Consider the following 57671-nt stretch of genomic DNA (forward strand, 5'->3'; position numbering starts at 1 on the left):
TGCCCAGTTCTTCTATCCCGATGCTTACTTACGTGCGATGGTATATTGGGTTGTTCTGCCAACAATGTTTGGAGCAACTTTACAAGGTGTTGGAATGGCTTACTTCCAAGTAACAGAACGCATGCAATTTACAGCTATTATTTCTGTACTACAAGGTGTAACAGCTGCTGCTGCCCTATTACTAGGGATGTCTTTCCAATGGTCACTTATGATGGTTGCTGCCATGTATGGGGTATCTAGTCTTGTAACAGGTGTTATCGCCTTTATAATGACAATACGTTACACGAAAGTCCATAAGGGTTGGGATAAAGGCATTTTAGATCAACTACTTATTTTCACAATCAATGGAATCATCATTATGCTCTTACCACAATTGGGCCCTATTATATTAGAAAAGGTTTCAACGTATAATCAAGTTGGATTCTTTGGTGCTGCATCTAAAATACCTGCTGTACTATATCAAATACCTGGGGTAATTGCAGCTGCCTTTTATCCAAGGCTGTTTGCTTTTGGTAATGAGAAAAATATTGAAGAACATAGAAAATTATCAAGTTTTGAATTAAAACTTATGTCTTTTTTAGGAATGGGAATTTCTATCCCCTTTATTGCTGATCCAAGTTTCTGGATTGTTAGTTTATTAGGAGAAGAATACGCTCCCGCCGGTGACGCTCTTGCTATTCTAGCGTTTATGGTTATTTTACAATCAATTAACTATCCACTAGCCGATAATTTAACAACGATTGGCCAGCAATGGAAACGTGCAACAACAATGACTATTGGATTAGTTGTTGCCATCATAGGTTATATTGTATTAGGTAGTAAATATGGAATGATGGGGGCAGCTGTCGCAGCTATCCTTACCGAAATTACACTATTAATCGGATTTACCCTCTTTATTCGTAAAGGCATGCAATTATTAGTTAAAGGAATTATATTTAATTCCTTGGCCTTTATTATTAGTTACGGTATATACCGAATTGCATTAATCAACTTACCGCCACTAATTGCTTTAACTCTTACTGGTATACTATACGGTATGATTGGAATTGTAATTGATCCTCAAATACGTGGATTCGTTTTAGGGTTTATAAAACAAAAATTAGGTAAAAAGGTAGTATAAAGTTAAGTTCCTTTTCAAAATCATGAAAAGGAACTTAACTTCTTTATTTACATCTGTTTTTCATATACATAATTATTTCTTTTAACCCATCATAATAAGAAGTTTTGGTAACTCTCCAATACATTTCTCGTATTTCTCTCCACTTAATACAACTGGTTTTTCCGTCAAATATAGCATTTCCACAAATTCTTTCATCTGCTTATCAAACAGACCAATGAACTGGATCATTCCTCTTTTTACAGTTATTATTCATTTGGTATATCCCGTTAATTCCCGTATGTGTTGAATCATTTCCTCACCTGTAATGACACCATAACCTCGTATGTTCCAATTTTGTCCATAGGCCTCATCATGTGAAGCTAATTCAACCATTGCTTTTGCACCATCTGGTGTGAAAATATATTCACGGGCAATCTTTTTATCTCCAACAAAGCTAGATATTTTATTTGCAAGTATTGCCTTTAATGTATGATGGACAAGTGTGCTTTCTGCATTTGGACCATAAAGGTCTGGGAAATAAGCAATAAACATTTGTACATTAGCTTGTTTTGAAAATATATACATTTTGAAATGATAGCATTATATGAAAGAATTTAGTATCATGATTCAAGGTACTATTTCAAGTTGGACGGAGGATACTATGAGCTTATTAACAGTTGAAAAATTAGGACATACATTTGGTGATCGTACATTATTTAAAGATGTATCTATGCGATTATTAGCAGGTGAGCACGTTGGATTAGTTGGTGCAAACGGTGTTGGTAAATCAACATTCATGAATATCATTACTGGTCAGCTTATTCATGACCAAGGTCGTGTAGAATGGACACCGGGCACACATTACGGCTACTTAGATCAGCATACTGTTTTAACGCCTGGACGTACAATCCGTGACGTACTAGCGGATGCATTTTTACCGTTATTCGAAAAGGAAAAAGCTTTAAATGAAGTTACAGAAAAAATGGGAACTGCTACACCAGAAGAACTAGAAGAACTTCTTGAACAAATGGCAGAAATACAAGATGCACTTGAAGCAGGTGGTTTCTATTTACTAGATATGAAAATTGAAGAGGCTGCACGTGGTCTTGGAATTGATGCAATTGGTTTAGATCGTGATGTTTCAGCACTAAGTGGTGGACAACGTACAAAGGTATTGCTTGCAAAGCTATTACTTGAACAGCCAGAAGTGTTATTGCTTGATGAACCTACTAACTATTTAGACGTTGAACATATTCATTGGTTAACAAATTATTTAAAAGAATACCCACATGCATTCTTATTAATTTCTCATGATACGGAATTTATGAACAAATGTGTTGATGTTATTTTCCATCTAGAATTCACAAAAATGACACGCTATACAGCGACATATGAAAAATTCCTAGAACTAGCAGAAATCAATAAAAATCAACATATAAACGCTTATGAAAAGCAGCGCGAGTTTATCAAAAAGCAAGAAGACTTCATTGCAAAAAACAAGGCTCGTTATTCAACGACAGGTCGTGCAAAGAGTCGTCAAAAGCAACTTGATCGCATGGAACTTATTGATCGCCCAGAAACAGCAATTAAACCTGAATTCTCATTTAAAGAAAGTCGCGCAAGTAGTCGCTTCGTCTTTGAAGGTGAAAATGTAGAAATCGGATATACACATCCGCTACTACCAAAGCTATCAATGACGATCGAACGTGGTGAAAAAATTGCTATTGTTGGATGTAACGGTGTTGGTAAATCAACGTTACTAAAAACAATCTTAGGTAAAATTAAGCCTTTAAGCGGTAAAACAAGCCTTGGTGACTTCTTAGAGCCTGCATACTTTGAGCAAGAAGTTAAAGCTGACAATATAACACCAATTGATGATGTATGGAATACATTCCCTGGTTTAGACCAGCATCAAATTCGTGCGATGTTAGCAAAATGCGGATTAAAAAATGAACATATTTCTCGCCCATTAAGTCAATTAAGTGGTGGAGAACAAGCAAAAGTTCGTTTATGTAAGCTAATGGGTGAGGAAAGTAACTGGCTACTATTTGATGAGCCGACAAACCATCTTGATGTTACAGCAAAAGCGGAACTTAAGAAGGCTATGAAAGCATATAAAGGAACAATCCTCCTTGTATGTCACGAACCGGACTTCTATGAAGATTGGATTACAAAAGTTTGGGATGTTGAAGAATGGTCTCAAAATAGTAAATAGTCTTTAAGAAAAAACTCCTTGTGTAGACAAGGAGTTTTTTACTTATTTTTATTAAGAATTTTTTATATTGTAGTATCCTATAAGTCGTAATCGAAATTCTTTTAATTCCGGATACGCCTCTAAATTTGCTAACATACCTCTAATTACTGGAATTCTTGGATTAAGCAATCGTATTTCCGCCTCTAAAACATCTAACGTTACTAACAACTCATCATCCTCTAATTGATCAGCTAAACTACGCTTAAATACAATAATTTCTTTTAAAAAATGCTCTTTAACTTGTTCCTTAATAAGCTCTGATTTACAAAGGAATTCTCCAAGCTTTTCTTCATGTAAAATAGGTTCTTCCGAAGATTCTACCAAACCATCTACTAAATGATCTACTCTTTTTAAAATAAAAGCAGCGACATACGATAAATCAATTTCTGGTGCTTGTAAAATAATTAATTCTAAATAACCACGGCATATGCCTTCTACTATAATTACTAAATCCAATAAATATGGCATAACCTTTTCACCATAAATGGACAATAAACTATTCCGATAAAATGCATGAGACTCTAACTTCATCCGCATCATAAATTCTTCTACTTCTTTATTAAACGGAATTGCATTTTCTCTCGCATGCATAATAATAAATTCTTTATGCTTTTGTATATCATTAAACTGACAATGTAATTGTTTTGCAAATTTTTCACGTGGTAATAAAGACTCTTGTTCAATATCCAGCATTTTCTTTTGGATTTTGTCATAATAATATCGAAGTGTCGCTAATAAAAGCTCATCTTTCGATTTAAAATATAAGTAAAAAGCTCCCTTAGATATACCACTAGCTGTCACAATTTCCTGCACTGATGTCGCATTTACACCCTTAGTAGCAAATAACTTCATAGCCGATTCTATAATTAAACGCTCTTTTTCTTTCATATCTTCTCTCCTAAATTTAATCTCGCATCTTATTATAAATGTATTATACCATCCCTTTTTATTGACGATTGACCGAACGGTCAGTTATATTATGTATTAGACTGACCAGTTGGTCAATATAATACAAAGGGAGCGCAAACATGAACAAAATCATCAATTTCTCGTTAAAAAATAAGTTCGCAGTTTGGCTACTAACCATTATTGTTACTATTGCGGGGATCTACTCTGGACTCAATATGAAGCTGGAAACAATTCCTGATATTACAACACCGATTGTGACAGTAACTACGGTCTATCCTGGTGCTACACCAGAAGAAGTAGCTGATAAAGTTTCAAAGCCGATGGAAGAACAACTACAAAATTTAAGCAGTGTTAACGTTGTGAGTTCATCATCTTTTCAAAACGCATCTTCTATTCAAGTAGAATACGATTTTGACAAAAATATGGAAAAAGCAGAAACAGAAATTAAAGAAGCTCTCACAAATGTAAAACTCCCAGAAGGTGTTAAAGATCCTAAAGTTTCACGAGTAAACTTCAATGCTTTTCCCGTTATTTCGTTAAGCGTAGCAAGCAAGAATGAATCTTTAGCTACTTTAACTGAAAATGTAGAAAAAAATGTTGTACCGGGATTAAAAGGACTTGATGGTGTTGCATCTGTTCAAATTGCTGGTCAACAAGTAGATGAAGTACAGCTCATCTTTAAGAAAGATAAAATGAAAGAACTAGGACTAAGTGAAGATACTGTAAAAAATGTGATTAAAGGATCGGATGTATCTTTACCACTTGGCTTATACACATTTAAAGACACGGAAAAATCAGTTGTTGTAGATGGCAATATTACAACGATTAAAGCATTAAAAGAACTTAAAATCCCAGCTATACCTTCCTCACCTAACGGTCAAGGTAGTCAAAATGCTGGCGCTGGTGCGCAAACGCCACAAATGAATCCAGCCGCTATGAACGGGATTCCAACAGTTACATTAGATGAAATTGCTGACATTAAAGAAGTTGGGAAAGCAGAATCCATTTCTCGAACAAATGGAAAAGAAGCAATTGGAATTCAAATTGTGAAGGCCTCTGATGCAAATACAGTTGATGTTGTAAATGCAGTAAAAGATAAAGTAAAAGAACTTGAGAAAAAGTATAAAGACTTAGAGATTATTTCAACATTCGATCAAGGTGCACCTATTGAAAAATCAGTAGAAACAATGCTGAGCAAAGCAATTTTCGGTGCTATCTTTGCGATCGTTATTATTATGCTGTTCCTACGAAATATTCGAACAACGTTAATCTCTGTCGTTTCAATACCACTTTCTTTATTAATTGCTGTTTTAGTCATAAAGCAAATGGATATTACGCTTAACATTATGACACTTGGAGCAATGACCGTTGCTATAGGCCGCGTTGTCGATGACTCAATTGTTGTTATTGAAAATATTTACCGCCGTATGTCGTTATCAGAAGAGAAATTGCGCGGAAAAGATTTAATTCGTGAAGCTACGAAAGAAATGTTTATCCCAATTATGTCTTCTACCATCGTAACAATTGCTGTATTTTTACCACTTGGACTAGTAAAAGGTATGATTGGTGAAATGTTCTTACCATTCGCCTTAACTATCGTCTTCGCTTTATTAGCATCATTACTAGTAGCAGTTACAATCGTACCGATGCTAGCTCATTCCTTATTTAAGAAAGAGAGCATGAGGGAAAAAGAAGTACATCATGAAGAAAAACCAAGTAAATTAGCAAATGGGTATAAACGCATACTTGCATGGGCTTTAAATCACAAAATTATTACATCAAGTATCGCTGTTCTTCTATTAGTTGGTAGTCTTGCACTTGTACCAGTTATCGGTGTAAGTTTCTTACCTTCTGAAGAAGAAAAAATGATTATCGCAACATACAATCCTGAACCAGGTCAAACGTTAGAAGACGTTGAAAAAATTGCAACAAAAGCTGAGAAGCACTTCCAAAATAATAAAGACGTCAAAACAATTCAGTTCTCATTAGGTGGAGAGAATCCAATGAGTCCTGGTCAATCAAACCAAGCAATGTTCTTCGTGCAATATGATAACGACACGAAAAACTTTGAAAAGGAGAAAGAACAAGTCGTTAAAGATTTACAGAAGATGTCTGGCAAAGGCGAATGGAAAAACCAAGACTTCGGAGCAAGTGGCGGTAGTAACGAAATTAAACTATACGTTTACGGAGATAGCTCAGAAGACATTAAGCCTGTCGTAAAAGATATTCAAAATATCATGAAGAAAAATAAAGACTTAAAGGATATTGACTCTAGTATTGCAAAAACATATGCAGAGTACACTTTAGTCGCAGATCAAGAAAAGCTGAGTAAAATGGGCTTAACGGCTGCACAAATCGGAATGGGACTTTCTAATCAACATGATCGACCTGTTCTGACAACAATTAAAAAAGACGGTAAAGATATCAATGTATATGTAGAAGCTGAAAAACAAAATTATGAAACAATCGATGACTTAACAAATCGTAAAATTACAACACCACTTGGTAATGAAGTGGCTGTGAAAGATGTTATGACTGTAAAAGAAGGTGAAACTTCGAATACAGTGAAACACCGCGATGGTCGTGTTTATGCAGAAGTAAGTGCAAAACTAACATCTGATGACGTTTCAAAAGCATCTGCCGCTGTTCAAAAAGAAGTAGATAAAATGGATCTTCCTTCTGGCGTAGATGTTTCTATGGGCGGCGTTACAAAAGATATTGAAGAATCATTTAAGCAACTTGGCTTAGCGATGTTAGCTGCGATTGCCATTGTATACTTCGTTCTTGTCGTTACATTTGGCGGTGCCCTTGCACCATTCGCAATTTTATTCTCGCTACCATTTACAATTATCGGAGCTCTTGTTGCCTTATTAATCTCCGGTGAAACATTAAGTGTGTCTGCAATGATTGGGGCGCTTATGTTAATCGGTATCGTTGTAACAAACGCAATCGTGCTTATCGACCGCGTTATTCATAAAGAAAATGAAGGACTATCAACACGTGAAGCTTTATTAGAAGCTGGTGCAACACGCCTTCGCCCGATTTTAATGACTGCAATTGCAACAATCGGGGCTCTTATCCCGCTTGCATTAGGATTTGAAGGTAGCGGCTTAATTTCTAAAGGACTTGGTGTAACAGTAATTGGTGGATTAACAAGTTCAACGTTATTAACACTTCTTATTGTTCCAATCGTTTATGAAGTATTAAGCAAATTTAAAAAGAAAAAAACAAAATAACAAAAAATAACCTCGCTAACTGCGAGGTTATTTTTTATTTCCAAACAAGACTAGAAAATCACCATAGCCTTCTTTCTCTAATTCCTCTTTTGGAATAAATCGAAGGGCTGCAGAATTAATGCAGTAACGAAGTCCATTTGGTCCTGGACCGTCTGGAAATACATGCCCAAGATGTGAATCTCCTTCCTTACTTCTCACTTCTGTACGCGTCATATTATGACTCACATCCATCTTTTCTTTCACACTTGCTGACATAACTGGTTTTGTAAAACTAGGCCATCCACATCCACTATCAAATTTGTCTAGAGAAGTAAATAGCGGCTCACCTGAAACGATGTCTACATAAAGACCTTCCTCTTTATGGTTCCAATACTCATTTCGAAATGGTGGTTCTGTACCATTTTCCTGCGTTACATAAAACTGCATCTCATTGAGTTTTTCTTTTAAATGAGCATTATCCTTTGGCCAATGTTGCTTAATAAAAGCATCTCGTCCTGAGCCTTTACGATATAACTCATAGCGGAATGTGTTTTTCTTATGATATCCTTGGTGATATTCTTCAGCTGGATAAAATGTAGCTGCTGGTAGTATTTTTGTAGCAATTGGTTTTGAAAAGCGCCCACTCTGCTCAAGTTCTTCTTTTGAGGCTTCTGCTTTTTTATGTTGTTCTTCATTATGATAAAAAATCACTGTTTCATAAGACTGTCCGCGGTCGTGGAATTGTCCTCCAATATCGGTCGGATCAATTTGTCTCCAATATATATTTAACAATTCCTCATACGACATTTTATTTGCATCAAATGTAATTTGTACCGCTTCATAATGTCCTGTTGTTTCTGAGCACACTTCTTTATACGTTGGGTCCTCTTTATGACCGCCTGTATAACCTGAAATAACCTGTATAATGCCCTCCATCTCTTCAAATGGAGAAACCATACACCAGAAACACCCTCCAGCAAATGTAGCTAACTCTACCTTTTCATTTACAGCCATTCTTTCACCCCTATTCTATGTTCTTCTTACAGTATGGCATAAGGAACATCATGTTATAAAAGAAAAAGCATCGAACATCGATGCTTTTTCTTACTTCACTTTATTTTTCCCAACATCCTTCTCCATTTCATCACTTGTCACATCTAAAACATCTAGTAAGAAAATGAAGATTGGAATACCGATAATCAGTCCCCATACACCTAAGAAGTGCTCTGAGAAAATTAATACCATAAAAGTATAGAAAATCGGTAAATTTGTTTTTTGCGACATAAACTTCGGATTTAATACGTAACTTTCAAGCGCATGAATCACTGTTACGATAACTAAAATATAAACAACGTACATAATACCGCCAATATTGTAAGCAATCATACAAAGTGGGAATAACGAAATGATAACCCCCGCTACTGGAATTAATCCAAGCAAGAAAATCATTAATGCTAAACCTAATAATTGCGGGAATCCTAATATCCATAATGCGATAACTGAAAGAACACAGTTAACAACAGCAATTAAAAATTGTGCTTCGATTACCTTTCCAAATGAACGTGCAAATTTCTTTCCGAAGTACTCAATTTCAGTATAGAAAATTGCAAGCCTGCTTTCTTTAAACTTTGCAGTAAAACCAACAATACGAGATTTTTCTAATAAGAAAAACAAACTCAAAATTAAAGAAAGTAAAACCTGAAGGCCAAATTTACCAACATTCGTAATCGATTTATACAAAATGTCTACGCCTTGTCCTACATATTTAGAAAGCTCCATATGATTGACAGCATTAACTGCATACTTAATTAGTTCACTATCTGGTGGGTTTCTTAAAAATACATTGAATTGGTAAATCAGTTGTGAAATTTGTATCGTCAATACTGGTAAATATTTAAATAGCGTAATAGCAATTCCACCAATTAACATTACATATAGAAATGCTATAATAATTTTTCGATTAATAGGCATGAAATGATCTAATTTGCGGGAAATAAACTTTTGGAATCGATCCATTAAATACGTGAGAATAAACGTAATTAATATTAAATTCAACATACTTTGCAGCCCGTATAACACGAGAGCAAGTATTACTAATACGAGTAACCTCTGAAATCCTTTACTTTGAAACAGGTTTTTTATTTGCATAATCGACGAATACTCTCTCCTGTCCTATAAACTAAAACGTTACTAAGTAGATTTCTCTCTCTTTTCTACTTTTAATTATTCATTCATATTAAGATTTTTATAAACTCATTATATGCCTACCTTAACAGGTATACAGTAGCTTACTTCTTATTTTACAATACAATGACCTAATTCAAAACGTATTCTACATAGTATTAATGAAGATTTAAGGAAACTTACATTTTTTTAAATAGGTCTTACCACTACTGTAACATAAAAAGCAAGCTATCAGTAGAAATCTGTCCTACAAATAGCTTGCTTTTCTTGTTTTTTAAGTAAGTTTTACTATCCAATGAATGGTATGAACATTGGGATGACAACTACTGTTACAACCCCAACTACCGTTACAGCAATACTTGCCATTGCTGCCTCTACCTCACCCATTTCAATTCCTACCGCAACTCCTAATGCATGACCCGCTGTTCCAAGCGCTAAACCTTTTGCAATCGGATGTTTCACTCTAAATGTTTTTAAGAATAATGCTCCTAATGCGTATACGATAACTGCGTTGAAAATAACTGCAAACGATGTAATTGCTGGAATACCACCAATACTTTCTGAAATTGGTAACGCAATTGCTGTTGTTGCTGCTTGTGGTAGCATTGAATTCATTACTGCTGTATCTAAACCGATTGCTTTTGCAACAATGAACACGACAATTACTGAGCAAATAGATCCAACCACGATAGCTGATAAAATTTGCCACCAATATTTTTTCAACTTATCAACTTGTTTATAGAGTGGGATAGCAAATGCAATGGTTGCTGGCTCTAAGAAGAAACTAATCATTTTTCCGCCAGTATTATATTCTTCAAAAGTAAAGTTACCTACCTTTAGAAAGACAATCCCTAATACCATCGCTACGAATAATGGCGTAAATAGGAAGAACCCTTTTGAATGCTTGAATAATAATGTTCCGATTCCGTATGCGATTAATGAAACGACGATTCCGAAATATGGAGTCATTGTGCTTGCCATGTTCATTACCTCCTAACAATATATAAATGCAATGGTTACGCAACCTTTCCGTGCTTGCGTCCTTTATTTACTACTTTCAATTCTTTTGTATCTTCTGTTTCTTTTTCATCTTTTCCTAAAATAAATTGTGCAAATAACCCTGTTACAGCGAGTAAAATAACTGTTGCTACAACAATTACAGTTAAAATTTGTACAAAGTATTGCCCCATTACACCAAGAGAATTAATAACTGAAATACCTGATGGGACGAATAAGAATCCAATAATACCTGTTAAAGCTGTTCCGAGTGATTCAACTTGCTCCAATTTAATAACTTTTAAACATAATAGACTAAATAAAATAACTAACCCGATTACCGATGAAGGCATTGGAATTGGTAAATGTGTTGCAATAATATTAGAAATTAACATAATAGCTGAGAATATGAATGCTTGTGATAAGAAACTATATACTTTTTTCGTACTCATTTTGGCCACCTCTTTCGATTTGGTACCTTTATTGTATAGGATACAAACGTATAAGTAAGCGTTTACATAACAGAACGTCAAATATACAGAATCAGTTACAAATATAAAAGGATGAAATACAAAAGCTGCTTCTTAAATACGAAGCAGCTTCTTGAGTTCTTTTGCATATGTACGGCTAACAGGTACTTTCGATCCTTCTTTCATGATTAAATTATAAGTAGAATTAAACCATGGCTGAATTTCAGTAATATGATTAATATTCGCAATAAAGCTACGGTGTACGCGCATGAAGCTTGCTTGTGGTAACTTCTTCTCTAAAATTACAAGTGTATCATGTGTTACATACGTTTCCCTCATTGTTTTTACTGCGACTTTCCCATCTACAAGCCCTACATATATAATATCTTCAATATTCACAAGTACGATTGATTCTTCAATTGGTAATGCTAATTTATGCATCTCTGCTGTTACATCTGTCCCCTTTATTTCGTGCTTCGTTTCTATTTGCGCTTGTTTTTGTTTTTTATACTTCTTTAATGTCTGCACAATACGCTCTTCATCAAATGGTTTTAAAATGTAGTCTAACGCATCTACTTCAAATGCTTGCAGCGCATATTGATCATAGGCAGTAGCAAATACAATTGCAGGTGGATTTTTCATCTTCTTTAAGATATTCGCGATTTCAAATCCGTTATCATCGGATAATTGAATATCTAAAAACACAATATCTGGTCTACTTTGCATTAGTTCTTCTAATGCGTCTTCCACACAATCAGCCTCACCAATTATCTCAACTTCTTTCGTTCTCTCTAATAAATACTTTAGTTCATCACGTGCTAACATTTCATCGTCAACTACTAGTACTTTTAACAATCTGCTCTTCCTCCCCTACTTTTTTTGGAATAACAAAAGTAATCTCTGTCCCCTCATTTAATTCACTTTCGATATGAAGCATCGTTTCTTTTCCAAATAATCCAATAAGACGTTCATTAATATTATATAAAGCTGTTCCAGTCCCTTTCTTTGACGAAACTACCATCTTTCCTAATTGTTCTAAACGTTCTTCCTCAATTCCCTGTCCATTATCTTTTACTTCAAAGTGAACCATACCCTCTTTTTCAAAAACATGCACTTCCACTTCGCATACTGGTTGCTTCTTCGGAAAAGCATGTCGCAATGCATTTTCAACCAATAGTTGAAGAACAAATGGTGGTACTAAAGTTGTCTTTAGCTCATCCTGAATATACATCTTTACCTCATACTTATTTGGGAACCTTGCTTGTTCTAGGGATAAGTATGCCTGTACATGGTTTAATTCTTGTTCTAGTGGAATCAATAACTGACGTGCCCCTTGCAAATTACAACGGAAATATACGCTAAGCTGTAATAATAACTTCCTTGCTTTTTCTACATCTGTTCGGCATAAAGCTGATACTGTATTAATCGCATTAAATAAAAAGTGCGGGTTAATTTGCGCTTGTAATGCTTTTATCTCCGCATCTTGAAGTAATTTACTTTGCAACTCAGCTTCTCCTAACTCTAACTGCGTGGAGAATATTTTTGCTAACCCTTCTGCTAATTCCTCTTCCACACGACTTAACTGGTTAGGATTTTTGAAATAGAGTTTTAATGTCCCTATCGTATTTCCATGCGAAGTTAGTGGAATTACAATCGCCGCTTGCAAAGGGCAGCCTTCATGTTGACAATTAATAACCTCACGTGATTTCGCTTTCATTATTTTCCCTGTGTTTAACACTTCTTTCGACAAACCGGTTATTAAACTATGTGAAGGAATATGGTGATCTGATGCTAATCCAACATGAGCTAATATTTTCTCTGTATCTGTTAAGGATACCGCATCTGTTCCTGTAAAACGGTGAATAATTTGTGCCACATGCTTACATGATTCTTCTGTTAAGCCTTGGCGGAAATACGGTAACGTTTTATCTGCAATACGTAATACTTTATGAGTCTGAAGTGCCTTTGCATTCTCCTCCTGACGCAAAATAGCTTGTATCATAGAAAGTAAAATAAAACTTCCAAAACTATTTACAAGAATCATTGGTATCGCTATTGTTTTCACAACGCTAATTCCATCCTCTATAATTAATAAAATCATAAGCATTTCTAAAGATACGATAAAAACACTTAAAACTGCTGAAAATTTAGGAGTAATTGTACGATTATATTTTTTGAAAATATATCCGATATAACCAGTTATAATCCCAGCTAAAATAGAAGAGATTGCGCAGCTTAGCGCTGTCGTACCACCAAGCATATAACGATGAATACCAGCAATAAATCCTACTCCAACCCCTACGATAGGGCCACCAAGTAAGCCGCTAATACCGACACCCATAATACGCGTATTCGCAATTGTACTTGACGAAGAAACACCTTGTAACCAGTTTTCATTCATAATCGTATTTCCTGCTATTTCAATCCCAGTGTAATTGCTTACAATTGTAAATACCGAAAAAATACAAATAAGCTTCAGCTTATCTACATAGCCATCCTGTTTATGAAGGAGGCGTCTGAAAGTTTTAATATGAGAGAGTAAAAATCCTAAAATAACTATAAGTCCGACTCGTTCAATCATCATGAGTACTAAATTTAGCATCTTTGATTCATTCCTTTTTATTTAGTAGTTTTATTATGGGAAAATAATGAAGTCGGCGTCAAGAAGAACGAAATATTTTTTGAAATATTTTACACATAATAACTTCCTCTTTATTTGACAATACAATAGAAGAGTGCTAAAAATAAAGTAATATAATACAGTCCTTTAACCCAACCCCGTGAGGTTGAGAAGGAAGTCGGAATATAATATACGTATGTTCTTTTTGGGGGATACGTATGCTTTTTTGGCCTTCTCATCATATCAGGTGAGAAGGCCTTTTGTTATTCTTCCATAGCGACTGTAGAAAATAAGGAGGAGTAATAATGAACGTCACTACTGATGTACAACAAATAACAGAGGAGACGAAAGCGAAAAGATATAAAACATTATTTGGTTCTGCGCTAGGATATGCAGCAGAAGGTTTAGATATGTTGCTATTATCTTTCGTACTTGTCTATATTTTAAAAGAGTTTCACTTAAGTCCTGTTGAAGGTGGAAACTTAACATTAGCTACCACAATAGGGATGTTAATTGGTTCTTATTTATTTGGATTTATTGCTGATTTATTTGGCCGTATTCGTACAATGGCCTTCACAATCTTACTGTTTTCACTAGCAACCGCACTCATTTATTTCGCAACAGACTACTGGCAATTATTAATTCTGCGCTTTTTAGTTGGAATGGGGGTTGGTGGTGAATTCGGAATCGGAATGGCCATTGTAACAGAAACATGGTCTAAAGAAATGCGCGCTAAAGCGACATCTGTTGTTGCACTTGGATGGCAATTTGGTGTACTGGTTGCTTCACTCCTTCCGGCATTTATTGTCCCGCACTTTGGATGGAGAGCCGTTTTCTTATTTGGATTAATTCCAGCTTTACTAGCTGTCTATGTCCGTAAAAGTTTAAGTGAACCGAAAATATGGGAGCAAAAACAACGCTACAAAAAGGAACTGTTGCAAAAAGAAGCTACAGGTAAATTAACAACTACTGAAGCAGAACAACTAAAACATATAAAAAAATTCCCACTTCGAAAGTTATTTGCCAATAAAAAAGTAACAATTACAACAATCGGTCTCATTATTATGTCGTTTATCCAAAATTTCGGATATTACGGAATCTTCACATGGATGCCCGCTATTTTAGCAAATAAATATAACTATACATTAGCAAAAGCAAGTGGCTGGATGTTCATTTCTACCATCGGTATGCTAATTGGAATTGCAATCTTTGGTATTCTAGCTGATAAAATTGGTCGCCGTAAAACTTTTGCAATCTATTATATTGGCGGTACAGTATACTGTCTCATTTACTTCTTCTTATTCACAGATTCAACATTATTATTATGGGGAAGTGCATTGCTTGGATTTTTTGCAAATGGAATGCTGGGAGGATTTGGGGCAATTTTAGCTGAAAACTATCCTGCTGAAGCTCGCTCTACCGCTGAAAACTTTATTTTCGGTACAGGACGTGGGTTAGCTGGATTTGGGCCTGTTATTATTGGCTTACTCGCTACAGGTGGCAACCTACTTGGAGCATTGTCCTTGATTTTTATCATCTACCCAATCGGGTTAATTACAATGCTACTATGTGTACCAGAAACAAAGGGAAAAGTATTAGATTAAACGTAAAAGAGGAAGCATCTCATTTAAGATGCTTCCTCTTTTACGTTTTTATTTATTTTGATTTACTAGCCTTCTGAAATAAGAATGCAGTTTTATCTTCTTCTTTTACAATACCTTGTTTTAATGCTAATTCTCCCGCAACTTTAGGTGCTAACCATAGCATTGGGAATAACAAAATTGATACCGGAACTGCCGTCACCACGATAAACGATTGTAGCGCATTAATACTTCCTTCACCCATATATAAAAGAATTGCTGCAACTGCGCCCATAATAAGCGACCAAAAAATTCGCAAACTAATTCTAGGATCTCCGTCTCCAGTCACTGCCATTGAAATGGAATACGCCATTGAATCTCCTGTTGTCACTACAAATAAAATTGTTAATAAAAGAAATGCTGGTCCAATAATATTAGAAAGTGGCAATTGTCCTGTAATTGCAATCATAGCTGCCGGCATACCAGATTCACTTAATGCGTCCGAGATAGACCCAGGATTCATCAACTCATAAAACACGCCTGATCCACCTAATATAGTAAACCAAAACGTTGTAATAATAGGTGCGATAATTCCAATTGCAACGATGATTTCTCGAATCGTTCTCCCTCTTGAAATTCGACTCACTAAAATTGCCATCATTGGTCCGTATCCAATAAACCATCCCCAGAAAAAGATTGTCCAAGATCCTAACCAACTTGTATCACCACGGTATGTGCTCATCGGTATAAACTCATTTACATAAAATCCAAACGAAGAAACAAACGAATCAATAATAAATCCACCTGGCCCAAATAGTAATATGAATGCCATTAATACAATTGCTAATCTAACATTTAAATTACTTATAATTTGAATCCCTTTATCAATACCTGTTACTGCCGATATGGTAGACACGGCCACCACACAAACAATAATTGCTAATTGAGTAGTAAACACATCAGAAATTCCAAATAATTCTTGTAATCCATAACTTGCTTGTAAACCTAAAAATCCAATTGGGCCAATTGTACCTGCAGCTACTGCAATAATTGCAGCTGCATCAATTATCGTTCCAAGCAGGCTCTTTCTTAATTTTTCCCCAAAAATAGGATATAAAAGCGTTCGAGGTTTTAGCGGCATATCTTTATGATAATGTCCATACATCATAACTACCGCACTAATTGTACCTAAAATCGTCCATGCTAAAAATCCCCAATGCATATAACTTTGTGCTAAAGCAGGCATGACTGCTTCTTTCGTTCCAGCAGATATACCATCATGTATTGGTGGCACCGTCATCAAATGATACATTGGCTCTGCTGCTGCCCAAAAAACGCCACCTCCGGCAAGTAATGTAGACATAATAATAGCAAGCCATTTTGCCGTACTAATCTCAGGTTTTTCTAATCCTCCAAGCTTAACTCTCCCATATTTGGAGAACGCCATACACATCGCAACAATAAATGTACCTAATAATAAAACTTGCCAGAAGGCACCGAAATATTTAATTGAAAAAGCGAAACTTTTATTAATCGCACTCTCTACATAATCCTTGTTCAAAAAAACTGCAATTACAAATAATAAAAGTGAACCACCACTAATAATAAATACAGGCCAATCAGTTTTTCGACTCTTCATCCTCATTTACACTTCCTCCTTCCTCAGCAATCTAAAAAAACAACTTTATTATGTTTTATTGTTTAAAACCAAAACACAATAATTATATATGCATAACATTTTATTGACTTCCCACATACTTATGTTGTCCCTAAAAATATGCCAAATCCCTTATTAAAAAGAAAGAATCTCTTCCTCTTACATAAAAAAGCAAAACAAAAGACCTTATATTTCTATAAGGTCTTCGAAACAGAAATTTGATTATAACATAAGGAACTCCTTGGTTCAAAAAGCCTCTTCCAAAAATAACCGAGAGTAAAGGCTTCCATTTGCTACATAACAGTAATTTAAAAAAATTATATTTCACAGAAAAAACCTACACTAAATATCATTTATGAAAGAAATTTGGCTTCAAAATTTCATTCGGATACGGTTTATGATAAATGTGGGTGGTAGCTGGAGATAATGGTGGAATAAGCCATACCCAATTACCTGTTACAACACGACCACAAGCAGCTTCTTGCTTCTCAAATTGCTGAAATTGTTGTGCAGCAGTATGGTGATCAACAATACTAACTCCTTGTTTTTTGAAGGAGTGTAGTACGGCAATATTCAACTCAATTAGCGCCTTATCTTTCCATAAGGTACCGTTTCTGGATGTATCTAAATCCATCATCTCCGCAACAGCCGGAAGTAAATTATAACGATCATGATCTGCTAAGTTGCGCGCCCCAATTTCTGTTCCCATATACCATCCATTGAACGGAGCGGCTGTATAAGAAATACCGCCAATTTCTAAACGCATATCTGAAATCATTGGAACACCATACCATTTTACTCCAAGTGATGAAATAGGGTATTCTGGGTGTTCAATTGGCACTTCTTTTACTTCTTCTCTCGGAATTTCTTTATATATAGGCGCTTTTCCATCTATAGAAAACACAAGTGGCAATACATCGTAATTCGTACCTTCTCCTTGCCAACCAAGCTCCTGACAAAAGTCCGTAAATGTAGCGGAATGAGCATCACCAATCACTCCCGTTTCTGTTTTATATCCTGCATATCGAATCAATTGGTGATTATAAATTCTTATATTATTTTCCTCACCTTGATATTGCTTAAAAATCGTAATGGTTGGTTTAACTTTCCCGTCGTTCGTTGCATATTTAATATGATGAATTAATGCATTATATACACCCTCTTCATCATTTACTTCGCGCGCATCTAATATGTGCATCTTACTCCAAAATAGTCTCCCAATACATCTATTACTGTTACGCCATGCCATTCGTGAACCATGAACAAGTTCTTCAAATGTATGCTCATATGTCCCTGTCTTCTCTATCTCAATTTGAATTTCTTTTATACGTTCTTCTATCAATTGTTCTTTATAAAGCTCCTTATAACAAATCGTAATAAAATTACTTGCTTCCTCTATTAATTGTTTCGTTTTACTCATAAACAATCTCCTTCTATTTCAACAAAACCCTGCTACTTTACAGTATAAGCAAAAAGGATAGGAGTCACAAATGAAAGTGAGAGTGTTACTTTTATTGTAATATTTTTCAGAAAATTAATGGAATTACTATTGACTTATATGGAAAATGGGTGTATTTTTGACTCAGGTAAAGTATTTTTACCTAGACCAACTTTTTAAGTCGAAAGGAGGGAATGTTATGTCTTCATTTCAATTGCCAAAGCTTTCATATGACTATGATGAACTAGAGCCACATATTGATAGCAATACACTTGCCATTCATCATGGAAAGCACCATGCGACATACGTAAACAATTTAAATGCTACTTTAGAAAATTATACTGAATTACATAATAAATCTTTAGAAGAATTGCTATGTAATTTAGATGCTTTACCGAAGGAAATTGTTACAGCTGTACGAAATAACGGTGGTGGTCACTATTGTCATAGTCTTTTTTGGGAAGTGATGAGCCCACGAGGTGGCGGTGAGCCTAATGGAGACGTTGCAAAAGTAATTGATTATTATTTCAATACCTTTGACAACTTAAAAGATCAACTTTCCAAAGCAGCTATTAGTCGTTTTGGAAGCGGCTATGGATGGCTTGTTCTTGACGGTGAGGAACTCTCTGTTATGAGTACACCAAATCAAGATACGCCTTTGCAAGAAGGGAAAATCCCCTTACTCGTAATTGATGTATGGGAACATGCTTATTATTTAAAGTATCAAAATAGGCGCCCAGAGTTTGTTACCAACTGGTGGCATACAGTAAAATGGGACCAAGTAAACGAGAAGTATTTACAAGCAATTCAATCACAAAAACATTAGTCGTACGTATAAGGTAAATTTGGTAATGTAAAATCAGTATTGTCGAAATCCTCCAGAATCCCCCGGATTGCCACCGGGGGATTTATGATTACTTCATTGTATTTATATAATGTTTTAAAATATTTTTTATTTCTAGTTTCAGCTCTCGGAACAAAAATCCGAATTCACGAGCCTTTCCATTATGTAACGTACAGTTAGTTACCTCATTATAAGGAGCTATATTTCCCCCAGCTTTCTGAATGAATGCTTTTATTCCTGTCTTCTCTTCTATGAAATGAATAATTTCTTCCATAGAAACTACTCCGTTACTACAGGCGTTAATTGGTCCTCTCACATTTGCCATTCCGCACCAAGCTAGAAACTCTCCTGCCTCTTTTTCATGTATAAATGACAAAGTTCCATCTACATGATCCACAACGATAGGTTTTTGGTTCACAATACATTCAACGTAAAATTGTAACCTTTTCGTATAATCATTTTCTCCAATAACAACTGGAAAACGCACTGCAACGACTGGGAATGTTGCATGTTGAAATACAACGGCTTCAGCTAATCTCTTTCCTTCACCATAATTGAAGTCATTCCTATCTCCATACGCGATTGCATACTCGTACGGATTAAAGTCTTCTTCTGATAAGCTTAGGGCAGGTTCATAGACGGCCATTGAAGATGTCATAACATATTTCTTCGTTTTCCCTCGTAACACTTCACATATTACCTTCGCTGCATTCGAGCTATAGCATAAATTATCGTATACAATATCATAACTTTTATCTTCTAGACGCTCTGCTAGTTGTTTTTCATCTTCCCTATCTACAATAAGTCTTTTTACTCTACTGCCAAAAGAATCTTCCGTAATTCCTCTCGTCGCAATCGTTACATCGTGCCCCTCTTGCAAAAGTGCTTCTACTAAATGTTTACCAAAAAATCTTGTTCCCCCTAGCACCAATACTTTTTTCAACTTCATCATCCCCACTTTAGCAAATTGTAAAATACTACCTCTCTATTATAAGTGCTAACATATAAAAAGCATGGAATTCGTTTAACGATTCCATGCCTTTATACAGATAATATATTAACGTACTCGATATTTATAAATACAATAACAGAAGTATAAAATAGAAATTACAGATACATAAACCCATAATTCATATACGAATCCCTCTCCCCACACTCCCATAAAATAAAAGAGTGAAGGTAAAGTCAATGTTACCCATGATTGTACGAAGGCAATCCTTCCAAGATATTGATTAATGTTCTTCTTTTGTGTATTTAATACAAAGAATAAATACCAAAGTAATGCCCACATAAACCACGTTAACGCATTAACAACATCATGGAATTGAACAAATGAAACAACCATATAGAATAAGGCAATAATTGCTACCCAAATACAAAACCATCCTAGGCCACTACTATCCATTCCTTTTATAAAAGTAACACCTACATATAAATAAGTTAATCCAAATAAGAAAGTAGCCGCATATGAATACACTGTCCAATTGCTTTGGTCAGAAATCATAATCAAATAAAACGGAATAATAATTTGTAGTGCACCCACAAATAAATTAAAAACACCCGCACTTTTCATCTCTGCTTTCCCTAATATAACAAGACTATTTAAAAATAAAGCTGCCCCTGAAAGTAATAATCCTACATAACCCATATATATTCGTGTGAAAATCTTTACCTTTCACACTTTTAACCTCCCCACACTATAAAATGATACTTATATTATTTTTCTTCCCATTTAAAACTACATACATAATTTTTTATCTAAATAAGTCAGACCTCCTACCTCAAAAAAGGAGTGAACTTAAAACGCTTTCAATAATAAATAATCCTATCAAAACATGAACTAGGATTCCTTGATTATAAACGGACTCTAGCAATGATACAAGTGTTGGAATACATTTCAATAATACGCTTTCAATTCCCATAAAAAATTAATAAAATAATACATTACTCTATCTCATTCTACTACCTTCTAGCATAAGATATTGTAAAATCATATCATTTAAAACAGCGAACGTTCTTTTCTAGGTTCGCTAATAAACTTAGTAGAAAATGAATATAAAAAATGACCTCTTGCTTTTATGCAAAGGTCATTTTTTATATTCATCATTAAACTTCTAAATAGCCATTTTTATTATTTGATTGCCATTTCCAAGAGTCAGCACACATTTCTTCTAATCCGCGTGTTGCCTCCCAGCCTAATTCACGCTTTGCTTTCGATGCATCAGCAAAACATACTGCCACATCACCTGGGCGACGCTCTGTAATTTTATAAGGAACTTTCTTGCCCGAAACTTTTTCAAACGCTTCAACCATCTCTAGTACACTATAGCCCATGCCTGTGCCCAGGTTATAAGCATCTACTCCTGTTGTACTCAGTACTTTCTCAAGCGCCTTTACGTGACCATTTGCTAAGTCCACAACATGGATGTAATCACGGACTCCTGTTCCATCTTTCGTTGGATAGTCATTTCCGAATACGCTTAATTCTTTTAACTTACCTACCGCTACTTGCGTTACATATGGCATTAAGTTATTTGGGATTCCATTTGGATCTTCTCCGATACGCCCACTTTCGTGTGCACCAAATGGATTGAAATAGCGAAGTAATGCGATACTCCATTCTGCATCTGCAAATGCTACATCACGCATAATTTGCTCAATCATTAATTTCGTTTGACCATATGGATTTGTTGCACTTAATGAAAACTCCTCGGTAATCGGTGACGTTTCCGGGATACCATATACAGTTGCAGATGAACTAAAGATTATCTTCTTTACATTATGTTTCTGCATTACTTCACATAGCACTAACGTGCTTGTAATGTTGTTATGATAATATGTTAATGGAATCGCTACTGACTCCCCTACAGCTTTAAATCCTGCAAAGTGAATAACTGCTTCAATTGAATTTTCTTCAAAAATTGCGTCAAGCGCTTCGCGATTTAAAACATCTTCTTTATAAAACTTAAATTGTTTTCCTGTTATTTCTTTTACTCGATTTATAGATTCTACCGAGCTATTCGAAAGATTATCCACTACTATAACTTCGTAACCGCTATTTAGTAATTCTACACATGTATGACTACCAATATATCCTGCTCCACCTGTTACAAGTATTGCCATAATTATAGTCCTCCATATTTCATTCATTATAAACTTCTCAAAGTATATCACATATTTCTTATCCTATGTTTAACATGCGAACACAGAAACTTACATTTTATCCCATAATAATTTTATAACATATACGATTCTAATCAGGTAATAAAAAAATGCCACATAATTTTTATTATGTGGCGTTTTTTTATTAAATTACGTAACAATATACACTTAGAAAATGCGCAAGACTACCTAATAATACAAAAACATGAAAAATTTCATGATGCCCCATATATTTAAACTCTAACCATTTTGGCTTTGTTCCATAAATAAATCCACCAATTGTATAAAAAATGCCACCAAGTACTAAGAAAATAATGCCTCCTGTACTTAAATTCTCAGCTAACGGTGCAAAGAATAAAACAATTAACCAACCCATCGTAATATAAATTGCTGTCGATAACCACCTTGGACAATTAAACCAAAACATTTTAAATACAATGCCACAAATCGCAGTTGCATAGACTAAACAAAATAATAGCAAACCACTTGCTGAATTTAATGTAATTAAGCAAAAGGGTGCATATGTACCTGCAATTAATATAAAAATCATAGAATGATCTAGCTTCCTAAAGAAGTATATAACACGTTCATTGGCCACAACACTATGATATACAGCTGACGCCGTATAAAGGACCATCATTCCAATACCAAACAAAATAACAGCTGTAATTGCAGCAAATGATGGCATCTTGATAGAAACTTTCACAAGCATAGCTAATAACGCAATAAATGATAATATCGCTCCACCTAAGTGAGTAAATGCATTAACTGGTTCCCTTACATAAGTATTCATAATAACACCCCTCATATAATTACATGTAGTTTTGATAACTACATGTAATTATATACACATTTCTTTTTAAGGTCAACATTTACAATTCATTTGTTTCGTAATACCATATTTAAAGATATATTAAACATTAAGTTCCACTAAGTTATAAAAGTGAGGGATTCTACGTGGAAAATATAAATGAATTACTTAAGACATTACATTTAGAAAAAAACATTAAACTTGAGGATATTCCAAATGTTGACTTATATGTAGACCAAGTTGTCCAACTATTTGAGAATACTTATGCAGATACAACGAGAACTGATGATGAAAAAGTATTAACAAAAACGATGATTAATAATTACGCAAAAGGGAAACTATTCATCCCTATCAAAAATAAAAAGTATTCAAAAGAGCATATGATTTTAATTAGCCTAATTTATCAATTAAAGGGAGCTCTCTCCATTAACGACATAAAAAGTTCATTAGAAACTATAAATGACTCCTTATTAAATGATGATTCATTCGAATTAAATACGTTATACAAAAATTATCTTGCTCTTACTGAAAGCAATGTCGAAAGCTTTAAACAAGACGTAAATAACCGTGTTACAGAAGTAAATGAGATTTCTTCCTTAGAAGATACAAAGCTAGAAAAATTTCTACTACTAACATCCTTCGTGACTATGAGTAATATGTATAGACGTTTAGCGGAGCAACTAGTGGATGATTTAAAAGAATCATAAATAAAAAACTATCCACCTATTAAAGTGGATAGTTTTTTATTTACTTAATTGCTTCATGAACTTTTAGTTGTTTCCCTTTAATCGTTGTAGTCTTCATGACTTTCAAGACAAGTGGTCCTTTTCCATTTAATATTTCAACGTAAGAAACATTATCTTGTATCGTAATAATACCTATATCTTCTGCTGTAACACCTTTAATTTTAGCAATTGTACCGACGAAATCTACCGCCCTAATTTTCTTTTTCTTCCCGCCATTAAAGTACAGCTTCATAATGCCTTTGTTGATATCTGCATTTTTATCTTTCTTTATAATTGGTTTAGCATGTATCTTTTCTTCAAATGCAGCTTTCTCTTTCATAACTTCTTCTTTTGAAGGTCCAATTGCCTTTGGAATTTCAAATCCAATATACTCCTCAATCTCTTCTAAAAATCTATTTTCATATGGCGTTATAAATGTAATAGCTTTTCCACTATTTCCAGCTCGTCCCGTTCTTCCAGTACGATGTACGTAGCTTTCTTTTTCAAGTGGAATATCATAATTAATAACATGTGTAATATTATCAATATCAATTCCTCTCGCAGCTACATCTGTTGCTACTAAATAACGGAATTTTCCTTTTCTAAAATCATCCATGACTTCAAAACGATCTTCTTGTACCATACCACCATGTATTTTGTCACAAGGATAGTTAGCTCTTTTTAATTGTCTATATACATGATCTACATTTTCTTGTGTACGACAGAAAATAATACAGCTATCAGGATTCTCAATCGTTGTTACATCTTTAAGTAGTGAAAGCTTCTCGTCTTCTATCACCTCAAAAAGAGTATGTTCAATTTTATCCGTCGTAATCCCAGCTGCTTTAATTTCAATATGAATTGGTGAATTCATATATGTACGAGACAATTTCTCAACATCTTCTGGAAGTGTTGCTGAAAATAACATCGTCATTCTTTTTGTAGGTAATTCATCAATAATTGCCTCTACTTGATCGATAAAGCCCATATTTAGCATCTCATCTGCTTCATCAATAACTAAATACTTCAAACACTCTAAAGAAAGGGTACCCTTCTCAATATGATCCAACACACGACCAGGAGTACCAACTACAATATGTGTCTTTTGCTTTAATTCTAATTTTTGACGTGCAAATGGAGATTTCCCATAAACTGCCGCAGCCTTAATCCTTTTGAATCGACCTATATTTGTAATATCTTCTTTTACCTGTACCGCAAGCTCTCTCGTTGGTGTTAAAACTAATGCTTGTGGTTTATTCTCTTCCCACTCCACCATTTCACAAAGTGGAATACCAAATGAAGCTGTTTTTCCACTTCCAGTCTGGGACTTCACAACAAGATCCTTCTTTTCTAATGCAACTGGAATAACCTCACCTTGTACTTCTGTTGGATGATTATATCCTAACCCAGTAAGTGCCCTTACGATTTCCGTACTTAGTTTATAATCAGAAAAACTTTTTTTACTCATATATTAACCTCATTTTATTTTGTATTATTTTCTTTTTTATCTTTTGTATACATTACTATCACCCTACTTATTATACTTGAAACCTCACATAAAAAGGTGGATCATGCCAGATTCATCTTTTTATATAGAAATAAACCTTATCATTTCATATAATGTTCAACTACTTGATAACATCTTTTGCTCGTATTGTTAGCATTAACCTTTTCATAGTATCCTACATCCACTCCAAAAAAATAAAAAGAATACATACAACCTTGTATAATTATCTTAATTTTTCAACCTTTTTTTCATAAACGAACAATAAAAATGAAAAAACGTTTTAAATTCGTTTTTAACGTTGTTTTTTAGATATAAAATCTACTTTTTTAAAAAATGTTAAGAAATCCTTTGACTTCTTAATAAAAATAATGTAAATTATCCTATGGACGAACATTTTTGATTAATAAAAATAAAATATTCGTATTTTAGGGGTGTAAATGATGGAAAACGTATTCGACTATGAAGATATTCAATTAATTCCTGCAAAATGTATTGTAAATAGCCGCTCTGAATGTGATACAACTGTCACTTTAGGAAAACATAAATTTAAATTACCTGTCGTACCTGCAAATATGCAAACGATTATTGATGAAAGAATTGCAACTTATTTAGCTGAGAACAACTACTTTTATATCATGCATCGTTTCCAACCAGAGAAACGAATCTCATTCATTAGAGATATGCAATCACGTGGATTAATCGCTTCTATCAGCGTTGGTGTAAAAGAGGACGAATATGAATTCGTACAACAATTAGCTGCTGAGCAACTGACACCTGAATATATCACGATTGATATCGCACACGGTCATTCTAATGCTGTGATCAACATGATTCAACATATTAAAAAACATTTACCAGAGAGCTTCGTTATCGCTGGAAACGTTGGAACTCCAGAAGCGGTAAGAGAATTAGAAAATGCTGGTGCCGATGCAACAAAAGTTGGTATTGGACCTGGTAAAGTTTGTATTACTAAAATTAAAACAGGCTTCGGAACTGGTGGTTGGCAGCTAGCTGCACTTCGCTGGTGTGCAAAAGCTGCAAGTAAGCCAATTATCGCTGATGGTGGTATTCGTACACACGGCGACGTAGCTAAATCTATACGATTTGGGGCAACTATGGTCATGATCGGTTCTCTATTCGCTGGTCACGAAGAGTCTCCAGGGGAAACAATTGAAAGAGATGGCAAACTTTATAAAGAATACTTCGGTTCTGCTTCTGAATTCCAAAAGGGTGAGAAGAAAAACGTTGAAGGTAAGAAAATGTTCGTTGAGCATAAAGGTTCTTTAGAAGATACGTTAATCGAAATGGAACAAGATCTTCAATCTTCTATCTCTTACGCTGGTGGAACAAAATTAGATGCTATTCGTACTGTAGATTATGTTGTCGTGAAAAACTCGATTTTCAATGGTGACAAAGTATATTAATTCTTAAATTAACTTGAACCTTTCCGTAAATCGTTACTAGAAATACTACAAAAAAGGCAGCACACACTGCATCCACTGCAGTAGCTCAAATGATTAAAGAGGAAGTACCACCTGCTATTGATCGCTGGTGGTACAATGAAACATGCCGGAGTAGATATGTCAAAACCAGATGCAATCCGTAAAGCTGTTTCTTACGTTGGTTCATTAATTGATAAATTAGAGCATTCTTATCAAGTATAAAAAATAAGCCCTCGCTTTATGAGGGCTTATTTCATATTTACTTCCCAAACCGTTTGCGATATCCACATTTCCTGCAAAGTTCTTCAACCGCAACTCTTTTCGAAAATCCATCGACAATGTTTGTTGCTCTTTCACCTTCGATAATGTTAGAAAATGAATCATTATTAATATTCCCAAGGTTAATAATCCCTTCACCATCTAAACAACAAGGAATAACTGTTCCATTCGCTAAAATACCCGCTTGATTACGAAGTCCATGACAGAATCCTTTCCCATCATCCTCTTCTTCATGTAATGCTGGCCACTGGAATTCATAGTCTTGATTAATAAAGACACGTTCTGCAATTTTTATACCTTTTCCTGGTGTAAGCTTCTCTTCAATTTGATAAGATAGATCAAATTCATTTTCAATTATAGATAATAACTCTCTATTTTTCTGGATTTCAGCATTCGTTTTATTATCCTGAGTTAAATTCCATAACCTTAACGATACAATTAAATCTGATTGACTTGTCGCTTCCCTAATGAAGGAAAGTATACTCCTTACATAGCCCTCTTTATCTTGCGAACCTGGATGTCCATCAAAACTATGCAGTGAAAAATTCATTTGTCTTAACGCAGGCTTATTTAACAGCCTATGTCTTCTCTTATTAATTAACGTTCCGTTCGTTGTAATATTAACTTTAAACCCTTTTTCATGACTTAAGTCTAATAGTTGATCTATTTTCGGGTGGAGCAACGGCTCACCCTTCACGTGCAAATAAATGTAGTCTGTGTGAGGTTTAATTTGGTCTAATCTTTTAGCAAAATCCTCCACAGAAATGAATTGCTTCTGCCTTTCCGTCGGCGGACAAAAGCTACACGCAAGATTACATACACTCGTAATCTCCAAGTAAAACTTCTTAAACTTCTTCACCTTTAATTCCTCACTTCTCTAACTACTTATACTTTTTCCTCTTCATATTACAGCATATTTTTATGGAAATAGAAACATACTTATTTTAGGAAATCTACATACCATCTAATAATATTTAAAAGACCATCGGTAATTTTTGTCCAATGGTCTTTTTATCCTTTTATATGCAAAGAATAAATTTATTTATGATACGGTTCACCGTAACTATTCTAAATAAGGTTATTTTTTATTATTTTCATAATTAAATTTAACAAAAAAGGTAGTGCCTTCCGATCCTGTTTGAATTTCTATTTTTGCATTATGGCGGGCAGCAATGGCATAACATACACCTAGCCCCAATCCAGTTCCATTATCTTTGGTCGTGTAAAACGGCGTACCCAGTTTCTCTAATACTTCAGGCCTGATACCTTTTCCTTGATCCCGCACTGCAAGCACCACACAATTTTGACCTTCCTTGTAAGTGCTAATGGTTAGAACTTTCCCTGTATTCATCGCTTCTAAGCCATTACGATATAGATTCATTAATAATTGCCGTATTTCATTACGATTTAAAAGTAATTCTGGAATGTCATTTGTATCGACTTGAATATATTTATTTTGATTGTACGTATCAATCTTTATTAAAGGAATAATATCGTGGATAATTGAATTTAAATCTAACATCTGCAAATCCGATTTCCTTGTATTACCCATTGAGAGAAATTCAGTAATAATAGAATTGGCACGGTTAAGTTCTTCAATCATTAAATGAAAGTACTTATTATGTTTCTCATAGGTATTCTCTTCTTTTAATAACTGTAAAAATCCTAGTACTGTTGTCATTGGATTTCTAATTTCATGGCTGATACCTGCTGCCATTTGCCCTATTAAATCTATGTTGGATAATCTTTTCAATTCCTGTTCATATTTCTTTTTTTCCGTTATGTTTTTAAAAATACAACAAATACCATCATCATACGGGTATGCAATAACTTCGTGCCAATATTCATCTGCAGTAGAAAGAAATTCGAAATGAACTGTAGTTCGCTCTGACATCGCACGATGAAATTCCTTATACATAACTGTGTCGATTTCACTCGGGAAAACATCCCATATATTCTTTCCTAATACATCTTTTGCTGTTTTTCTTTTCGGAAAATATTGGTGCTTATTTACGTACGTAAATTCCCATTTATTATTTAAAATAAAAAATCCATCCGTAATACATTCAATCACACTTGTAACTTTTTCATTAGCAGCAGCTAGCTCTCTCGTTCGCTCTTCCACTATGCTTTCTAGTTGATCCATATATGACAAATTCGAAAACGTAGGGGCTGTGGCATCAACGATAGATTTTGCTAGTTGAAGTTGAGAATGATCATAATTGTGAGCTTTTTCTTCTTTGCCAACGACGATTACCCCTAATACTTCTCCAATTGAAACCAATGGAATCATCAATAGACCCTTATTATCTATATTTTTTGTTTGAATAACTTCTTGAATCTTGGCTTCATAGCTTTTCTCTGTCCAATCCGCTTCTGTCCAATGACAGCCCTTACTTAATTTCGTTGTTTTAATTGTTGTTTTATCTAGCGGATCTAGAAGATGGGCAGTCATATTTTTACTCTCTAAAATCTGTTCTAGGTAAAAAAAGCATTTATCAAAACTCTCCTGTATCGAGGAACACATTGATAAATCACGTGTAACATTTAGTAACAGCTGCTTCTCAGCAATAAGGTTTTCCTTTTGTTTTAAATTATTTGTGTTTTGAATTGCAACCGCAGCCATATTTACATAAGCTTCAACACTTTGAATTTCTGAATCTGTTAAGTTCATCGGAATTCCATAATCAAATAAAAAAACTAGACCAAATAACTCTTGCCCAAATGAGATAGGCAGAGCTAATAAGGACTTAATTTTGAATGCATTAACCGGTCTCGGATCTGGTCGATGATCCTTTGAGGTATCAGGAATATAGATGGTTTTTTTCGTTTCAATAACCTCTTTTGCCAGTAAGTCTATTTCAGGATCAATTACTTGAGTATCGAGCGTTACGCCATTTATAGTCTCTGGTTTTCCTGCAAACCCTCTAAATGTTCCATCTTCCTGGGGTAAATAAATTCCAACAGCATCGCACCTAACAATTTCCTCTGATATCGCCATTGTCACACGCTGCAATACGTCACGTAGTTCTAATTTCGTATTTATTATTTTTGTTATATTTGCGAGTCTAGAATATCTCGTCTGATCACTTACCATTCACATAGCCTCCAATTATAGGCATAATAAAATAAATATGATAATATCAGTGTTTTACATAGAATACATTACTTATGATACGGTTCTCCACGATTAATCCGAAACGCTCTATACACTTGCTCAAGCAACACTAATCGCATTAATTGGTGTGGCAATGTCATCTTTGAAAAAGAAAGTGATTCATTTGAACGCTTCATCACTTCTGAGCTTAGTCCAAGTGATCCACCAATTACAAATGCGACTTTACTCTTTCCGTATGTAGCAAGGCGATCTAGACTTACCGCAAATTCTTCTGATGACTTTTGCTTTCCTTCTATAGCTAATGCAATCACATGCGTGTCATCAGAAATTTTATCGAGTATACGTATACCTTCTTTTTCCTTTACAATTAACATTTCTGCTTCACTTAAATTTTCTGGCGCCTTTTCATCAGGTAATTCAATTACTTCTACTTTTGCGTATGCAGATAATCGTTTTAAGTATTCTGCTATACCTTGTTTCAAATATTTTTCTTTTAATTTCCCAATTGAAATAATCGAGATATTCACACGTATCCTCCACCTTACAAACATGTTATCCACAAAACTTATCCACATATCCACAAATACTACCCACATATTGTGTGAGAATCTGTGTTCGATACAACATATGTCGCCTCATTTTGACAAAATTCACATGTTTTTTTCTCTTTTCCTGAGTTATCCACATTGTTGATAACTGGTGCAACTTCACACTCATCCACAATAATATCTAACGCTAATTCAACATGTTCTAAACAACAAGGTAAATTCATTTTCTACACCTCACTTTTCTACAATAGAAAACAGGAGGTAGGCCCTCCTGTTTTTAATACTTTTGAATGCCTAATTTCACTGTTGTTGTTACTCTTTTTGTACCACGATAAAACGTAAGAGTCATTTTATCATTAATTTCCTTATCATATAAGGCCGTACGGAATCCAATAATATCGCGAATCGGTTTTCCATCTACTGCCACAATAACATCATGTTCTCTTAAACCAGCATCCGCACCTGGCGAAGGACTTTTCACATCCAAAATACAAACGCCCTCTGTTACAGTACCTGGTAAATGTAATGTTTTTGACCAATAATAGTTTGGGATTTCATTTAATGACCTAAGTTCAATCCCAACATACGGTCTTCTTACTTTTCCATACTTCTCAAGTTCATTCATAATCGGAACAGCTCTAGTCACCGGAATAGCAAGGCCGATTCCTTCTACTTCTTTTGCAGCAATTTTCATTGAATTAATACCAATTAATTGTCCTGCTGCATTTACAAGCGCACCACCACTATTCCCCGGATTAATCGCTGCATCTGTTTGTAACACTTCTACTTGCCAATCATAATGTCCATCTTGATCTAAATCTACAGGGACAATACGTTCATTAGCTGAAATAATACCTTGTGTAACTGTTCCAGAAAATTGCAGTCCAAGTGGGTTTCCAATCGCAATAACTGGTTCTCCTCTGCGAACAGTATTAGAATCGCCAATTTCAATTATTTTTTTCACATGCTTTGCATCTATTTCTAATACAGCTAAATCTGTGACTACATCGGTTCCTAATACTTTTCCAGGAACCTTCTTACCATCACTTAGACTTACTTCAATACGATTCGCTCCAGCTACAACATGATTATTCGTTACAATATAAGCTTGACCATCTGTCTTTTTATAAATTACTCCTGATCCTGTACCGGCCTCTGAATCTGCCTCTGAAAAATTATCTCGTTGAATGTTAATAACACCCACAACAGCTTCAGATGCACGATCAACAGCATCTACAAAGCTAATCTGTTTAATCCCTTGAGCTTCAGCCATATTACTTCCGCTTGCTTCAGCTTGCGGAAGCGTATCAGCAGAATTCGAAAATAAAGGCGCTCCAAACGCAAATAAAGAAGCTCCTACAATTGTTCCCGCTATACTCGAAAGAACTATACCTTTGTGCTTCTTTTTTCCTGCACGTTTCATACGATAACTTTCTTCATCAATAAAGGACATATTTGTTCACCTATCTTCCTGAAAACAACTATATTCACCTTTATTGTTTACTAAAATGAAGAATTATACGTATTGAATTTTTGTAGGCATTTTTGGATCTGTATCGTGAATTTTAAATGATTCACCCACTCCAAATCCTTTTTCCTCTAGTACTTGTGATACTGACATACGCGCTAGTTCTTTCATGTTATTATCTAAGCTTAAATGGGCTAAATAAATATGCTTTGTCTCATCTGTAATTACATCTGCCATCGCTAATGCAGCATCCTCATTACAAACATGCCCAACGTCACTTAAAATACGTCGTTTAATGCTCCATGGATAACGTCCCATACGAAGCATTTCTACATCATGATTACTTTCAAATACGAAAGCATTAGCTCCCTTAATAACGCCCTTCATACGGTCACTTACGTATCCCGTATCTGTAATAAGCGCTAATTTCCTATTATTGTTATGGAAAGCATAAAACATCGGTTCTGCCGCATCATGAGAAACTCCAAATGACTCGACTTCAATATCACCAAATGTTTTCACATCACCAACTGAGAAAATAAACTTTTGTTCAGTTGGGATATTTCCTATTAAATGTTCCATTGCATTCCATGTTTTCTCATTCGCATAAACAGGTAAATCATATTTACGTGCCAATACACCTAATCCTTTAATATGATCACTATGCTCATGCGTTACAAGAATACCTGATACATCATTTATATTTAGTTCTGCTTGTTTAAATAAAGCCTCTGTTGCTTTACCACTTAAACCTGCGTCGACTAGTAATTTTTTTTCATCGGTTCCTACGTATAGCATATTTCCTGTACTTCCACTTGCAAGTACGCTAAAATGCAACCCCATTCTTTCTCACTCCAGTATGTTCATCAACCACTTGATTTTCCTTTTCTCCTAATTCCATAACTTGTCCTTCAATTGCATTCACAAAGAAGTCCTGCTTCTGCTCCGTTTTTAAATTCCACGTTGGAGCAAGTACTTGGTTATTAGAAGTAGATGCGGTAAGAGTGGCATAACCAATTTGCGCTTCTTTAACATGCGTATTTCCATGAATTTTATTTTTTAAATACAAATTTTCTAAAGCTGTTTGAGCCGTAATAATTTCTTGCTCTTTCGTTTTTTCACCTTCGCCCATTTCTTTTAAATCAGTTAGCATTGTCTGCGTATATGAAACAAGTTCATTTTTTTCATTTAATTCCACAACAATCATCGCCTGATTATTATAGAAAATAGGCTTATCTTTATATTTTTGGAAGAAATAAATTTTAGAGTCTTTCACCGCTCCAAATTCATATTTTTGTCCATCCAATACATAGTTCTTCAAAAATTCATTATACTTATCTTTTGATAATGATTTCGTATTTAAAAAAGGCTCTTTTAGCTTACTTTCTATCTTGTACATATTTTGTATATGCACCGTTTGATTTTTCAAAGACTGTATATCTTCTTCTTTAAAGGCTTTATTTTCCGCTCTAATAAATGACTCTTTTTTCGGTTCTTTAGGGATATTTCCCATCGTAATTTTATTTGCTTTTAATTCTTGATCTATCTTTGTTTCTGCAATAAGCTCCAATTGATTACTATCTTGCTTTTGAATGAATTGGAAAATGAGAAAGAGGTCCAAAACAAAAAAGGTCACAATAAATATGGTTTTAATCCGATCCCAATCCATTTAGTCCTCCCTCACTCCACTCATAGATTTTCTGTTTACCTGTTTCATCTTCAACAAGCTTTACATACCAAATTGGTTGTAGTCGAACCACTTGCCCATCTAGTGATAACTTGTATCCAATGCCAATATCCTTAATTACTTGTTTCTTTATCTCTGGATTATTTTCTAGGGATGCTATTACAACATGCCCTGACGGAAGAGTAACCTTCTGTTCTATACCTTTAGTATTTAAAGACAGCAACGGTCTTTCATATTCCATTACTTCTTCTGATCCCCATACTTGTCTTAATTCCGCTAATCCATCTGCATTGAATACTGGATATCCATCTTCATTTAAGCGAAATACTGTCTCTCCTTTATTCATATAGTCCAAACGATATGAATCCAAACTCCCACTGTGACCACTTACAAATTCAAAGCTTTTTTGTAAAAGCATTAAATTATCTATCGTTTTCTCAGTTAAGACAGAAGAGTTTTTATACTTTAGCATGTGACGATCGTTTTCAATTTCCATGGATCTAATACCATCTGTAAATGTTTCTTTCGACATCTCGGTAATCGGACTTAAATAACGAGGATCACTAAACAGAGCATTCTTAAACGTATCAACTGCTAAATTAGATGAAATATATGTTATATTGCTTAACTCTGTCGTTCCATCTGGTAAAAATAATTTTTTCATATCATTGAGTTGATAATCAAAATAAGGTTTTGCTGATACTATAAATTGATTTTGGGCATTTACAATATCTTTTAAATACAAGCCACTTAATTTTGCCTCGTATATTTTAAAGTTATCACCATCAGAAACAAAGTTAATTTTAATTTCTTGATCCTTACTTCTAGAAGGATCAAGGAGAATACGATTAAAGTGTTTAGGCTTATCTGTACTTTTCTCTTTCATGTTAAACATGGATTTAACTGCATCAAATGGGATATCGGTAGGGAAAACAAGTTCAACTTTCCCTTCACCATGCACATATGAAAGGAAATCACCCTTAGTGATTGATATCTCTCTAAAATCATGTAGTTCCCCTACTTCCAGGGGCTTATAGATTGATTCTATATCTGCCTCTCTTCTGCTCCCATAATGATTTTTATCTTTATGCACGATGATAGAAGTAGGACGGACAACATCGGAAATTTTAGTTTGGTTCATTCCTTCATTCCCCTGTACAAATTTCGCGTTTTGCATGGATGTAGAATCTGGCACATACGTCCATAGATTAAAAGTAAGAAATAGGCTAATTACAACTAGGTTAATTAAAACTATTGTTTTAAAGTTTTCCATACTCATTCCCAATCGTCCTCTTCATCTGCTGCCATTGGTAACGTGAAATAAATAGTTGTCCCTTTTCCTTCTTCACTCTTCGCCCAAATAGAGCCACCATGTGCCTCAATCATTTCTTTTGCAATTGCTAATCCAAGTCCCGTACCACCCATTTGTCTTGAACGAGCTTTATCTACGCGATAAAAACGTTCAAAGATTTTATCAACGTTTTCTTTTGGAATACCCATTCCTTGGTCACTTACACTAATTTCTAATAAATCACCGCGATCACGTAAACGATATGTTACTGTTCCACCTTCTGGTGAATACTTTAATGCGTTAGAAATAATGTTATACAGCACTTGAGTAATTTTGTCAGTATCCATATCAATAAATCTAGATTTCTTAGAGAAAGATCGTTTGAAACTTACATTTTGCTCTTTAGACATTTCAAAGCGATCAATAATATTATTAAAGAAATCAGTAAAGTCGACCCATTCTTTCATTAAACGATGCTCTGTACTATCCAATTTAGATAGCTGTAACAACGCATTTACAAGTCTAATCATTCTTTCTGTTTCTTCTTGTGTAACCGTTAAAAATTGTGGTGCAATATTTGGATCCTGCCATGCTCCATCTGTAAGTGCCTCTAAATAACTGCGCATCGTCGTTAATGGCGTCCTTAATTCATGAGAGACATTTGCCACAAACTCACGGCGTTCCCGTTCTATACGTTCCTGCTCTGTTACATCATATAGTACAGCAATTAAGCCGTTTGCCTTCCCTGTTTCTTTTTGAATAACAGAGAAACTAGCACGTAAAATATATGGTTCATTTCTCGTACTAAAATCTAATAAAACAGAATCTGGCTCTTCATATAAATGATCGAGCGTAAATTCTTCCTGTATCCCTAATACCTCTAAAACAGATTGATCGAGCGCTGTTTCACGAGAAACATTTAACATCTTTTCCGCAGGGTCATTTAGTAAAATAATATCCCCTTTTCGATCAGTGGCAATTACTCCATCTGTCATATGTGATAAAACAGATGATAATTTACGCCTTTCACTTTCTGTAGAAGAACGAGCTTGTTGTAATTTTTTCGATAAATTATTGAAGGATAATGCCAGTTGTCCAATTTCATCATGGCTATGCACTTTTACTTTTCTGGAATAATTTCCTTTTGCCATTTCGATTGCTTGTCTCCGCATATCTGAAATTGGTCTTGTAATTGTTTGAGCCAACAAAATCCCAAGTACGGCCGTTACTAATAAAGCAATTACTGTTCCCGTAGCAAAAATTTGATTTATATCCTTCATTTGTTTATATACATCTTCCATAGATGCCACAATGTAAATAACACCAAGCGCATCCTTACCGTTATCATCTAGAATCGGAGTAAGCATAACTTGAACACGATGACCTGTACTACCATCCTTCTCAATTTTCACTTCTGGCTTTTTTTGTACTAACACTCGCTGAACAGCTATATCAGTTGATGTTCGATTCACCTTATTCTGCTTTGATTCATCTGAAATAGCCAGTAACTTTCTGTGCGAATCAAATACACTTACCTCTTGTATAACTTTCTTCTGATCAGAGGCAAATTTTCGAATTGACGTTTTAATCGTTTCATCTGTTGACTCTGTTTCTGCTTTTGTATAACTTTTTTTAAACTCTTGCTTCAAATTATATGATAATAAGTTTGTTTGCTGCGTTAAAGAATCCCTAAAACCTTGTACTAAGCTCTTCTCTAATTCCCTTACGAAATATACTCCAATAACTTGCATCGCTATTAATATTAATAGCATATATATAAGCACAAATTTTAAATGAATAGATTGAAAAAAACCAACTTTCTTCATATACTATTCCTGCTCTGGGTCACGCAAGTAATACCCTACTCCACGTCTAGTTACAATTAAAGTAGGATGGCTTGGATTATCTTCAATTTTTTCACGCAAACGACGTACTGTAACGTCTACTGTGCGCACATCTCCAAAATAGTCATAACCCCAAACTGTTTGTAATAAATGTTCGCGTGTCATAACTTGTCCTAAATGTTTCGCTAAATAATGTAGCAACTCAAATTCACGATGTGTAAGCTCGATATTTTCCTCGCGCTTCGTTACACTATATGCATTTGGATTAATCACAATTGGTCCAATAACCATTTCTGTATTTTCTTCTTTTTCCGCAGCACCACCTTGTTGATGGCGGCGTAAATTCGCCTTCACACGAGCAAGTAATTCCCTTGTACTAAATGGCTTCGTTACATAATCATCTGCCCCAAGCTCAAGCCCTAATACTTTATCAATCTCAGAGTCCTTTGCTGTAAGCATAATAATCGGCATTTCTGAGCTTTTACGTATTTCACGGCAAACCTCTAAGCCGTCTTTACCTGGTAGCATAATATCTAATAAAACCATATCTGGTTGCTCTTCATTAGCCTTTTCAATTGCTTCATCACCATCATGTGCCATTACTATTTCAAAACCTTCTTTTTCTAAGTTAAACTTCAAAATATCTGCAATCGGCTTTTCATCATCAACTACTAAAATTTTCTTTCCCATCATCGTCTATTTCCTCCTTATAAAAATATGGTCAATAATCCCTAAACATATTGATGTTTACATAGTATGTCCTATATGACCGCATCCTTTGTTTAAGTATTTTCTCCTCTATTCTCATAGACTCATGTATGATCCACTTTTACACGGCATCTTATACGATCTATAGAAAAACCTCTAGCTTCAACTGCTAGAGGCTCCTCGTTCTATTTTAAAATAACTACTCAGTTTTGTAAAATTACATAAATAAAAAGGATATTAAGTGGGCCCACTTAATATCCTGAGAGTGGCTCGGGACGGAATCGAACCGCCGACACGAGGATTTTCAGTCCTCTGCTCTACCGACTGAGCTACCGAGCCAAAACTATATATAAAACCACTAATGGTGGTATAAACAAAAGTGGCGGTCCCGACCGGGGTCGAACCGGCGATCTCCTGCGTGACAGGCAGGCATGTTAACCACTACACCACGGGACCAAAAATAAGCAAAAAAAAACATGACCCGTACGGGATTCGAACCCGTGTTACCGCCGTGAAAGGGCGGTGTCTTAACCACTTGACCAACGGGCCACGAAAAATAAAATGGTGAGCCATGAAGGACTCGAACCTTCGACCCTCTGATTAAAAGTCAGATGCTCTACCAACTGAGCTAATGGCTCATACTCACCAACGTCATATTTTCGTGACGACAAGATGTATCATAACATGTATTCTGTATTTATTGCAATACTTTTTTCGTTTTTTTATAAAAGAATAAGAAAAAACTCATGCGGACATGAGTTTTTTCTAAACACTATTAATTAAGCTTCGTATACGTTACGAACAATATTTGTTTGGTTACGATCTGGTCCAACTGAGAACATAGATATTTGAATTCCTGTTAACTCAGAAACACGTTCTACGTATTTTCGTGCATTTTCAGGAAGTTCATCTAATGATTTTACACCAGTAATATCTTCTTCCCAACCTGGAAGCTCTTCATATACAGGCTCACATTTTGCTAAAATGTTTAAGTTAGCTGGAACTTCATCAATAACTTCACCATTGTATTTGTAAGCAACACAAATTTTAAGAGTTGGAATACCTGTTAAAACGTCGATAGAATTTAATGATAGATCCGTTAAACCACTAACACGACGTGCATGTCTTACAACAACGCTATCGAACCAACCTACGCGGCGTGGACGACCAGTTGTCGTTCCATACTCGCGACCAACTTCACGAATTTGATGACCAATTTCATCATGAAGCTCAGTAGGGAATGGACCATCACCAACGCGGCTTGTATATGCTTTACATACACCTACAACGCGAGTAACTTTCGCAGGACCAACTCCAGTTCCAACTGTTACACCACCAGCAATTGGGTTAGAAGATGTAACGAACGGGTACGTACCGTGGTCAATATCAAGCATAACACCTTGCGCACCTTCAAATAATACACGGTGATTATTATCTAATGCATCATTTAATACAACAGATGTATCACATACATATTGCGCGATTTGTTGCCCGTACTCGAAGTACTCTTCGAAAATTTCTTCTACAGTGAAACCTTCTGTATCGTACATTTTTTCAAATAAACGATTTTTTTCTACTAAATTGCGCTCAAGCTTCTCTTTAAATGCTTCACGGTCTAAAAGATCAGCCATACGAATACCAATACGAGCAGCTTTATCCATATATGCAGGACCGATACCTTTTTTCGTTGTACCGATTTTGTTATCACCTTTACTTGCTTCTTCTAACTCATCTTGCTTTAAGTGGTAAGGTAAAATAACATGTGCACGGTTACTTACACGTAAATTATCAGTACTTACACCACGATCGTGTAAGTATTTTAACTCTTCAAGTAATGCTTTTGGATCTACTACTAATCCGTTTCCGATTACACAAATTTTCTCTTTATAGAAAATACCAGATGGAATTAAGTGTAATTTATATTTAACTCCGCCGAAAACAATTGTATGTCCCGCGTTATTTCCACCTTGATATCTTGCAACTACTTCCGCATGCTCAGAAAGAAAATCAGTGATTTTACCTTTTCCTTCGTCGCCCCATTGTGTTCCTACAACTACTACTGAAGACATTATTAAAGCACCTCCGCAATTTTCAAACGATCTATTCAAACAATATAATTGTACCAAAACCGAAAAAGAAGTCAACCGAAAAGCGAACATTTTTTCATAAAAAAACTTTTTCGTTCGTAAGAATTATATATTTAACTTATGAAAGCCTTATCTTTCTTATAAAAAAAAAGAAACACATCTTATTATAAGAAATGTGTTTCTTTTTTATACTGCCTTTATGCCGGCGGAGCATGTCCATCCTCAAAACGACGTTCTAAGTTAACGAACTTATTGAACTCTTTGACGAATGCAAGTTCCACTGAACCTACTGGACCGTTACGCTGTTTTGCAATAATAATTTCAATTGTATTTTTGTTTTCCGTTTCTCGATCATAGTAGTCTTCACGATATAGGAAAGCTACAATATCAGCATCCTGCTCAATACTTCCAGATTCACGAATATCAGACATCATCGGGCGTTTATCTTGACGAGATTCTACACCACGAGATAACTGTGATAAAGCAATAACAGGCACTTGCAATTCACGTGCAATCCCTTTTAAGGTACGAGAAATCTCAGATACTTCCTGCTGACGGTTTTCTCCTGATTTCCCACTTCCTTGAATAAGCTGCAAATAGTCAATCAAAATCATACCAAGACCTTGTTCTTGCTTTAATCTACGACATTTTGCTCGAATCTCATTTACTTTAATACCTGGCGTATCATCAATATATATACCAGCATTTGAGAGACTCCCCATTGCCATTGTTAATTTTGCCCAATCATCGGAAGTTAATGAACCAGTACGAAGTCTTTGTGCATCAATATTCCCTTCTGCACAAAGCATACGCATAACAAGCTGATCAGCACCCATCTCCAAACTAAAAATCGCTACATTTTCATCCGTTTTCGTCGCTACGTTTTGTGCAATATTTAATGAAAATGCCGTTTTCCCTACTGATGGACGTGCTGCCACGATAATTAAATCATTTCGTTGGAAACCTGCTGTCATCTTATCTAATTCAGTAAACCCAGTTGGTATCCCAGTAACTTCACCCTTTTGATTATGCAAAAGTTCAATTTTGTCATAAGCATCGACAAGAACATCTTTAATGTTTTGGAATGCTTTTGCATTCGTTTGATGGGATACTTCTAATATTTTTTTCTCAGCCTCATTTAAAAGACCATCCACATCATCTTCTCTCTCGTATCCATCCGATACAATATGAGTCGCCGTGCGAATTAAACGACGTAAAAGCGCCTTTTCAGCGATGATGCGTGCGTAATATTCTACGTTAGCTGCAGTTGGCACAACTTCTGCTAACTCTGCTAAGTAAGAAACCCCACCAACTTCTTCTAGTAATCCTTGATCAGCCATTGCTGATGTCATCATTACTAAGTCGATCGGCTCTCCCTTATCAGATAGCCCAAGCATGACTTCAAAAATCTTTTGATGTTTCGTTCGATAGAACGAATCAGGTACCAATAACTCTGATGCTGAAGTTAACGCATCTTGATCAATCAATATGGCCCCTAAAACCGCCTGCTCAGCCTCTATATTATGCGGAGGGGTACGATCAGCAAGTACATCACTCATACGCAATCCTCCTTGCTTAATTTATTTTTATTGTTCACTAACATGAACTTTTACTGTTGCTGTTACTTGTGGATGCAATTTCACAGTAACGTTTGTATAACCTAACGCGCGGATTGCATCGTCCATTTCAAATTTACGTTTATCAAGCTTAATCTTGTGTGATTTTTGCATTGCATCTACGATTTGTTTGCTTGTGATAGAACCAAATAAACGGCCACCTTCTCCAGATTTCGCCTTTAATTCTACAGTTAATTTCTCTAAAGTCTCTTTTAACTCTTTTGCATTTTCAAGCTCTGCTGCTGCATCTTTTTCTTCTTTACGCTTTTGAGCTTCTAAAGTTTTCATACTGCTATTTGTTGCTTCAGCAGCTAATCCTTGTTTTAATAAGAAGTTATTTGCATAGCCATCTGGTACGTTTTTTACTTCTCCTTTTTTACCTTTACCTTTTACGTCTTTTAGAAAAATTACTTTCATGATTGTGTGCCTCCCTGTAAATAGTCATCAATAACAAATCGAAGCTTCTCCTCAGCTTCATCTACTGTAACATTTTTCATCTGTGTGGCTGCATTCGTCAAATGCCCGCCACCGCCTAAGTTTTCCATAATTAGCTGCACATTCACTTCACCTAAAGACCTGCTGCTAATTCCAATGAGGTTCTCGCCACGTTTCGCAACAACAAATGATGCAATAATCCCTGTCATCGTTAATAACGTGTCTGCCGATTGCGCAATAAGCACTTGATCGTAGTAATCATCACTATCAACTTTAGCAATCGCAATTCCATTTTTATAAATGTACGCATTTTTTATAGCTTTTGCAACCCGTAAATACTGATCCATATCTTCCTTTAAAAGTTCTTGTACAAGTACAGTATCTGCACCATGCGAGCGTAAATAAGAAGCAGCATCAAATGTACGAGCCCCTGTCCGGAATGTGAAACTTTTCGTGTCGACAATAATACCCGCTAACAATGCCGTCGCTTCTAACATTGTCATCTTTAAATTTTTAGGTTGATACTCAAGTAATTCTGTAACCAATTCTGCTGTTGAAGAAGCATATGGTTCCATATAAACTAGCAATGGGTCTTCAATAAAATCTTCTCCACGGCGATGATGATCAATAACTACTACATTTTCAATTTTACGTAACAGTTTTTGCTCCATCACCATCGAAGGTTTATGCGTATCGACAACAACAAGTAACGACTCATCATTTGCAAATTCCATCGCTTGCTCTGGAGTAATAAAACGAGACCATAACTCCTCATTTTGTTTCACTTTGTCCATCAAACGCTTAATTCCTTTATCGGAATCATTTTCATCTAACACAATATATCCTTTACGCTCATTTAATTGAGCTACTTTTAAAATACCAATCGCAGCACCAATTGCGTCCATATCGGGAGCCCTATGCCCCATAATAATGACATTACTACTTTCTAACACTAAATCCTTTAACGCATGCGAAATGACCCTAGCGCGTACACGGGTACGTTTTTCAACCGGATTTGTCTTACCTCCATAGAACTTAACTTTACCTGTCGCTTGTTTAATAGCTACTTGGTCTCCCCCACGCCCAAGCGCAAGATCTAAACCAGATTGAGCCATTGCTCCAAGCTCTGATAAAGGTAAATCACCTGATCCGACACCCACACTTAATGTAAGTGGTATATTCCTTTTAGATGTTTCTTCACGCACCTGATCTAAAATGCTAAATTTCCCTTTCTCCATCTGCGTCAAAATACTTTCATTTAGCACAACGAAGAATCTTTCTGAAGATGCACGTTTTAAATACGCACCATACTTAAGTGCCCATTCATTTAGTCGCGATGTCACAAGACTTGTTATATTCGTACGTAATTGATCATCTAATCCTTGTGTAACTTCATCATAATTATCCAAATAGATGACAGCTAAAACAGTCCTTTGATCCTCGTACATCTTTTCGATTTCTGTTTGTTCCGTTACATCAAAGAAATAAATTAACTTTTCTTCTTTCCTTACAAAAACGCGAAACTTTCGATTATTTAAAGAGACTATATCATCAGAAGTTTCTCCTTTAATGAAAAGAAGTAATGTTTCTGATACATCGTAAAGGTGCCATCCAGCTAATGCATGCTGTCCCAGACATGAAGATAAATAAGGATTTGCCCAATCAATCCCATAATCCTTATTGTATAACAAAATACCAATCGGCATCTGGTTAAATGCTTCATTACTCACTTTCTTTACCCTTGTAATCATATCTGTCGTATGCTTTTCGAAATTCCTTTGAAAATTAAGTTCAAATCGTATAACGATAAAGAATACGATACAAAAAATGACAAAAGCAGCTATCCCCATAATTAAATGAAAATAACAGAGAATTGAAATGAGCACAAACACAAAAAATGCCAATACATAAACAGGATATAAAAACCACTGTTTCTTATCAAATTCAGGCATGTATACAACTCCTATAAAGTAAAACTAACTCACCTTCCAGTTAGTTAAACAGATTAAAATAGTACAAGGAATATTATTTTATCCCCCTATTTTAGAACGCAATGAAATCCCTAAGTCAATTATACCTAAGATTGTCACAAGAGGAAACAGCATCGGAATAAACATGCATGCAATAAAACTAATAATAGGAACCCCTTTAGTAAAACCTTTTCTATACGCTAAAAAGGCGATAAATGTCAGACCTTGCAGTACAAGCAATAGTGCAAATATGACATTTTGGTTAGAAAATACCATATGTAAATATGATGTTGGTTCTACTTTTATAAAAGTTGCTAACAAAATAAACATAACGTAATACCAAATGATACTCTTTGGTAATTGTATATCTTTAAATTTAGGCCAAGATATAACGTCATGTTTTAACTTTTTCAAAACACTACCTGATATTATCACTGTAATCCAAGAAAAACATACTGAAACTAGCACAAGTATACTCGGAAGTAACGATTGTAATATATCATTCATTTGTGCAAGTAACTCTTTTTGTTCCTTACTAATCGGCATACCTGTAGCACTTACTATCTTTTCGCTTTTCGCCATACTTTCACTAAATATACTTTGCATTTGCTTCATTATATCTATGTTGAAAAACTTTATACTCGCAACATAAATAAGTCAAAACCAATTAAGTATGCAAGCGTCCCAGCTATTAAGATTTCCACTGGCTTTTTTCTTGTTTTATACATATATCCTAAAACAATCCCTATCAATCCAAACATAATTGTCTTCACTAAATTCATCGGTTGACTCACAATAATAGTAACAAAAAGTGCCGCTACAAAAACCACGAGCACATTAGATAGTTTATGTCTTATCATTAATAGTATAAATGGTAACGGCAACGCAAAAGTTACAACTGTACCCAAAATCGGAACATACATAGATATAAGCAATAACATTGCATATATAGCCAACAACGCGGCACCTTCAGTAATAAATCTTGCTTGTTTCACATTTTAACCTCTCTTTCAAAAAAGAAAAGCATAGCAAAATGCACAGTAGAGTCCGACTCTACTGTGCATTTCATACGCTATTATTCACCAACATATGGTAAAAGTGCCATTTGACGAGCACGTTTAATTGCAACTGTAAGTTTGCGTTGGTATTTCGCGCTTGTTCCTGTTACACGACGAGGTAAAATTTTACCACGCTCAGAAACGAAACGTTTTAATAAATCAACATCTTTATAGTCAATGCGAGTGATGCCGTTAGCTGTGAAGAAACACACCTTACGACGTTTCGCACGTCCACCTTTGCGTCCTGCCATGTCTATTTCCCTCCATTCTTTGTTAAAACTAACAAATTTACTGTATTAGAACGGTAAATCGTCGTCGGAAATGTCGATCGGTTGACCTACATTTGAAAATGGATCGTCATTCTTCGTAAATCCAGAGTTACCTTGGTTACCTGAATTACTAGATTGACCAAATGGGTTAGAGCCTTGGTTACCGAAACCAGCTCCTGATGGTTGCTGATTAAATGAACCACGTTGCTCCCCACCGCCATTACGCGGCTCTAAAAATTGCACGCTTTCCGCAAGAACTTCTGTTACGTATACACGTTTACCATCTTGTCCCTCGTAATTACGAGTTTGAAGACGTCCATCTACGCCTGCTAAGCTACCTTTTTTCAAATAATTTGCTACGTTTTCTGCTTGTTTACGCCATATTACACAATTAATAAAGTCAGCTTCACGCTCACCTTGTTGATTGGCAAATGCGCGATTCACAGCTAACGTAAAAGTAGCTACTGCAACACCATTGGGCGTGTAACGTAAGTCAGGGTCCTTAGTTAAACGACCAACGAGGATAACACGATTCATCAATCGAACCACTCTCCCTTATATATCAATTATTTTTCTTCTTCTTTAACAACGATATGACGAAGGATGTCTTCGTTGATCTTAGCTAAACGGTCGAATTCGTTAATCGCTTCTGCGTTAGATTTCACGTTTAAGATCATGTAGAAACCTTCACGTAAGTCGTTGATTTCGTAAGCTAAACGACGCTTACCCCACTCTTTCGTGTTAATGATTTCTGCACCATTGTTTGTTAAAACACCTGCAAAACGTTCAACTAAAGCTTTTTGAGCTTCTTCTTCAACGCCAGGACGAATGATGTACATAATTTCGTACTTTCTCATTACACTTTCACCTCCTTTTGGTCTAAACGGCCCGTAATGGGCAAGGAGCAATTAATTTATAGTAATTACTCACGAGTTTAGATTATATCATAGTAAGTTATATGAATCAACTCACCAATACATAAAAAACTTGGCAAACATATAATATATTTGCCAAGCTCATATCTTTATTTTTCCTAGGAAATATTAAATTAAACGTTAAAACGGAAGTGCATAACATCTCCGTCTTTTACGATATATTCTTTTCCTTCTAAACGTACTTTTCCAGCTTCTTTTGCAGCTGTCATAGAACCGTTTGTCATTAAGTCATCGTAAGAAACTGTTTCTGCACGAATAAATCCACGCTCAAAGTCTGTATGAATAACACCAGCACATTGTGGTGCCTTCATTCCTTGTTTAAATGTCCAAGCACGTACTTCTTGAACGCCAGCTGTAAAGTAAGTAGCAAGTCCTAATAGATCATATGCTGCACGAATTAATTGATCTAAACCAGACTCTTCAATTCCTAATTCTTCAAGGAATACTTTTTTCTCTTCTTCGTCTAATTCAGCGATTTCTGATTCGATTTTTGCACATACAACGATAACTTGAGAATTTTCATTTGCTGCAAATTCTTTTACCATTTGTACGTATTTATTTTCCGAAGGATCGATAACATCGTCTTCACTTACATTCGCTACGTATAACATTTCTTTTGTTGTAAGTAAATGAAGGCCTTTAACAATCTTCATCTGCTCTTCTGTAAATTCAACAGTACGAGCTGGTTTTCCCTCTTCAAAAGCTTCTTTTAAACGAACTAAAATTTCATGCTCATATACTGCTTCTTTATCTTTTTGTCTTGCTAATTTCGCAACACGCTCGATACGCTTATCAACAGACTCTAAGTCCGCTAAAATTAGCTCTAAATTGATTGTTTCAATATCATCAATTGGATCTACTTTCCCTGAAACGTGCGTAATATTTTCGTCTTCAAAACAACGAACAACTTGGCAAATTGCATCTACTTGACGAATGTGAGATAAGAATTTATTTCCTAAACCTTCACCTTTACTAGCACCTTTTACGATACCTGCAATATCAGTAAACTCGAATACAGTCGGAACAGTCTTTTTCGGTTCTACTAGTTCCGTTAATTTATTTAAACGCTCATCTGGTACTTCTACAATCCCTACGTTTGGATCAATTGTACAGAATGGATAGTTCGCAGATTCTGCTCCTGCTTGTGTAATTGCATTAAATAAAGTGGACTTCCCTACGTTAGGTAATCCAACAATCCCAGCCGTTAATCCCATATTTTTCACTCCTATGTCTCAATCTTTCATCATTATAGATAGTAACGAAAAAAATGACAAGTTTCCGCCAAACGAAAAAAAGTAACAGTTACCTACTGTAACTGTTACTCTCCCTCTATTCTTCGTGCTTCACAAGTATTTTTTTCACCTTACGATCAAACTCTCTTCGAGGAATCATTACTGAATGGTCACACCCCTCGCACTTAATGCGGATATCCATTCCCATACGAATAATTTTCCAACGATTCTCGCCACATGGATGGGCTTTCTTCATTTCCACAACATCATACAAGTTATATTCCTTTTGCTCCACTCTCCAAACTCCTCTCCATACTAAATTGCTTTTCCACTAACTAATTCTTCACGATTATATAAAACCATACGCGGATATGGAATTTCAATTCCATGTAAATCAAGACGATTTTTAATCTCTTTACGAAGTGCCCTTGCAATAACTGCATGTTGCATCGGTTCTACTTCAGCAATAACACGTAATATAACTTCTGATGCAGCTAATGTTTGCACACCTAATAATTGAGGCGTTGTTACCATTTTTTCGTACTTTGAAGGTAATTCTACTAATAAATCTTCAATAACCTGCTCTGCTTTCGCAATATCAGCCTCATATGAAATAGATACATCAACAAACGCTACACTATTACTAACTGAGTAGTTAGTAACTTGAATAATACTTCCATTTGGTAAAGTATGAATTTCACCTGTCCAACTCTTTACTTTCGTTGTACGAAGTCCAATTTCTAAAACGACTCCTTCAAATTGACCGATTTTAACATAATCGCCAACTGAAAACTGATCTTCTAACAAAATAAATAAACCTGTAATAACGTCTTTCACTAAACTTTGAGCACCAAATCCGACTGCTAAACCAATTACCCCAGCACCCGCTAATAAACCTGATGCATTAATATCAAACACACCTAAAATCGCAATTAGCATAATGAACATAACAACGTACGCTACAATATTTTCAAGTAATTTTGCTACTGTAACTGTACGACGTTCTGAAATTTGAATTGGAGAACGACTTCCCATGCGAAACGCATTTCGTACAACCGCTCTTGCAATTCGCACAACAACCGCACCAATTGTTAAAATAATACATATTTTTAATGTCGCAACTCCAATATGAGCCCAACGATCAGCATCTAATAAATACTGTTTCATAGAATTAAACCACTTCGCTAATAAATCCATGTACCTCTACCTCTCTAGCTAAAATTTCTTTTTAGTTACCCTTATTATTGTATCAGAAGTCCCCTAATTGCTGAAAAAATTTTATGATTTTAATCCTATTTTATCCCCGACATCCAGGTATAAAATGGAACGAATATATATATACTAGTACTATTATTTCCGTTTTCGTTCACATTTTGCAAAAATTACGCACTTATAACTTTCCATTTTCCTCACCATATAACATATATTGAAAATTTATTAAAAGGATGGGTGCTTCATGAATATTGGAAGTTTTCGCTTACCATTTTTTGAGAAAGAAACTCAAAACGTTATGCACCAAGATCTAGAAGCCTCCGAGATAATCAGTAATTTCTTACTTACCCATATTCCTATTAAAACTAATATACCACTCATTCTCGTTTGTATCGGCACAGATCGCTCTACAGGTGACGCACTCGGCCCATTAGTTGGTACAAAACTTGAACAAATAGACATCCAAAACCTCCAAGTATTCGGTACACTAGATGAGCCAGTACATGCGCTAAATTTAGAAGAGAAAATTCAGAATATACAGAAAGAATATCCTACTGCATTTATAATTGCTGTTGATGCATGTTTAGGAAAGTCCCAAAATATCGGATCAATCACTACTGGAAAGGGACCTAGTAAACCTGGAGCTGCCATGAATAAGAAATTACCTGCAGTTGGTGATTTGCACATACACGGTATCGTCAATCTAAATGGGTTTATGGAGTTTTTCGTTCTTCAAAATACAAGATTAAGTTTAGTCATGAAAATGGCTGATGTAATCGCACAAAGTATAAAAGAGACGGATCAAAAATTATCCGCATTAAAAAAAGCAAACCATCTATAAATAATAAGATGGTTTGCTTTTTAATTTTTCTGTGCTAATAGTTCTAAAATACGATTTAAATCTTCTTTATTAAAAAATTCAATTTCGATTTTACCTTTTTCTTTTTTCGTCTCTTTAATTTTCACATCTGTGCCAAACTTTTCTCTTAAGAACGTTTCACGTTCTACGAAAAATATATTTCGCTCTTTTTTCACTTTTTTTGTTTCACGTGAAACGTGTTGATTAATCTCTTGGACGATTTTCTCTAATTGACGAACATTTAATCCTTCTTTTTCAATGCGTTTCAATAAGGACTTCAATTGTTCTTCATCTTTTATCGTAAGTAAAGTTCTCCCATGCGCCATTGAAAGTTGACCATTTGCAATCATATCTTGTACGAAAGAAGGTAGGCTTAATAACCTAGTATAATTTGCAATGTAAGGTCTGCTTTTACCAAGACGTTTCGCTAATTGTTCTTGCGTTACATTTAGCTCATTCATTAACATCTGGTATGCCATTGCCTCTTCCATAGGATTTAAATCTTCTCGTTGTAAGTTTTCTAACAAAGCAAATTCCATCATTTGCTGTTCAGTTAATTGTCTTACAACCGCAGGTACTTTTTCTAAACCAGCCTCTTTTGCAGCACGAAATCGTCTTTCACCTGCAACAATTTCATATCCTTTAATACTCTTCCTAGCAATTAATGGTTGTAGAATACCGTGTTCCTTAATCGAAATTGCTAATTCCTGAATCGCCTCTTTATTAAAGTGTTTACGCGGTTGATATGGATTCGGCCTTAATTCAGTTACAAGAATCTCCTGAATTGTTTCCTCTTCTTTCACATCTAAATCAGGAAAAAACACATTAATTCCTCTTCCTAATCCTTTAGCCACCTGCAATCACTTCCTCTGCTAAATCTATATATACTTCTGCTCCTCTTGATTTAGCGTCATACTGCATAATAGGTTTCCCATGACTTGGAGCCTCGCTCAAGCGTACATTACGCGGAATAATCGAGCGATATACTTTATCCCTAAAATACTTTTTCACTTCATCTATAACTTGGATCCCTAAATTTGTACGGGCATCCAACATTGTTAACAATACACCTTGAATTGCTAAATTTTTATTTAAATGTTTTTGTACAAGTCGAACTGTATTTAATAGCTGACTTAACCCTTCTAGTGCGTAATATTCACACTGTACAGGAATAATAACAGAATCTGCTGCTGTTAATGCATTAATCGTTAATAACCCTAAAGATGGGGGACAGTCGATAATAATATAGTCATATTCATCACGAACTGGCTGTAATGCTCTTTGCAAACGTACTTCCCGGGAAATAGTCGGTACCAATTCAATTTCAGCACCAGCCAATTGAATTGTAGCGGGTAGAACATCTAAGTTTTCAGTTGCGGTTTTCTGTATAACCCCTTGAACATCTGCATCTTCCACAAGAACGTTGTAAATACATTGATCTAATTCAGATTTTTCAATTCCCACACCAGTCGTTGCATTTCCTTGAGCATCAATATCTACAAGAAGGACTTTTTTACCTACTTGCGCCAATCCAGCCCCTAAATTAACAGATGTTGTTGTTTTTCCAACACCGCCTTTTTGATTAGCAATAGCAATGATTTTTCCCATGATGTCACCTACTTTCAACCTTTCTATCTTATTCTAGTAACAATTACGTTTATTGTAACATGAAATAAAACTTTTTCTTTTACGTCCTTTATTAAACTTCAAAATTTATTTCTAAACTCCTTCTTCATTTAACAAGAAAATATAGTAAAAGAGACCTCTCCAATAGGATAAGGTCTCTAGCACGTCATTATTATTTTTTCTTTGGAATTTTAATTGTAATTTGATAGTACTCATCAAATTCTTCTTCCTCAGAATTAACATTCAAACCACTTTCAGTAACCATTTGTAAAGATTGTCTAATTGTATTCATAGCAATCCTCGTATCTCGACTTACTGCTTTTTGCTTTGCCTTACGCTTCGGTTTCGCTTCCTCTAGTAACTTCGCAATTCGTTCTTCTGTTTGCTTTACATTTAGTTGTTTCTCCACAATTTCCTGTAAAACTTTCAGTTGTAATTCCTCATTTTTTAAAGGAATGAGAGCGCGGGCATGACGTTCTGTAATGCTTTTTTCTAATAATGCACTTTTTATTTCTTCAGGCAACTTTAACAATCGCAACTTATTTGCGATTGTAGATTGTCCTTTTCCAAGTCGTTGTGCCAATGCTTCTTGTGTTAAATTATGTAACTCAATCAGCTTTTGATATGCCACAGCTTCCTCGATTGCCGTTAGTTCCTCACGTTGCAAGTTTTCAATTAAAGCTACAGAAGCTGTCTCTGTATCATTTAAGTTCTTTATAATTGCAGGAACCTTTTCCCAACCTAACTTTGTTGCCGCGCGAAAACGTCGTTCTCCAGCAATAATCTCGTACTTATCATCCTCATATTGCCTTACAACAATCGGCTGAATAAGTCCATGTGTACGAATTGTTAATGCTAGCTCATCAATACGCGCATCATCAAAAACTGTTCTTGGTTGATAACGGTTAGGGGTAATATTTACTATCGGAATTTCTTGTATTTCTTCATATACCTTTTTATCTATCTCTTCATGGCTTTCGTCTTGTAATTCGAATTCGCTCTCTTTATCTCCAAAGCCAAATAAACGAGAAAACGTATTTTTCATACATATTCCACCACCTTTTAGGCCTATTGACTATTCTCCATAAAATGTTTCCTATGAAACATTTACGTTTTCATTTATATAATTTAATCTTACGTCTAATAAGATTTATTTTTCAATAGGTAATTTATTGGGTGTTCCCGGTTTGCGTGGATATTTCTTTGGTGTCTTGCGCTTTTTCTCGATTAATAAAATATTACGTTCACTCTCTTCAAACGGTAATTGGAACGTAGACATCTCTTTTAACTCTCCGCCTAGCACCTCTAAAGCATACTTGCCATTTTCAATTTCTTCGTTTGCTGCTGCACCTTTCATTGCAATGAATGTTCCTCCAACTTTTACAAGCGGTAAACATAGCTCACTTAATACAGAAAGACGCGCAACTGCACGTGCCATTACAATATCGTATGATTCACGTACACCTTCTTTTTTCCCAAACGTTTCAGCACGATCGTGACAAAATGCAACATCACTTAATTCTAACTTTTGTGCTAAGTGATTTAAGAAATTAATACGTTTTTGCAACGAATCTACAATTGTTACTTTTAAATGCGGGAAACAAATTTTTAAAGGAATACTTGGGAATCCAGCCCCTGCACCAACATCGCAAATTGAGAATGGTTTTGAAAAATCATAATAAAAAGCAGCTGTAATGGAATCAAAAAAGTGTTTTAAATATACTTCTTCTTTTTCTGTAATAGCCGTTAAGTTCATTTTTTCATTCCACTCTACTAATGTTTCAAAGTAGATTTTGAACTGCTCTAACTGTCTAGAAGAGAGGGTGATTCCCTTCTCTTCTAGCATAGATTGAAATTGTTCTATGTTCATCTAGCAATATCTCCTTACTATTTATTGGTTCGATACGCGTGCAATTTTTCCTTGTTCTATATACACAAGTAAAATGGAAATATCCGCTGGATTTACGCCAGAAATACGTGAAGCCTGCCCCATTGAAAGTGGACGAACATCTTTCAATTTCTGTCTAGCTTCTGAAGCAATGCTAGAAATCGCATCATAATCAATATCTACAGGGATTTTTTTATTCTCCATTTTCTTCATACGCTCTACTTGCTGTAAAGATTTTTCAATATATCCTTCATACTTAATCTGAATTTCAACTTGTTCTTTAACTTCATCACTTAATTCTACTTCACTTGGTACTAAAAGATGAATATGCTCATATGTCATCTCTGGACGACGTAATAAGTCACTTGCACGTATTCCATCTTTCAATTCACTTCCGCCAATATTGCGAATTAATTCTTGAACTTCAGGACGTGGTTTAATAATAATGCTGCTTAAACGTTCCTTTTCCTGTTCAATTTGTAATTTTTTATTTGTAAATCGCTCATAGCGCTCTTCTTTAATTAATCCAATTTTACGACCAACTTCAGTTAAACGAAGATCAGCATTATCGTGGCGTAATAATAGACGGTATTCTGCACGAGACGTTAATAAACGATATGGTTCATTTGTACCTTTCGTTACAAGATCATCAATTAAGACGCCAATATAAGCATCCTCGCGACCTAAAACAACTTCTTCTTTACCTAAAGAACGGCATGCTGCATTAATTCCAGCCATAAGCCCTTGTCCGGCCGCCTCTTCGTAACCAGAAGTTCCATTAATTTGTCCTGCTGTATATAAATTTTTAATCTTTTTCGTTTCAAGTGTTGGCCATAGTTGTGTTGGCACAATTGCATCATATTCAATTGCATAACCTGTACGCATCATTTCAACATTTTCTAGGCCTGGAATTGTTCTAAGCATGTCACGTTGTACATCTTCTGGCAAGCTTGTGGATAAACCTTGTACATATACTTCTTGTGTATTACGCCCTTCTGGCTCTAAGAAAATTTGATGACGTGGTTTATCATTAAATCTTACTACTTTGTCTTCAATAGAAGGACAGTATCTAGGACCTGTTCCTTTAATCATACCAGAATACATAGCTGAACGATGTAAATTTTCATCTATTAAACGGTGTGTTTCTGTACTTGTATATGTCAACCAACATGGAATTTGATCCATAATAAATTTCGTTGTTTCAAAAGAGAATGCACGTGGCTTATCATCACCTGGTTGAATTTCTGTTTTACTGTAGTCAATTGTATTACTGTTTACACGAGGAGGTGTCCCTGTTTTAAATCTCACAAGATCAAATCCAAGCTCCTCTAAATGCTCAGATAATGTAATAGACGGTTGCTGATTATTTGGACCACTTGAATATTTTAAGTCGCCCATGATAATCTCGCCGCGTAAAAATGTTCCAGTTGTAATTACAACTGTCTTTGCTGTATATTCTGCACCAGCTTGTGTAACTACCCCTTTACATACACCTTCTTCAACGATTAAACGCTCTACCATTCCTTGGAACAACGTTAAGTTTGGTGTTTCTTCAATTGTTTTCTTTAATTCATGTTGGTAAGAGAATTTATCAGCTTGCGCTCGAAGTGCACGTACGGCTGGTCCCTTACCTGTATTTAGCATACGCATTTGAATATGAGTTTTATCAATATTACGTCCCATTTCTCCGCCTAATGCATCAATTTCACGAACAACAATCCCTTTTGCTGGTCCACCAACAGAAGGGTTACATGGCATGAATGCTACCATATCCAAGTTAATTGTTAACATTAATGTTTTTGAGCCCATTCGTGCTGCCGCAAGACCAGCTTCACATCCTGCATGACCTGCACCGATTACTATGACATCGTATGAACCGGCATTGTATCCCATTGTTTATTCCTCCTAATAATCTCTATCTTTCTACAACTTCACTATATTATTTTCCTAAACAAAATTGAGAGAACAACTGGTCAATTAAGCTTTCATGCACTGTGTCCCCAGTAATTTCACCAAGTATTTCCCACGTTCTTGTTAAATCAATTTGTACCATATCAATTGGTACACCATTTTCAATCGCCTCAACTGCATCACCGATTGTTTTTCCTGCTTGTGTTAATAATCCAATATGTCTCGCATTAGAAACATATGTCATATCTGCAGAATCGATTGTTCCTTCAAAGAATAAATCAGCTATTGCCTTTTCGAGTTCATCTATTCCTTGTTCTTCAATTAAGGATGTTGTAATAACACGATTTCCCGCGGCTAACTCTGTAACACGTTCCATATCAATCGCTTGCGGTAAATCAGTCTTATTCACAATAACAATAAATTCTTTTCCTTGTACCGCACGGAATAGATCTTCATCCTCATTTGTTAAAGCCTCGCTATAGTTAACAACAACTAATACTAAATCCGCTTGGCTCATCATTTCTTTTGAACGTTCCACACCAATTCGTTCAACAACATCTTCTGTCTCCCGAATACCGGCTGTATCTATAAGTTTAAGAGGTACACCACGCACGTTAACGTACTCTTCAATAACATCACGAGTTGTTCCTGCAATATCAGTTACAATTGCCTTTTTCTCCTGAACAAGACTATTTAATAACGATGATTTCCCAACGTTAGGTCTACCGATAATTGCCGTAGCAATACCTTCACGTAAAATTTTCCCTTGTTTTGATGTTTCTAATATTTTTTCGATTTCCGAACGAACATGCGTCGCTTTCTCAATTAAAATATTATGTGTCATCTCTTCTACATCATCGTATTCTGGATAATCTATATTTACCTCAACATGAGCTAATGTTTCTAATATTTCTTGACGCAAAAGACCAATTAATTTAGATAATCGCCCTTCCATTTGATTAATTGCTACATTCATCGCACGATCTGTTTTTGCTCGAATCAAATCCATAACAGCTTCTGCTTGTGATAAATCGATACGTCCATTTAAAAAAGCACGTTTTGTAAATTCGCCCGGTTCTGCCAATCGTACTCCTTGTGCTAGAATAAGTTGCAATACTTTATTTACTGAAACAAGTCCACCGTGACAGTTAATTTCCACTATATTTTCACGTGTAAAAGTCCTTGGTGCGCGCATAATAGACACCATAACTTCTTCAATAACTTGATTTGTATCTAAATCAACAATATGACCATAATGAATAGTGTGAGAAGGAACCTCTGTTAAATCCTTCCCCTTAAAAATACGATTAACTTTCTCAACCGCATCATCCCCACTTACTCGAACAATGGCAATTGCACCCTCTCCAAGCGCTGTGGAAATCGCAGCAATTGTATCAAATTCCATGTCCTTTCACCTCACTTGCTTATTTATCTCTATTTCAACATGATTATTTCTTTCACTAAATTATTAGGATACCATAACGAACCTATCTACAAAAGAAGAATAACTCATTTTATTATATCCCCATGTAAAAAACACTAAACTTATTCACAGTGGATAAGTTTAGTGTTTTTTAGTTATCCACATCTATTTTCCGCTCAAAAAAACCGGCACTCATTTGAGCAACCGGTCATTTAGGAGATATTACAACATGCCGATGTGGTTCATTTCCTTCAGAAGTTGTATTGATACCTTGATGATTTGATAATGCCTGATGAATAATCTTTCGTTCAAAAGATGGCATCGGTTCTAAAATAACTCTTTTTTTCGTATTAAATACTTGTTTCGCTAATCGATAGGAAAGTGATTCTAACGTACTTTTTCTTTTACTACGATAATTTTCAGCATCTAGTGTAATACCGATATACTGCTTCGTGTTACGATTCGCGACAAGTTTTGTTAAATACTGTAAAGAGTTCAATGTATTACCTCTTTTCCCAATTAAAACACCTACATTATCACCAGAAATTGTAAATTCAATTTCGCGTCCTTTTACAATTTTACTAATCTCAACTTCCACACCCATATCGTGAATAACATTTCTTAAATATTCTTCACATTCTTGAATTGGATCTTTCTTCAATACAACTTCTACTACTGCAGGACGATTCCCAAATAAACCTAAGAATCCTCTTTTACCCTCATCGACAATATTTATATCTACTCGATCTTTTGATGTATTTAATTGCCTTAAAGCATCCTCTACTGCCAGCTCGACTGTTTGTCCTTTAGCAGTAATTACACTCACTTGCTTGAGCCTCCAGCTTTGCTAGCCTTAATTTCTGGCCCTTTGATAAAGTACATTTGAGCAATACCAAAGATATTACCAACAACCCAGTAAAGTGATAATGCGGCTGGGAAGTTAATTGCAAAGATTAAAATCATAATCGGCATAAGCCAAAGCATCATTGCCATTTGCGGATTTTGACCAGCTGTTCCTGCCATTGCAAGCTTTTGCTGAATAAATGTCGTAATTGCTGCAACGACCGGTAAGATATAGAACGGGTCTGCATGTCCTAAATCGAACCATAAGAAACTATGTTGTTTAATTTCAGCTGTTCTCATAATTGCATGATAAAAAGCGAACAGAATTGGCATTTGAATAAAGATTGGTAAACAACCAGCTAATGGATTTACACCATTTTTTTGATATAACTGCATCATTTCTTGCTGCAGTTTTTGCTGTGTCGCTTGATCTTTAGAGCTATATTTCTCT

The 57671-nt window shown here is 35.2% G+C and carries 50 protein-coding genes, 4 tRNA genes and 3 pseudogenes (2 of these 57 cut by a window edge); 9 read left to right on the forward strand and 48 right to left on the reverse strand.

Annotated features, from left to right (window positions below; all coding sequences use genetic code 11):
* On the forward strand, positions 1-1120 hold the 3' portion of the coding sequence (locus ACTFR8_RS27180; protein WP_000856133.1) for an oligosaccharide flippase family protein. 302 nt of this gene lie to the left of the window's left edge; only the last 1120 of its 1422 coding nucleotides appear in the window; the start codon falls outside the window, past its left edge; the stop codon is at positions 1118-1120.
* 43 nt (positions 1121-1163) lie between these two features.
* On the opposite strand, the pseudogene ACTFR8_RS27185 reads toward ACTFR8_RS27180, so the two are convergent.
* A pseudogene (locus tag ACTFR8_RS27185) lies at positions 1164-1672 on the reverse strand (short chain dehydrogenase); the annotation flags it as partial.
* Between the two features lie 88 nt (positions 1673-1760).
* Between ACTFR8_RS27185 and ACTFR8_RS27190 the strand changes: the two are divergent.
* Positions 1761-3314: an ABC-F family ATP-binding cassette domain-containing protein gene (locus ACTFR8_RS27190; protein WP_000055410.1), complete on the forward strand. Its 1554-nt coding sequence runs from the start codon at positions 1761-1763 to the stop codon at positions 3312-3314.
* A gap of 51 nt (positions 3315-3365) precedes the next feature.
* Here ACTFR8_RS27190 and ACTFR8_RS27195 read toward each other — a convergent pair whose 3' ends face one another.
* Entirely contained in the window at positions 3366-4241 is an 876-nt protein-coding gene (locus ACTFR8_RS27195; RefSeq protein ID WP_000659645.1) for a TetR/AcrR family transcriptional regulator, read from the reverse strand.
* Between the two features lie 140 nt (positions 4242-4381).
* On the opposite strand from ACTFR8_RS27195, the gene ACTFR8_RS27200 reads away from it, so the two are divergent.
* Entirely contained in the window at positions 4382-7498 is a 3117-nt protein-coding gene (locus tag ACTFR8_RS27200; protein WP_100619702.1) for an efflux RND transporter permease subunit, read from the forward strand.
* 27 nt (positions 7499-7525) lie between these two features.
* Here the strand turns inward: ACTFR8_RS27200 and msrB are convergent, their stop codons facing one another.
* From msrB to lytS, 6 genes are all read right to left on the reverse strand, one after another.
* A complete protein-coding gene (gene msrB / locus ACTFR8_RS27205; RefSeq protein WP_000290175.1) occupies positions 7526-8491 on the reverse strand; it encodes a peptide-methionine (R)-S-oxide reductase MsrB in 966 nt (321 codons plus the stop codon).
* A 90-nt stretch (positions 8492-8581) separates the two neighbouring features.
* On the reverse strand, positions 8582-9625 hold the full coding sequence (locus tag ACTFR8_RS27210) for an AI-2E family transporter (RefSeq protein WP_001166010.1): 1044 nt from the start codon (positions 9623-9625) through the stop codon (positions 8582-8584).
* 324 nt (positions 9626-9949) lie between these two features.
* On the reverse strand, positions 9950-10642 hold the full coding sequence (gene lrgB, locus ACTFR8_RS27215; protein WP_000168868.1) for an antiholin-like protein LrgB: 693 nt from the start codon (positions 10640-10642) through the stop codon (positions 9950-9952).
* A gap of 35 nt (positions 10643-10677) precedes the next feature.
* Positions 10678-11109, reverse strand: coding sequence for an antiholin-like murein hydrolase modulator LrgA (gene lrgA, locus ACTFR8_RS27220; RefSeq protein ID WP_000104901.1), 432 nt, complete (start codon positions 11107-11109; stop codon positions 10678-10680).
* A gap of 132 nt (positions 11110-11241) precedes the next feature.
* Complete coding sequence (locus ACTFR8_RS27225) at positions 11242-11982, reverse strand: LytR/AlgR family response regulator transcription factor (protein WP_100619701.1); 741 nt, start codon at positions 11980-11982, stop codon at positions 11242-11244.
* Complete coding sequence (gene lytS, locus ACTFR8_RS27230) at positions 11960-13729, reverse strand: two-component system sensor histidine kinase LytS (protein ID WP_000933591.1); 1770 nt, start codon at positions 13727-13729, stop codon at positions 11960-11962. Before lytS ends, ACTFR8_RS27225 begins: the two co-directional genes overlap by 23 nt.
* Before the next feature lie 323 nt (positions 13730-14052).
* Here lytS and ACTFR8_RS27235 point away from each other — a divergent pair, with 323 nt between their 5' ends.
* The gene (locus ACTFR8_RS27235) at positions 14053-15351 is read left to right on the forward strand and encodes an MFS transporter (RefSeq protein WP_252209748.1); all 1299 of its coding nucleotides are present in this window, start codon (positions 14053-14055) and stop codon (positions 15349-15351) included.
* A 52-nt stretch (positions 15352-15403) separates the two neighbouring features.
* On the opposite strand, the gene ACTFR8_RS27240 is transcribed toward ACTFR8_RS27235, so the two are convergent.
* Positions 15404-16972, reverse strand: coding sequence for a BCCT family transporter (locus tag ACTFR8_RS27240; protein WP_001242442.1), 1569 nt, complete (start codon positions 16970-16972; stop codon positions 15404-15406).
* A gap of 361 nt (positions 16973-17333) precedes the next feature.
* Complete coding sequence (locus ACTFR8_RS27245) at positions 17334-18404, reverse strand: nitric oxide synthase oxygenase (RefSeq protein ID WP_144608160.1); 1071 nt, start codon at positions 18402-18404, stop codon at positions 17334-17336.
* Between the two features lie 217 nt (positions 18405-18621).
* Between ACTFR8_RS27245 and sodA the strand changes: the two genes are divergently transcribed.
* Positions 18622-19248: a superoxide dismutase [Mn] gene (gene sodA, locus ACTFR8_RS27250; RefSeq protein ID WP_100619700.1), complete on the forward strand. Its 627-nt coding sequence runs from the start codon at positions 18622-18624 to the stop codon at positions 19246-19248.
* Positions 19249-19336: 88 nt separating this feature from the next.
* Here the strand turns inward: sodA and ACTFR8_RS27255 are convergent, their stop codons facing one another.
* The 4 genes from ACTFR8_RS27255 to trhA form a co-directional block, all read right to left on the reverse strand.
* The gene (locus ACTFR8_RS27255; RefSeq protein ID WP_100619699.1) at positions 19337-20218 is read right to left on the reverse strand and encodes an NAD-dependent epimerase/dehydratase family protein; all 882 of its coding nucleotides are present in this window, start codon (positions 20216-20218) and stop codon (positions 19337-19339) included.
* A gap of 105 nt (positions 20219-20323) precedes the next feature.
* A complete protein-coding gene (locus tag ACTFR8_RS27260) occupies positions 20324-20914 on the reverse strand; it encodes an AmiS/UreI family transporter (RefSeq protein ID WP_000542569.1) in 591 nt (196 codons plus the stop codon).
* A 458-nt stretch (positions 20915-21372) separates the two neighbouring features.
* Positions 21373-22389, reverse strand: a complete 1017-nt coding sequence (galE, locus tag ACTFR8_RS27265; RefSeq protein WP_100619698.1) for a UDP-glucose 4-epimerase GalE — start codon at positions 22387-22389, stop codon at positions 21373-21375.
* Positions 22390-22573: 184 nt separating this feature from the next.
* Positions 22574-23221 (reverse strand): PAQR family membrane homeostasis protein TrhA, encoded by a 648-nt coding sequence (gene trhA, locus ACTFR8_RS27270; RefSeq protein ID WP_001099728.1) that lies wholly within the window; start codon positions 23219-23221, stop codon positions 22574-22576.
* A 164-nt stretch (positions 23222-23385) separates the two neighbouring features.
* Here trhA and ACTFR8_RS27275 point away from each other — a divergent pair, with 164 nt between their 5' ends.
* Entirely contained in the window at positions 23386-23946 is a 561-nt protein-coding gene (locus ACTFR8_RS27275; RefSeq protein WP_000427884.1) for a DUF1836 domain-containing protein, read from the forward strand.
* 40 nt (positions 23947-23986) lie between these two features.
* Here ACTFR8_RS27275 and ACTFR8_RS27280 read toward each other — a convergent pair whose 3' ends face one another.
* Entirely contained in the window at positions 23987-25432 is a 1446-nt protein-coding gene (locus ACTFR8_RS27280) for a DEAD/DEAH box helicase (protein WP_000039354.1), read from the reverse strand.
* A gap of 479 nt (positions 25433-25911) precedes the next feature.
* Here ACTFR8_RS27280 and guaC point away from each other — a divergent pair, with 479 nt between their 5' ends.
* Positions 25912-26895 (forward strand): GMP reductase, encoded by a 984-nt coding sequence (guaC, locus tag ACTFR8_RS27285; RefSeq protein WP_000432447.1) that lies wholly within the window; start codon positions 25912-25914, stop codon positions 26893-26895.
* Positions 26896-26942: 47 nt separating this feature from the next.
* Positions 26943-27135, forward strand: a pseudogene (locus ACTFR8_RS27290) (oligoendopeptidase F); the annotation flags it as partial.
* A 37-nt stretch (positions 27136-27172) separates the two neighbouring features.
* Here the strand turns inward: ACTFR8_RS27290 and ACTFR8_RS27295 are convergent.
* The 25 genes and pseudogenes from ACTFR8_RS27295 to ACTFR8_RS27415 form a co-directional block, all read right to left on the reverse strand.
* Positions 27173-28051, reverse strand: coding sequence for a radical SAM/SPASM domain-containing protein (locus ACTFR8_RS27295; RefSeq protein ID WP_000713633.1), 879 nt, complete (start codon positions 28049-28051; stop codon positions 27173-27175).
* Between the two features lie 219 nt (positions 28052-28270).
* Positions 28271-30289: a GAF domain-containing sensor histidine kinase gene (locus tag ACTFR8_RS27300; RefSeq protein WP_100619697.1), complete on the reverse strand. Its 2019-nt coding sequence runs from the start codon at positions 30287-30289 to the stop codon at positions 28271-28273.
* A 68-nt stretch (positions 30290-30357) separates the two neighbouring features.
* Positions 30358-30837 carry a 23S rRNA (pseudouridine(1915)-N(3))-methyltransferase RlmH gene (rlmH, locus tag ACTFR8_RS27305; RefSeq protein ID WP_001027003.1) on the reverse strand — a complete coding sequence of 160 codons (480 nt, stop codon included), beginning with the start codon at positions 30835-30837 and terminating at the stop codon, positions 30358-30360.
* A gap of 59 nt (positions 30838-30896) precedes the next feature.
* Positions 30897-31082: a CxxH/CxxC protein gene (locus ACTFR8_RS27310; protein WP_001052831.1), complete on the reverse strand. Its 186-nt coding sequence runs from the start codon at positions 31080-31082 to the stop codon at positions 30897-30899.
* Positions 31083-31135: 53 nt separating this feature from the next.
* Positions 31136-32311, reverse strand: coding sequence for a S1C family serine protease (locus ACTFR8_RS27315; protein WP_000008042.1), 1176 nt, complete (start codon positions 32309-32311; stop codon positions 31136-31138).
* Positions 32312-32374: 63 nt separating this feature from the next.
* Entirely contained in the window at positions 32375-33169 is a 795-nt protein-coding gene (locus ACTFR8_RS27320) for an MBL fold metallo-hydrolase (protein WP_100619696.1), read from the reverse strand.
* Entirely contained in the window at positions 33153-33995 is an 843-nt protein-coding gene (locus ACTFR8_RS27325; protein WP_000383740.1) for a two-component system regulatory protein YycI, read from the reverse strand. The genes ACTFR8_RS27320 and ACTFR8_RS27325 overlap by 17 nt, the downstream gene beginning before the upstream one ends.
* Positions 33976-35292: a YycH family regulatory protein gene (locus tag ACTFR8_RS27330; protein WP_000061563.1), complete on the reverse strand. Its 1317-nt coding sequence runs from the start codon at positions 35290-35292 to the stop codon at positions 33976-33978. The genes ACTFR8_RS27325 and ACTFR8_RS27330 overlap by 20 nt, the downstream gene beginning before the upstream one ends.
* Positions 35289-37130: a cell wall metabolism sensor histidine kinase WalK gene (gene walK, locus ACTFR8_RS27335; RefSeq protein ID WP_000755367.1), complete on the reverse strand. Its 1842-nt coding sequence runs from the start codon at positions 37128-37130 to the stop codon at positions 35289-35291. Before walK ends, ACTFR8_RS27330 begins: the two co-directional genes overlap by 4 nt.
* Before the next feature lie 3 nt (positions 37131-37133).
* Positions 37134-37841: a cell wall metabolism DNA-binding response regulator WalR gene (gene walR / locus ACTFR8_RS27340; RefSeq protein WP_000971865.1), complete on the reverse strand. Its 708-nt coding sequence runs from the start codon at positions 37839-37841 to the stop codon at positions 37134-37136.
* A 281-nt stretch (positions 37842-38122) separates the two neighbouring features.
* Positions 38123-38195 (reverse strand) — tRNA-Phe (locus tag ACTFR8_RS27345).
* A 41-nt stretch (positions 38196-38236) separates the two neighbouring features.
* A tRNA-Asp gene (locus tag ACTFR8_RS27350) sits at positions 38237-38312 on the reverse strand.
* Between the two features lie 21 nt (positions 38313-38333).
* Positions 38334-38405 (reverse strand) — tRNA-Glu (locus ACTFR8_RS27355).
* Positions 38406-38418: 13 nt separating this feature from the next.
* Positions 38419-38494 (reverse strand) — tRNA-Lys (locus ACTFR8_RS27360).
* Between the two features lie 141 nt (positions 38495-38635).
* Positions 38636-39925 (reverse strand): adenylosuccinate synthase, encoded by a 1290-nt coding sequence (locus tag ACTFR8_RS27365; RefSeq protein ID WP_000100238.1) that lies wholly within the window; start codon positions 39923-39925, stop codon positions 38636-38638.
* Positions 39926-40140: 215 nt separating this feature from the next.
* Positions 40141-41502 (reverse strand): replicative DNA helicase, encoded by a 1362-nt coding sequence (gene dnaB, locus ACTFR8_RS27370; protein WP_001286148.1) that lies wholly within the window; start codon positions 41500-41502, stop codon positions 40141-40143.
* Between the two features lie 27 nt (positions 41503-41529).
* Positions 41530-41976 (reverse strand): 50S ribosomal protein L9, encoded by a 447-nt coding sequence (gene rplI, locus ACTFR8_RS27375; protein WP_000864228.1) that lies wholly within the window; start codon positions 41974-41976, stop codon positions 41530-41532.
* Positions 41973-43946 carry a DHH family phosphoesterase gene (locus ACTFR8_RS27380; protein ID WP_001113789.1) on the reverse strand — a complete coding sequence of 658 codons (1974 nt, stop codon included), beginning with the start codon at positions 43944-43946 and terminating at the stop codon, positions 41973-41975. The genes rplI and ACTFR8_RS27380 overlap by 4 nt, the downstream gene beginning before the upstream one ends.
* A gap of 78 nt (positions 43947-44024) precedes the next feature.
* Positions 44025-44959 (reverse strand): annotated as a pseudogene (locus ACTFR8_RS27385) (YybS family protein).
* 80 nt (positions 44960-45039) lie between these two features.
* On the reverse strand, positions 45040-45273 hold the full coding sequence (rpsR, locus tag ACTFR8_RS27390) for a 30S ribosomal protein S18 (RefSeq protein WP_000918873.1): 234 nt from the start codon (positions 45271-45273) through the stop codon (positions 45040-45042).
* A gap of 45 nt (positions 45274-45318) precedes the next feature.
* Positions 45319-45831, reverse strand: a complete 513-nt coding sequence (gene ssb, locus ACTFR8_RS27395; protein WP_000981966.1) for a single-stranded DNA-binding protein — start codon at positions 45829-45831, stop codon at positions 45319-45321.
* A gap of 26 nt (positions 45832-45857) precedes the next feature.
* The gene (gene rpsF, locus ACTFR8_RS27400) at positions 45858-46148 is read right to left on the reverse strand and encodes a 30S ribosomal protein S6 (RefSeq protein ID WP_001233778.1); all 291 of its coding nucleotides are present in this window, start codon (positions 46146-46148) and stop codon (positions 45858-45860) included.
* Between the two features lie 191 nt (positions 46149-46339).
* A complete protein-coding gene (gene ychF / locus ACTFR8_RS27405) occupies positions 46340-47440 on the reverse strand; it encodes a redox-regulated ATPase YchF (protein ID WP_000524667.1) in 1101 nt (366 codons plus the stop codon).
* Between the two features lie 115 nt (positions 47441-47555).
* Positions 47556-47753, reverse strand: a complete 198-nt coding sequence (locus ACTFR8_RS27410) for a DUF951 domain-containing protein (RefSeq protein ID WP_000435485.1) — start codon at positions 47751-47753, stop codon at positions 47556-47558.
* 20 nt (positions 47754-47773) lie between these two features.
* Complete coding sequence (locus ACTFR8_RS27415; RefSeq protein ID WP_000364814.1) at positions 47774-48655, reverse strand: mechanosensitive ion channel family protein; 882 nt, start codon at positions 48653-48655, stop codon at positions 47774-47776.
* A gap of 259 nt (positions 48656-48914) precedes the next feature.
* On the opposite strand from ACTFR8_RS27415, the gene yyaC reads away from it, so the two are divergent.
* Complete coding sequence (gene yyaC / locus ACTFR8_RS27420; RefSeq protein WP_001020715.1) at positions 48915-49511, forward strand: spore protease YyaC; 597 nt, start codon at positions 48915-48917, stop codon at positions 49509-49511.
* A 20-nt stretch (positions 49512-49531) separates the two neighbouring features.
* On the opposite strand, the gene spo0J is transcribed toward yyaC, so the two are convergent.
* The 8 genes from spo0J to spoIIIJ all read right to left on the reverse strand — a co-directional run.
* The gene (spo0J, locus tag ACTFR8_RS27425) at positions 49532-50383 is read right to left on the reverse strand and encodes a stage 0 sporulation protein Spo0J (RefSeq protein WP_001051832.1); all 852 of its coding nucleotides are present in this window, start codon (positions 50381-50383) and stop codon (positions 49532-49534) included.
* A complete protein-coding gene (gene soj, locus ACTFR8_RS27430) occupies positions 50376-51137 on the reverse strand; it encodes a sporulation initiation inhibitor protein Soj (RefSeq protein WP_000516114.1) in 762 nt (253 codons plus the stop codon). Before soj ends, spo0J begins: the two co-directional genes overlap by 8 nt.
* Before the next feature lie 190 nt (positions 51138-51327).
* Positions 51328-52200 carry a nucleoid occlusion protein gene (gene noc / locus ACTFR8_RS27435; protein WP_000799016.1) on the reverse strand — a complete coding sequence of 291 codons (873 nt, stop codon included), beginning with the start codon at positions 52198-52200 and terminating at the stop codon, positions 51328-51330.
* Positions 52201-52305: 105 nt separating this feature from the next.
* Positions 52306-53025 (reverse strand): 16S rRNA (guanine(527)-N(7))-methyltransferase RsmG, encoded by a 720-nt coding sequence (gene rsmG, locus ACTFR8_RS27440; protein WP_001019628.1) that lies wholly within the window; start codon positions 53023-53025, stop codon positions 52306-52308.
* 21 nt (positions 53026-53046) lie between these two features.
* Positions 53047-54936 (reverse strand): tRNA uridine-5-carboxymethylaminomethyl(34) synthesis enzyme MnmG, encoded by a 1890-nt coding sequence (gene mnmG / locus ACTFR8_RS27445; protein WP_000541055.1) that lies wholly within the window; start codon positions 54934-54936, stop codon positions 53047-53049.
* Positions 54937-54982: 46 nt separating this feature from the next.
* Positions 54983-56359 (reverse strand): tRNA uridine-5-carboxymethylaminomethyl(34) synthesis GTPase MnmE, encoded by a 1377-nt coding sequence (gene mnmE, locus ACTFR8_RS27450; RefSeq protein WP_000393770.1) that lies wholly within the window; start codon positions 56357-56359, stop codon positions 54983-54985.
* A 226-nt stretch (positions 56360-56585) separates the two neighbouring features.
* Positions 56586-57203: an RNA-binding cell elongation regulator Jag/EloR gene (jag, locus tag ACTFR8_RS27455; protein ID WP_000111516.1), complete on the reverse strand. Its 618-nt coding sequence runs from the start codon at positions 57201-57203 to the stop codon at positions 56586-56588.
* Positions 57200-57671, reverse strand: the 3' portion of a protein-coding gene (spoIIIJ, locus tag ACTFR8_RS27460) for a YidC family membrane integrase SpoIIIJ (RefSeq protein WP_000727737.1). It continues 296 nt past the right edge of the window; 472 of the gene's 768 nt are visible here — the last part of the coding sequence; the start codon falls outside the window, past its right edge — the gene reads right to left on this strand; its stop codon occupies positions 57200-57202. Before spoIIIJ ends, jag begins: the two co-directional genes overlap by 4 nt.

Source organism: Bacillus cereus group sp. MYBK15-3 (genome assembly GCF_051916765.1).
Taxonomy (GTDB): domain Bacteria; phylum Bacillota; class Bacilli; order Bacillales; family Bacillaceae_G; genus Bacillus_A; species Bacillus_A cereus.

Coding starts and splice junctions, on each gene's coding strand:
- ACTFR8_RS27190 (WP_000055410.1), top strand. CDS start 1,761: ATGAGCTTATTAACAGTTGAAAAATTAGGACATACATTTGGTGATCGT.
- ACTFR8_RS27195 (WP_000659645.1), bottom strand. CDS start 4,241: ATGAAAGAAAAAGAGCGTTTAATTATAGAATCGGCTATGAAGTTATTT.
- ACTFR8_RS27200 (WP_100619702.1), top strand. CDS start 4,382: ATGAACAAAATCATCAATTTCTCGTTAAAAAATAAGTTCGCAGTTTGG.
- msrB (WP_000290175.1), bottom strand. CDS start 8,491: ATGGCTGTAAATGAAAAGGTAGAGTTAGCTACATTTGCTGGAGGGTGT.
- ACTFR8_RS27210 (WP_001166010.1), bottom strand. CDS start 9,625: ATGCAAATAAAAAACCTGTTTCAAAGTAAAGGATTTCAGAGGTTACTC.
- lrgB (WP_000168868.1), bottom strand. CDS start 10,642: ATGGCAAGCACAATGACTCCATATTTCGGAATCGTCGTTTCATTAATC.
- lrgA (WP_000104901.1), bottom strand. CDS start 11,109: ATGAGTACGAAAAAAGTATATAGTTTCTTATCACAAGCATTCATATTC.
- lytS (WP_000933591.1), bottom strand. CDS start 13,729: ATGCTAAATTTAGTACTCATGATGATTGAACGAGTCGGACTTATAGTT.
- ACTFR8_RS27235 (WP_252209748.1), top strand. CDS start 14,053: ATGAACGTCACTACTGATGTACAACAAATAACAGAGGAGACGAAAGCG.
- ACTFR8_RS27240 (WP_001242442.1), bottom strand. CDS start 16,972: ATGAGGATGAAGAGTCGAAAAACTGATTGGCCTGTATTTATTATTAGT.
- ACTFR8_RS27245 (WP_144608160.1), bottom strand. CDS start 18,404: ATGAGTAAAACGAAACAATTAATAGAGGAAGCAAGTAATTTTATTACG.
- sodA (WP_100619700.1), top strand. CDS start 18,622: ATGTCTTCATTTCAATTGCCAAAGCTTTCATATGACTATGATGAACTA.
- ACTFR8_RS27255 (WP_100619699.1), bottom strand. CDS start 20,218: ATGATGAAGTTGAAAAAAGTATTGGTGCTAGGGGGAACAAGATTTTTT.
- ACTFR8_RS27260 (WP_000542569.1), bottom strand. CDS start 20,914: ATGGGTTATGTAGGATTATTACTTTCAGGGGCAGCTTTATTTTTAAAT.
- galE (WP_100619698.1), bottom strand. CDS start 22,389: ATGGCAATACTTGTAACAGGTGGAGCAGGATATATTGGTAGTCATACA.
- trhA (WP_001099728.1), bottom strand. CDS start 23,221: ATGAATACTTATGTAAGGGAACCAGTTAATGCATTTACTCACTTAGGT.
- ACTFR8_RS27280 (WP_000039354.1), bottom strand. CDS start 25,432: ATGAGTAAAAAAAGTTTTTCTGATTATAAACTAAGTACGGAAATCGTA.
- guaC (WP_000432447.1), top strand. CDS start 25,912: ATGGAAAACGTATTCGACTATGAAGATATTCAATTAATTCCTGCAAAA.
- ACTFR8_RS27300 (WP_100619697.1), bottom strand. CDS start 30,289: ATGGTAAGTGATCAGACGAGATATTCTAGACTCGCAAATATAACAAAA.
- ACTFR8_RS27310 (WP_001052831.1), bottom strand. CDS start 31,082: ATGAATTTACCTTGTTGTTTAGAACATGTTGAATTAGCGTTAGATATT.
- ACTFR8_RS27315 (WP_000008042.1), bottom strand. CDS start 32,311: ATGTCCTTTATTGATGAAGAAAGTTATCGTATGAAACGTGCAGGAAAA.
- ACTFR8_RS27320 (WP_100619696.1), bottom strand. CDS start 33,169: ATGGGGTTGCATTTTAGCGTACTTGCAAGTGGAAGTACAGGAAATATG.
- ACTFR8_RS27325 (WP_000383740.1), bottom strand. CDS start 33,995: ATGGATTGGGATCGGATTAAAACCATATTTATTGTGACCTTTTTTGTT.
- ACTFR8_RS27330 (WP_000061563.1), bottom strand. CDS start 35,292: ATGAGTATGGAAAACTTTAAAACAATAGTTTTAATTAACCTAGTTGTA.
- walK (WP_000755367.1), bottom strand. CDS start 37,130: ATGAAGAAAGTTGGTTTTTTTCAATCTATTCATTTAAAATTTGTGCTT.
- walR (WP_000971865.1), bottom strand. CDS start 37,841: ATGATGGGAAAGAAAATTTTAGTAGTTGATGATGAAAAGCCGATTGCA.
- ACTFR8_RS27365 (WP_000100238.1), bottom strand. CDS start 39,925: ATGTCTTCAGTAGTAGTTGTAGGAACACAATGGGGCGACGAAGGAAAA.
- dnaB (WP_001286148.1), bottom strand. CDS start 41,502: ATGAGTGATGTACTTGCTGATCGTACCCCTCCGCATAATATAGAGGCT.
- rplI (WP_000864228.1), bottom strand. CDS start 41,976: ATGAAAGTAATTTTTCTAAAAGACGTAAAAGGTAAAGGTAAAAAAGGA.
- ACTFR8_RS27380 (WP_001113789.1), bottom strand. CDS start 43,946: ATGCCTGAATTTGATAAGAAACAGTGGTTTTTATATCCTGTTTATGTA.
- rpsR (WP_000918873.1), bottom strand. CDS start 45,273: ATGGCAGGACGCAAAGGTGGACGTGCGAAACGTCGTAAGGTGTGTTTC.
- rpsF (WP_001233778.1), bottom strand. CDS start 46,148: ATGAGAAAGTACGAAATTATGTACATCATTCGTCCTGGCGTTGAAGAA.
- ychF (WP_000524667.1), bottom strand. CDS start 47,440: ATGGGATTAACGGCTGGGATTGTTGGATTACCTAACGTAGGGAAGTCC.
- ACTFR8_RS27415 (WP_000364814.1), bottom strand. CDS start 48,655: ATGGATTTATTAGCGAAGTGGTTTAATTCTATGAAACAGTATTTATTA.
- yyaC (WP_001020715.1), top strand. CDS start 48,915: ATGAATATTGGAAGTTTTCGCTTACCATTTTTTGAGAAAGAAACTCAA.
- soj (WP_000516114.1), bottom strand. CDS start 51,137: ATGGGAAAAATCATTGCTATTGCTAATCAAAAAGGCGGTGTTGGAAAA.
- noc (WP_000799016.1), bottom strand. CDS start 52,200: ATGAAAAATACGTTTTCTCGTTTATTTGGCTTTGGAGATAAAGAGAGC.
- rsmG (WP_001019628.1), bottom strand. CDS start 53,025: ATGAACATAGAACAATTTCAATCTATGCTAGAAGAGAAGGGAATCACC.
- mnmG (WP_000541055.1), bottom strand. CDS start 54,936: ATGGGATACAATGCCGGTTCATACGATGTCATAGTAATCGGTGCAGGT.
- mnmE (WP_000393770.1), bottom strand. CDS start 56,359: ATGGAATTTGATACAATTGCTGCGATTTCCACAGCGCTTGGAGAGGGT.